The sequence below is a fragment of the Actinomadura sp. SCN-SB genome (assembly GCF_043906805.1).
GTDB lineage: Bacteria > Actinomycetota > Actinomycetes > Streptosporangiales > Streptosporangiaceae > Spirillospora.
Map to the genome: position 1 here is coordinate 1 of NZ_JBIMPP010000062.1, position 46,183 is coordinate 46,183.

Sequence of the window (46,183 nt, forward strand, 5' to 3'; positions counted from 1 at the left end):
TCCGGCGGCGACCTCGGTGTAGGCGCGCGAGCAGCAGATCTGCGCGCTGGTCGCGGCCACGGCGAGGTCCGCCGGGTCCGCGTGCGGGGTCAGCGCGGCCGCGTAGGCGGCCGACCGTGCCGCTTCGACCGCGACCATCATGTCGGCGCACCGGTGCTTGATGGCCTGAAAGCTGCCGATGGGCCGCTCGAACTGGTGCCGTGTCCTGGCGTACTCGACGGCCGCGTCCAGGCACCACTGCGCGCCTCCGGCCTGCTCGGCCGCCAGCGCGATCCGCGCGTGGTCCACCGCCGTCTCGATCACCGTCGGGTCGGACGACAGCAGCCGTGCCGGGACGGACGCGAAGTCCAGCCGGGCCAGCCCGCGGGTCGGGTCGACCGCCTCGTGCGCGCGGCGGGTCAGGCCGGTGGCATCGCCGGACACGGCGAACAGCGCCGTCCCGGCGTCGGTGGCGGCCGTGACGAGGATCAGGTCGGCGAGGGACCCGTCCAGGACGAAGTACTTCGCGCCGTCGATGAGGTGGCCGTCGCCGCTCGCCTTGGCCGTGGTGTGGGCGGCGCCGGTCTCCCAGGCCCCGCCGGCCTCCACCAGCGCGAGCGTCGCGATCGTGGAACCGTCGGCGATCCCCGGCAGGAACTCCGCCTTGATCTTCTCATCGGCGCAGGCCAGCAGCGCCGGGACGGCAAGGCCCACGGTGCCCAGCAACGGGCCGCCCGCGAGCGCCCGGCCGAGTTCCTCGAACACCACGCACAGCTCGGCGGCGCCGAACCCCGCTCCGCCGTACTCCTCGGGGACGGCCAGCCCCTGGACGCCGATCTCGGCGGCCATCCGCCGCCACAGCTGCGCGTCATGGGCGTCGTCCGCATCGATCAAAGCCCGGCGGTCGGCGTGCTCCTCCAGGAAGGCGCGCATGACCGCGCGCAGTTCCTCCTGCTCGGAGGTGAATGCGATCTCCACGGATCCGTCCTTTCAGCGTCCGGTGAAGGCAGGGGCGCGGCGGCCGAGGAACGCGCGGATGCCCTCCTTGAAGTCCTCGCCGCGCAGGCTGAGCTCGACCGTGCGCGCCTCGGCCGCCAGAGCCCGCGGCAGGTCCGCGATCAGATGATCGGAGATCAGGGCCTTGGTGAGGCCGTGCACGAGGGTCGGCCCGGCGGCCAGCTCGGTCGCCAGCTCCTCCGCGGCTCCCGCCAGCTCCGCTTCCGGCACCACGTCACCGATCAGACCCCAGTCCAGGGCCTGCGGAGCCGGGACGACCACGCCGCGGATGAGCATCTGCTTCGCCCGCGCGATCCCGATGAGCCTGGGCAGCAGGTACGTGGCGCCGCTGTCGGCGGTGAAACCGCGCTGGGCGAACGGCTCGCTGAAGGTGGCCGTTTCGGCGGCCACCACGAAATCGCAGGCCAGCGCCAGATGCAGGCCGAGCCCCGTCGCACGCCCCTGGACGGCGGCGACCGCGGGCACCGGCAGGTCCCACAGCGTCTGGACGAGCCGGTGCGACACCGACGCCAGGCCCCGGATCATCGCGCCCAGCGGCGGGCGCTCCCCTCCGGGGACGTTGGCGGTGACCAGGTCGGCGCCGCCGCAGAAGTTCCTGCCCTCGGCTCGCAGCAGGACGGCCCGTACGGTGCCGCCCGCGGCGGCGTCCTCCAGCGCGCGCAGCAGGACGGTCATGTCCTCCGTCCGCAGCGCGTTGGCCTTGCCGGGACGGGCGAGGGTCAGACGCAGCACCGCGCCCGTGACCTCGTGCCGCACGCCGTTCGGGGTCGTCACCGGTTTCCCTCGCGCAACAACTCGCCGTGACGGGCCATCATGTCGATCGCTCTGCGCTGCAGCTCGGCCGGAACCGCGGGGAGCAGCGCCGGACCGTGCTCGCGGCTGGGCAGCGCGATGGTCGCGGTGCCTTTCATCGTGTCCTCGCCGCGCTGGTTGGTGGCCTTGAACGCGATGTCGACCAGGCACCGGCCGTCCTCCGCCACGGTCTTGCCGGTGACCTCGCCGGACAGGAACTGGGTGTCGCCCTGGTAGTTGAACTTGCGGATCTCGTCGTGCTGGGACACCACCCAGGCGTCATCGCCGCCCCAGTCGGTCAGGTAGTGGTGCGCCCAGCACTCACGCAGCACGCCGTAGTCGTAGGCGCGCGGGTTGCCGATGGCCTGCGCCCATGCCGAGTCCCAGTGGACGCGCTGCGCCACGTCCGGCACCCCGTACTCGTTCTTGATGTAAAACGGGGCGATGCGCTGCCGGTTCTGGTAGGCCAGCCGTCCGGTCTTCAGCCCGTACGGGACGAAGCCGTACCCGCCCGCGTGGAAGACGACCATGTCGGTGGTGGTCAGCGGCCCCTTCACCATCGGCGGCAGCGCCTCACCGACCCTGACGTCCTCGAAGTACCGCGGCTCGCGCCCGCGAGGCTTCTCTCCCGCGTAGATTTCGTCGATCTTCGCCAGGTCCTCGTCGGTGTAGTTCGGCTCCTCGATGTTCTTGTACTTGCCGCGGTCGCGCGCCTTCTTGCGCTCGGTGTAGATGACCAGGGTGCGGTAGACGCCGACGACCTCGGCGTTCTGGTTCATCTTGACCTGGCGGTTCACCTTCACCACCGAGCGGCCGGCGAACTCCGATCGCTTGACCTCGATCGACTCCAGCCCGCCGAAGCCGTAGAGGGTGTCGCCGGGACGGATCGGCCGGTACCAGTCCCAGGTGCCGCCGGACACGAAGGCGTGGATGCCGCGGTAGCTGCCGCCCCGCTCCTGCTTGGAGGGGCGCTCTCCGCGCAGCGGCGCGTTCAGGATCGCCGCCATGATCGGCGGAGCGATCTGACCGCCCCACCGGGTGGCCTTGCCGTACTCGGGATCGGTGAACAGCGGGTTGTCGTCCCCGTAGCCGGTGGCGAAGTTGCGGATCGCCTCGGGCGTGGCGGTACCGAGGAACTCCTGTGAGTGGCTCGCCCAGTCACGGCCGACGATCGCGCGGTCCTTGTCGATGTCGGCCTCGTTCAGCTCGGCGGACGTCGCCCTCTCGAACTCCCCCTGCGTCTTCTCGCCGGTGGTCTCACTCACGATGCGGTCCTTTCAGGGACTTCGGGGACGAAGAGGGCCCGGACGCCCGGACGGCTGATCTTCATGGACGGGGTACGCGGCAGCTCGTCCACGACCTTGATCTCGGTGGGCAGGTGATAGCGGGCGAGCCGGTCGCGCAGCCACTTGCGCAGCTCGGCGAGCTCGGCCGGAGCGCGCAGCGTCACAGCGGCGACCGGCACCTCGCCGAGCCGCGGGTCGGGCAGCCCGACGGCGGATGCGTCGGTCACGGCCGGGTGCGCCTTCAGCGCGTCCTCGATCACGCTTGGGACGATCTTGAACCCGCCGCGGTTGATGGCCTCGTCGGCGCGGCCGTGGATGAACAGGAATCCGTCCTCGTCGAGGGAGGCCAGGTCGGTGGTCCGCGTCCAGCCGTCGCCGCCCGCCGGGAGCTGCCCGCCGCGGGCCTCCAGGATGCCGACCTCGCCCGGGCCCAGCGGCACTCCGGTGTCCTGGTCGACGATCCGCAGTTCGATGCCGGGATGGGCACGCCCGACACTGCCCCGCTTGGCGTCGCCCCATTCGCGGCGCAGCTTCAGATGCCACCCCGCGATGGCCCCGGCGAACTCGGTCGCACCGTAGTTGGTCAGGACGGGCAGTCCGTGGCGGGCCTCGAACCGGTCGGCGTCGGCGGGGTCGAGCGGTGCGGTGCCGGACAGGACGCCGCGGACGCCGTCGAACACGTCCTTCGGTACGCCCGCGTCCATCACCATGCGCATGGCGGTCGGCGGCAGCCCGACGATCTTCGGCCGGTGCTTGCGGACGAGGGCGGCCCACGCGTCCACCTCGAACCGTTCCAGCAGCGCGGTGGGGCGTCCCTCCAGGACGGAGCTCACCGCGAAGTACAGGCCGCCGATGTGCACCAGCGACGTCCAGAGGATCGCGGTATCGGAACGGAGCCGGGCCTCACCGTCCAGGGCGGCCCCGGTGCCGGCTGCGTTGAACGCCGCGGTGAAGCTGGTGTAGGTCAGCTCCACCCGCTTGGGCTTGCCGGTAGTGCCGCTGGTCAGCATCAGCACGGCGACGTCGGAGGGTTGCACCGGAGCGGGGCCGGGCGTCCAGTCCACATCGCGCCGGACCAGCGCGCGTTCGTCGCCGGTCTCGATCGCCACGGCGCCGACAGCGCGGGCCGCGTCCGCCATCCCGTCCCTGGACCAGTCCTGCGGGTCGGCGATGACGGCCTGGGGGGCGAGCCCCGCGATGTCCTCGGTCAGCCCGACGTCCCCGTGGAAGGGGCTCAGGGTGACCGCCTCCCGTCCGGTGGCCAGCACGGCGATCAGCGCGGACAGCAACGCGGGCCGGTTGCGCAGCACGATGCCGATCCGGCGCGCGCCCGTCCCCTCCAGCAGCCGCTCCAGGTCCTGGATGGCCTCACCGTGGTACGACCATGGGTAGGCGCGGTCGCCGAAGGTGAGCGCGGTCGCGGCGGGATCGATCGCGATCATCTGGCGCAGCCGCGCGGACAGCGGCCGCCCGCATTGCGGGCCGACGTCGTTCATTGGATCCTTCCGGTCGGGTTCAGGGAGCAGCCGGAGCAGCGCCGCCAGGGCGGTGTCGCGCGGGTTGGGCCCGATGTAGGGCGGGACGCCGAGGACCCTCCCCACGGGCGGCACCTCGTCGGGCTGGTCGTCCACCAGGACGGCCGGGACGTGCTCCGGCGGCAGGACGGGCAGGATCCAGCGGTCCTGCCCGTCCCGCTCGGCCTTGACGTGGAAGGCGGTGACCAGGCCGGCGATGCCTGCGCCCTCGGCGCGGCGGCGCGCGTAGTCCGCGCCGCCCGCGCTCCACAGCAGCACGGGCACGCCCCGCTCCCGCAGACCTGAGAGCAGTTCCCGGGCCAGCGGCCGCAGCGACGTCCCGGTCACCGAGTCCAGCAGGGTGCCGTCCACGTCGAACAGCCACGCCCTCGAGGTCATGCTCACCACATTACGTCCACGTAGATGACTTCGCGAACATAGTTTACTTCGTCCAGAGATAGTGCGGGCGAGGGGCGATGTCCTCCGGCGCGAAGATCGGCTGCTGGGTGGCGCGCACCGGTGCCGCCAGCGCGGCGGCCCGCGGGTTCTGGCTCAGCGGGAACGCCACGCCCCGCTCCACGGTCTGCCGCTGGAGCCGGCTGATCAAGGGCTTGCGGGCGCCGTCGTCGCTCATCGCCAGGGCCTGGGCGAAGATCTTGTCCAGATCGGCCAGGTCGTCCAGCTTGAACGCGTTGTAGATCCCCTTGTTGGAGACGGTGCGGCTCCACCACTGGTAGATGTCGATCGAGGTGGGCACGAAGTACCCGGCCGGGAAGCGGCCCTTGCGGACGTCCGCGGTGTACTGACCGTTGGCGACATCGGTGATCTTCATCGTGATGCCGCCCTCCTTCAACAGCTGCGCGATGGTCTCGTTCTGCTGCTTGATGACCGGGGCGTTGCCGACCTCGAAGGTGAAGCCGTGCGGGTAGCCGGCCTGCGCGAGCAGTCGCTTCGCCTTGGCCACGTCCGGCTTGTTCAGCCCGTCCAGGGACGGGTCGTACCAGGGAGACCCGGGCGCGGCGAACCCGCCGTTCTTGGAGTCGCCCTTGCCGGACAGCAGCGCCTTGTTGTACGCGTCCCGGTCGAGCAGCAGGCCGATCGCCTGCCGGACCTGCGGCTTGGCGAAGGCGGGCACCTTCTTCCCGGCGCGGTCCATGATCAGGAACGTGCCGGTGAAGGTGTAGTCGCTCAGCACCCGCAGGCCCGCGTTCTTCGCGGGATCCATCTGGTTCGGCTGCAGCGTCGACATCACGTCGATCTGGCCGCTCTGGACGGCGTTCAGCCGCGCGTTGTCCTCCTGCATGATCTTGACGTTGATCGTCTCGGCCCGGACCGCCGCCTTGTTCCAGTAGTTCGGGTTCGCCTTGTAGACGTGCTCGGCGCCCTCGCGATGGGCGCCCTTCTGCCAGATCCAGCCGCCGCTGCCGGCGGCGGTGCGGGTCAGGTCCGTGCCGTCCTTGATCGCCTTCGGGCTGATCATGGCGCCCGCGACGGTGGACATGCTGTAGGGGAAGTCGGGCTGCGGCACCGAGAACGACACCCTGACCGTGGCCGGGTCGACGGCCTCCACCTCGGAGATCGGGGCGTAGATGTTGGTGTAGGGACCGCCGGTGATCTTCTTGGCGCGGTCCAGGTTCAGCTTGACGGTCTCGGCGTCGAACTTGGAGCCGTCATGGAAGGTCACGTCGTTGCGGAGCTTGAACTCCCAGGTCCTTGGATCGGGCTGGGACCACGACGTCGCCAGCCACGGCTTGGCGTTGAACTCGTCGTCGACGACGGTCAGCGTGTCGTACTCGGGAAGGATCAGCATCCCGTTCTGGGTGGTGGTGCGGGCCGGGTCCAGCGACGGTGTCTCCTGCCAGGCCGCCATGCGCAGCGTTCCGGCCGGGGCCGCGGGGGCGCCCGCGGTCTCGACGAGCGGGCCCGTGGCTCCGCCGGTCGCACCGCCACCGCAAGCGGCCAGGGTCAGGCCGGTCAGCAACGCGGCCGCCGCCGTCAGGAGACGTCTGGGTGCCGAGGTCGGGATCATCGGGCATCCTCCGGGGTGGTGGGGGGTTCGCCGTAGAGGTGGCAGGCGACACGGCCGCCGCCCGTCACGGGCGTCCATTCGGGAAAAGAGTCGGCGCACACCGGCATCCGGTGCGGGCATCGGGCGGCGAAGGGGCACCCGGAGGCGGAGACGCCGCCGGGGACGGGAGCGGCGGCGCTCAGTTCACGGCGCCTGGCCCGCTGGAGCCGCTGCCGGGCAGGGTCCGGGTCGGGGACGGCCGCCAGCAGCGCCTCGGTGTAGGGGTGGGCAGGTTGCTCGCAGATCCGGTCCGCCGGGCCCTCCTCGACCACGCGGCCGCGGTACATGACCGCGATCCGATCGCTGGCGTGGCGGACGACGGCCAGGTCGTGCGCGACGAACAGGTAGCCGACGCCGGTCCGCTCCCGCACGTCCTCCAGCAGGTTGACGACCTGGCTCTGCACGGACACGTCCAGCGCGCTGACCGGCTCGTCCAGGACGATCAGGCGCGGCTCGGCGGCCAGCGCCCGCGCGATCGACACCCGCTGGCGCTGCCCGCCCGACAGCTCGTAGGGGTACCGGCGGGCATGGTGCGCGGCGAGCCCGACCTGGTCGAGCAACCCTGCCACCCGCCGGTCCCGCTCCGGGCCGCGCAGGCCGAAGTGGATGGCCAGCGGCTCGGCCACGATGTCGCCGATCACCTTGGTCGGGTCCAGCGAGCCCAGCGGGTCTTGGAACACCGCCTGCACCGCGCGACGGTAGGCGGCCGGGACGCGGCGGCCGAAGGAGTCGACCTGGAAACCGGCCGCCTCGATCGTGCCGCCGTCCGGCCGGAGCAACCGCAGGATCGCCCGCGCGGTGGTGGACTTGCCGGAACCCGACTCCCCCACCAGGCCGAGCGTCTCGCCCGGCGCGACGTCCAGATCGATGTCGTTGACGGCGACGGTCGTGCCGGGACGCCGCCAGGGGGCGGAGCGGTTGCCGGTGAAGGTGACCGTCAGGTTCCGCACCCGCAGCAGCGGGCCGGTCCCGGTCGTGCTCTGCGTGGTGGTCGTCATGACTTTTTCGCAATCTGCTCCGCGCCGACGTCACGGACTCCCGTCAGGGTCAGCTCGCCCGCGCGGACGCATCGGGCGGCACGGCCGGCCCCGTCGGCGGCGGCCAGCTCGATCGGCCCGGCCGAGCACTCCGGCCGCGCGTGCGCGCAGCGATCAGCGAAGTGACAGCCCTCGGGCCAGGTGTTCGGCGGCGGGACCACGCCGGGTATCGACGGCAGCCGGCCCGTCCGCCGCACGTTGCGCGGCAGCGAGGCCAGCAGGCCCTCGGTGTAGGGGTGGGACGGGTTCCGGAAGACCTCCTCGGTGGTCCCGCACTCCACCAGCTGCCCGGCGTACATCACCGCGACCCGGTCGGCCACGTCGGCGACCACCCCGAGGTCGTGGGTGATCAGCAGGATGGACATCCCGATCCGCTCGCGCAGCTCCAGCAGCAGGTCCAGTACCTGGCCCTGGACGGTGACGTCCAGCGCGGTGGTGGGCTCGTCGGCGACCAGCAGCCGGGGCCGGGCCGCCAGCGCCATCGCGATCATCACGCGCTGCGCCATGCCGCCGGAGAACTGGTGCGGGTAGTCGCCGAGCCGCGCGGCGGGGTCGGGGATGTGCACCTGGTCGAACAGCTCGATGACCCGCTCCCGCGCCTGCGCCCGGTTCAGCTCCTCGTGCTCGCGCAGCACCTCGGCTACCTGGTCGCCGACCGTGTAGGCGGGGTTCAGGCTGGCGATCGGTTCCTGGAACACCACGCCGATCTCGCCGCCGCGCACCTTGCGCAGCTCGTCGAACGGCAGCCCGGTCAGCTCCCGGCCGTCCAGCCGGACGGCCGACGCCGCGACCCGCCCGGGGTCGGGGACGAGCCCGAGCAGCGACATCGCGGTGACGCTCTTGCCGCTGCCCGACTCGCCGACCAGCCCGAGGATCTCGCCCCGGCCCACGTCCAGGGACACGCCCTGCACGACGGTGACCCGCCCGGCGCCCGGCTGCGGGAACGACACGGTGAGGTCGCGGACGCTCAGCAGCGGGTCGGCCACGGCCACCCCGGCGGGCGGCTCCGCCGCGTCGCCTTCGGGGGTGTCGTGGTGCACCGGGTTGACGCCCAGCGACCCGGCCTTGGCCTCGCGGGCGAACAGGTCCCGCACGCCGTCGCCGACCTGGTTGAACGCCAGCACCGTGACCAGGATCGCCAGGCCCGGCGGCAGCGCCAGGAAGAAGCTCTGCCGGATGCTCGCCTGCGCGTCCGCCAGCATCGTGCCCCAGCTCGCCTGCCCGGCCTGCGCGCCCAAGCCCAGGAACGACAGCGTCGCCTCCGCGATGATCGCACCCGCGATCATCAGCGTGACCTGCACGATCAGCGGCGGGGTGATATTGGGCAGGATGTGCCGGAACAGGATCCGCCCGGCGCGGGCGCCCGCCACCCGGACCCCGTCGACGTAGAGCTCCTCACGGGCGGCGAGGGCCTCGCCGCGGGTCAGCCGCAGCAGCGTCATCGCGTAGACGACGCCGACCACGGCCATGGACTTCCACAGCCCCGGGCCGAGCACCGAGATCAGTGCGATGGCCAGCACCAGGAACGGCACCGACATGATCCCCTCGACGATCCGCATCAGGATCCGGTCGGTCCAGCCGCCGAGGTAGCCCGACAGCAGTCCGAGCGGGATGCCGATGACCGCCGCGATGCCGACCGCCTCGGCGCCCGAGGCGAGCGCGACCCGGGCCCCGTACAGGATCCGGGAGAGCACGTCCCGGCCGAGCTTGTCGGTGCCGAGCCAGTGGTCGGCGGACGGCCCGAGCAGGCCGTCGCGGATGTCGCCCTTGAGCGGGTCGTACGGCGCGAGCACCGGGGCGAGCGCGGCGCAGAGCATGACCAGCGCCACGACGGCGGCCCAGAACAGCGTGGCCCTGGAGCGCAGCAGCCTGGCGGTGAGCCGCCCGCCCCCACGGTCCTCGGCCCTCACAGCGCACGCACCTTGGGGTTGAGCCACGCGTACGACAGGTCGAGCAGCACGTTGACCAGCACGACGACGATCACGGTCAGCACGACGATCCCTTGGATGACGTCCGGGTCGCGGCGCAGCACCGCGTTGATGGCCAGCTGCCCGAGGCCGGGCATGGCGAACAGCCGCTCGATCACGATCGAACCGCCCAGCAGCGTCGTGACCTGGAACGACACGACGGTGACGATCGGTACCGCGGCGTTCTTCAGCGCGTGTTTGACGATGACGCGGCGCTTGGACAGGCCCTTGCTGAGCGCTGTCCGCACGTACTCCTGCTGCAGCACACCGATCATGCTGGACCGGGTCTGCCGGGAGATCGCGGCGGCGGCGATCAGGCCCAGCGAGATCGAGGGCAGCACCAGGCTGCGCAGCCAGCCGCCCGGGCTCTGGTCGATCGGCACATAGCCGACCGACGGGAACCACGGCAGCTGGATCGCGAACGCGAAGATCAGCAGCAGCCCGAGCCAGAATCCCGGCACGGCCTGGCCCACCGTGGCGAACAGGCTGATCGCCCTGTCGCCGGCGCGGCCCGCGCGCAGCGCGCTCCAGATCCCGGACGGCACGCCGAGCAGCAGCCCCACCAGCAGCCCGCCGAACGTGAGCGACAGGGTGACCGGCAGCGCCTGTATCAGCGAGGTCGCCACGTCCGCCTTGGTGTACAGCGACTGGCCGAGGTCGCCGCGGACGGCGCCGGACAGCCAGTCGGTGTACTGCTCCAGGACCGGACGGTCCAGCCCGAGCTCCTGCCGGACCGCGGCGACCTGCGCTTCGGACGCCTCGGGCCCGACGATGTTCTCCGCGGGATCGACGTCGGAGAGCTGGCCGAGGAAGAACACGCCGGTCGCGACCAGGAAGACCAGCGGGATCATCGCCAGCAGCCGGATGACCACCGTTCTCAGCACGGTTCCGCTCCCGTCACCACGGCCAAGGCGTCGACGGCGACGGCGCCGGACGCCCCGACGATCAGCGGGTTCAGCTCCAGTTCGCGGACCTCCGGGTGCCGCCCGGCGATCTCGCCGAGCCTGACCAGCACGCCGGCGACGGACTGGGCCTGTGCCTCGGTGAGGCCGCGGGCGGCGCCGACGAGGCGTCCGCCGCCCAGTTCCCGGACGAGCCGCCCCGCCTCGGCGGGCCCGACCGGGGCGAGGGCCAGGCGCCGGTCCCGGATGATCTCGACCAGCGTCCCGCCGAGCCCCACCGTGACGACCGGCCCGAACGTGGGGTCGGTGAGGAGCCCGCAGACCAGTTCAACGCCCGGCTCGACCATCCGCTGCACGAGGATCGAGGCGGCGGTCCCGTCGGCGGGGCGAAGTTCGCGGCCGAGCGCGGCGAGATCGGTGTAGGCGGCCTCGATGTCGGCGGGTCCGGTCAGCCCGACGCGGACGGCACCGTGCTCGCTCTTGTGGGCGAGCCAGTCCGCGCTGAGCTTTAGCACGACCTTCCCGCCTAGCTCGGCGGCGGCGGACACGGCCTCGGCCGCGCTGGCGACGACGCGCTCGTCGGGGACGGGGATCCCGGCCTCGACCAGGTAGCGGCGGGATACGTGCTCGGCCAGCGGCCGCGGCGGCGTCCCCACCTCTGGGATGCCGGCGGGCCGCGGATGGAACGGCTCCCCCAGCAGGCGCTCGCGGGTCTCCTGGTAGCGCACCAGCTCGCCCATCGCGCGGACCAGCAGGTTCGGGTCGTGGCAGGCGGTGACGCCACGGCCGGTCAGGTCGCGGGCGACGTCCGGCTGCCCCGCCCACACCGCGAACGGCTTCTCGGTGGCGTCGCTGGCGGCCTGCATCGTCTCGCGCAACCGCGGGCCGAGGCCGCGCGCCGCGCCCGCGACGACCACCATGTCGTAGTCGGGCGCCGCGGCGACCTTGGTGAACAGCTCGCGGAGCATCGACTGGTCGTTGACGATCTGCGCGGTCGGGTCGATCGGGTTGGCGATCGACCCGAAGGACGGCACGAGGGCGCCCAGCTCCTTCTCCAGTTCGCCGGACGGCCGCGGCATCTCCAGACCGGCGGTCTCGGCGGCGTCGGCCATCAGCACGCCCGCGCCGCCGCTGGAGGTGATGACGGCGAGGCGGCGTCCGGCCGGGCGGCGTCCGGCCGAGAACACCCGGGCGAACTCCACCAGCTCGGCGGGACCGTCCACGCGGACGATCCCGGCGCCCTCGAACGCCGCCGAGACCACGTCGTCCGCCGACGACAGCGCGCCGGTGTGGCTGGCCGCGGCGCGGGCCCCGACCTTGGAGCGGCCGGTGCGCACGGCCACGATCGGCTTGCCCAGTTCCAGCGCGCGACGGGCGGCGGCCAGCAGCGTGCCGGGCTTGCGCACCCCCTCCATGAACAGCGCGATGACCTGCACATCCGGCTGCTCGACCAGGTGACCCACCATCTCCCCGCAGGTCACGTCGGCCTCATTACCGGTGGCCAGGACGTAGGAGACACCCAGCCCGGACTGCTGCGCGGTCTCGAACATGGACATGCCGAAGCCGCCGCTCTGGCTGACGATGCCGATGTTGCCGGTCTCCTGCGGAACGTCGGTGATGGTGGAGAACACCGCGCGGAGCCCGATCGTCAGGTTCATGATCCCGATGCAGTTCGGCCCGCAGATCCGCATCCCGGCCCCGGCGCCGATCGCGACCAGCTCGTCCTGCGCCCGCCTGCCCTCCTCGCCGACCTCACCGAAGCCCGCCGACAGAACGAGCATCGCGCCGGTGCCGCGGGCCGCCGCGTCGCGCGCGATCTGCGGGACGGCCGGGCCGGGCGCCGCGACGATGGCCAGGTCGACGGGCTCGGGGACGGCGGAGATGTCCGGGAAGGCGGGCAGCCCCTGGACGGTGTCACGGGAGCTGTTCACCGGGAAGATCCCGCCGCGATAGCTCTCGATCAGCCGGGCGAGGATGCGGCCGCCGATCCGGGCGGGCTGGTCGGACGCGCCGACCACCGCGATCGAACGCGGCGAGACGAGGGGGGCGAGCGTCGCCAGGCCGGCGGGCGGCTCGGTCGCCGTCTGGGTCACGGTTGACCACTCCTTCATGCGCTGCTCGAACGGGGCGGGACGGAGCCGGAACCGGCGGCGGGCGTGCGGCGGCGGGCGGCCAGTTCGGTGAACTCGGGACGGTCGAGGCTTTCGTAGACGAGGTTCTGGGAATGTTCGCGGGCGGTGTCCCAGTCCTGCTCCCAGGCGGCGTGCACCTGTTCGCGCATCCGGGCGAGCGAGTAGCCGGAGTTCACGGCGAGACCGGCGGCGTAGGCGCGGGCCCGGTCGAGCAGTTCCTCCGCCGGAACGATCCACTGGACGAGGCCGATGCGCTCGGCCTCCTCGGCCCCCACGGTGCGCGACGAGTAGAGCAGGTCCAGCGCCCGAGCCGTCCCGACGAGCCTGGACAGCAGCCAGGCCGTGCCGCCCTCGGCGGTCAGCCCGAGCCGGGCGAACGCGGTGGTGAAGGTCGCCCCGGGCGCGGCGAAGCGCAGGTCGGCCATGAGGGTGTGGGCCAGGCCGATTCCGGCGGCCGGTCCGTTCACGGCGGCGATGAGCGGCTTGCGGAGCCGCATGGCGGTGTCGAAGGGAAGTCGCTGTGCGTCGTTCCGGGCGCGCAGCGTCGCGGCGTCCAGCCCTTCCAGTGCCTTGAAGTCGGCCCCGGCGCAGAACGCGCGCCCGGCCCCGGTCACGACGATGGCACGGACGCCCGGGTCGTGGTCCGCGCGGTCGAGCGCCTCCAGGTACAGCCCGCGCATCTCGGTCGTGAAGGCGTTGAGCCGCTCCGGCCGGTTCAGCGTGATCACGGCTATTTCGTCGACTGTTTTGCTGAGAACCGGATCGACATCCTGCGGCGTCGGCGCGCCGCACACAGCCTGGGCCACCAGATTCACCTCTTTTCGCCGGGCGATGGAGCCCCTGACGCGCATCTCCTCTGAGAAATTAGTATCATGTTTAATCTGAGGAGCCAAGATGCTCGCTACGATTCATCCGATGACGTGGCCCTGCCGGAGGGGCCTGAGCCGACCGGGGGTCTGAAGTTGACGGTGCCGCCCAGCACGACCCCCGCCGCGCCGCGGCGCAAGCTCGCCGAGCAGGTGGCGCGGCGCATCGAGGACGAGATCGTCGAGCGCGGGTGGCCGGTGGGCGAGGCGCTCGGGGCCGAGGCGGAGCTGATCGCGCGCTACGGGGTGTCCCGCGCCGCGGTGCGCGAGGCGATCAGCATCCTGGAGTACAAGCAGGTGGCGGCCATGCGCCGCGGCCGGGGCGGCGGGCTGGTCGTGCGCGCGCCGGCAGGCGCGGTGGTGGCGGAGGCGGTGGCCGCGTTCTTCCACTTCGCCGACGTGTCGGTCGGTGAGCTGTACGACGCCCGGATCACCCTGGAGGTGCTCGCCGCGCGGCTGGCCGCGCGCCGGATCGGCGAGGACGACATCCCGCACCTGCGCGAGGTGGCCGCCACCGACAGGGTGGACCGGCCGCTCAGCGTGGCGATCGCGCAGGCCACCGGGAACCCGGTCTTGTCGATCTTCATCCCGACGCTGACCCGGGTGACCGGGGCGCTCGCGGGCGGTCCGTCCGACGACTTCGCGCTCGGCACGGACATGAGCAGCGTCCGGCATCGGGCGCTGCTCGCCATCGCCGAGGCGATCGTGTCCGGCGACGAGGTCAAGGCCGAGCGGCGCGTCCGCCGCCACCTGGAGGGCGAACGCGCCTGGCTGGACAAGGTGCGCCAGGCCCAGGCCGCCGGGCGGTCGCAGCCGGTCGGTGGCCCGGGGTCCCTGGCGCAGCGGCTCGCCGGCGCCGTCACCGACGGCACGGCGGGCAAGCTGCCGGAGAAGGTGGCGATGCTGGTGCGCCAGGAGATCCACCGGCGTGGCTGGCCGACCGGGGAGGTTCTGGGCAACGAGGCGAGCCTGCGCGAGGAGCTGGGGGTCAGCCGGGCCGTGTTCCGGGAGGCCATGCGGATCCTGGAGCACAACGGCGTCGCCCGCATGCGCCAAGGCCCTGGAGGCGGCCTGGTCGTCCAGGCCCCCGACCCGGCCCGCGTGGTCGACGCGCTCGTCCTCTACCTCCGCTACCTGAAGGTCAGGGCCACGGAGCTGTTCGAGGTACGGACGGCGGTGGAGCTCAAGGCGATCGAACTGGCCGCCGCCCATGCCCCCCACGAGGACACCGCCGAACTGGCGGCGGCCCTCGACCACGAGCGCGACCCCGCGATCCGTCCGGAACCGGCGCTCGCGAACGTGCACGTGACGCTGGCGCGGATGAGCGGCAACCGGCTGCTGTCGCTGTTCACCGCGGTGCTGGTCCGGCTCGTCCGGTTCCGCCCTCCCGAGGGGGCGGTACGGGACCCGTCCCTGGTGATCCACGAGAAGATCGCCGATGCGGTGCTGGCGGGCGACGCCAGCCTGGCCCGGCACCGTATGAGCCGCCATCTCGCCGCCCTGGAGCCCTGGCTCGACCCATCGCCGCCCTGCTAGCGGTCAGCGCGGCGCGGGGTACAGGCCGGCGACGATGTCGCGTTTGATGACCTTGCCGGTGGCGGTGCGGGGGAGTTCGGGCCAGCAGGCGATGCGGTCGGGGGTCTTGGAGCCGCGCAGCCGTTCCCGGACGTAGCCGCGCAGTTCCTCCGGGTCGAGGTCGGCCCCGCTGACGGGCACGACGACCGCCTCGACGCGCTGTCCCCATTCCTCGTCGGGCACGCCCACCACGGCGGCGTCGGCCACGTCGGGGTGACGGAGGAGGACGTCCTCGATCTCGGCGGGGGCGATGTTCTCCGCGCCCCGGATGATGGTGTCGTCGACGCGGCCCTCCACGAACAGGTAGCCGTCGGCGTCCAGGTGGCCCTGGTCCCGGGTGTCGAAGAAGCCGCGCTCGTCGACGGACGAGCCGTGGCCCGCGTACTCCCCGGAGACCTGCTCGCCGCGCACCCAGATCCGGCCGCTCTGCCCTGGAGGTAGCACCCGGCCATCCTCGTCGCGGATCTCCAGCTCGATCGCCGGGACGGGGCGCCCGGCCGACGCCAGCCTGGCCCTTACCTGGGGGTCGTCGGCGGTGATCGCGGCACGGTGGTCGTCGGGGCCGAGGATGGCGATGGTGGAACTGGTCTCGGTGAGGCCGTAGGCGTTGACGAAGTCGACGTTCGGCCATTGCCGAAGCGCGCGTTCGATGACGCGAGGCGGCATCTTCGCGCCGCCGTAGGCCAGGGCGCGCAGGGTGGGTACCGAGCGGTCGAGGTCGGGGGCGTCCATGATGCGGGCGAGCATCGTCGGGACGACCATCGCGTTGGTCACGCCTTCCTTCCGCACCAGTTCCAGCCATTCACGCGGCGTGAAGGAATGCAGGGTCAGGCAGCGGCGTCCCGCGTACAGGTTCGTCAGCACGTTGGAGACCGCGGCGATGTGGTACGGCGGGACGCTCATCAGGGCGGCCTCGTCCTCGCCCGCCGATGCGAACTCCACCGTCCCCAGCACGTACGAGACCAGGTTGTGGTGGCGCAGCACCACGCCCTTGGGCTGGGAGGTGGTGCCGCTGGTGTAGATGAGGACCGCGGTGGCGTCAGGGCCGGCTGAGGTGTCCTCCTCACCATGGTCCGTCGCCTGGCCGGCGTCGTAGAGGAAATCCTTTGGGGTCCGCACCGACAGGCCCGCGCGCAGCAGGGCCGCGTGCTGGCCCTCCTCGGCGATGCCGAAGGCCTTCGGATGGTTGGCCAGCAACCGGTCGAGCTGTTCGTCACCCAGCCGGTAGTTCACCGGTACCAGCGGGACGCCCGCGCATGCCGCCGCGAACATCGCCACGGGGAAGGCCGGGCCGTTCACCGCGAGGTAGACCACCGCCTCCGCGCCCGACTCCCGCACCCGCCGGGCGGCGCCGGAGGCCAGCGCGCGCAGCCGGGACGCGGTCAGGCCGCCATCCCGGGACCCGACGACGATCCGGTCGCCGAAGCCGTCCGCCGCCATGTCCAGCAGCATCGTCACGTTCATCGCTTGCTCCAGTCGAAGGCCAGGGCGGCCGGTCAGTCCGAGGCGGGCAGCGGCTTGGCGTCCTTGACCGGGAGCGCCACGCCGTTCGCCTCGACGGTGCCCTCGCCGGGCTTGGTGCACAGCAGCTCGATCCCGAGGTCCTCGTCGGCATAGCGCTTGCCGAGCAGGGTCCCGCCCTGGCGGGCCGGGTCCGCGGTTCCGATGGGGGCCGCCGCCGCCTGCTTGGCGTCCACCATCGGGGCGCCGCCGCAGCTCAGCTCGATCTCTTCGGCGGGCGCGCGGACCACGATCATCCTGGTGCCGTCGACGGTGCTGGCCACCTGCTGGCCGGGACGAAGCTTCATGAACCCTCCCCAGTACAAGGGTAACTAGGTTATCTATTATGCCGCCATCAGCCAAGACGTCACGGTATGCGAAGAAGGGTCGATCAGCCGGAGTCGCGTGCGCCGGCGGGGCGCCAGCAGGCGACCAGGAGCAGGGCCGCGCCGAGTCCGCCCGCGCCGGCGGAGATCGCCAGCCCGGTCCAGCCGTCCAGCGCGTCCGCGATCCCGAAGGCGGCGTCCAGCGAGACCGAACCGCCGCCGAGCGCGCCCAGCCCGCAGCACAGGCAGATGATCATGAGGACGTACTCGTAGCCCTGGCCGGGCCGGAAGATGAAGAAGCCGTTGCGCAGGTGGGCGGTGATGAGGGCGACCAGCATGGTGCCCACCACCCCGGCGGCGGCCAGCGGGGTGAGCAGGCCCAGCACCAGCAGCGCGCCCGCGCCGAGTTCGGTGCCGGTCGCCATCAGTGCGTGCAGGCGCCCGGGGCGCAGCCCCATCGACTCGAACCAGCCGGCGGTCCCGGCGATGCGCCCGCCGCCGAACGCGTGGTTCCAGCCGTGCGCGATGATCGTCAGCCCCGCCGACAGCCGCAGGATCAGCGCCGCGATGTCGATGCCCTCCACGCTCAGAGCCACCCCTTGACCTTCTCCACCAGCGCGGCGGGGTCGGGACCTGCCGGAGCGACGTTGAGCATGGTCACGCCCGCCTCGCGGTAGGCGGCGATGCGCTCCCGCACGAAACCCTCGGGGCCGATCAGGTTGGTCAGGTCGATCAGCTCGTCCGGGACGGCGGCCTCGGCCTCCTTCTTCTTCCCCGACAAGTACAGCTCCTGGATCTTCGCGGCCTCGGCCTCATAGCCGTACCGGCGGACCAGGTCGTTGTAGAAGTTCTTGTTCCGCGCGCCCATCCCGCCCACGTACAGGGCGAGCTGCGGACGGGCGAGGTCGCGCAGCGCCGCCCGGTCCTCGCCGATCGCCAGGATCCCGCCCGCCACGATCTGGAGCTCCCCGAGCGCCGGGTCGCGTCCCAGAGTCCCGGCCGCGATCGCCTCACCCCAGGTCTCTTTGGCCCGCTCGGGGAGGAAGAACAGTGGCAGCCAGCCCTCGGCGATCTCAGCCGCCAGCCGCACGTTGCGGGCGCCCAGCGCGGCCAGGTAGATCGGCACGGCCGGGCGCACCGGGCGAGTGATCATCTTCAGCGGCTTGCCCAGGCCGGTGCCGTCCTCCGGGGGCAGCGGCACCCGCACCGTCGCGCCCGCGTAGTCGACCACCTCGCGGCGCAGCGCGCGACGGACGATCTCGACCACGTCCCGGGTCCGGGCCAGCGGCCGGTCGTAGGGAAGCCCGTGCCAGCCCTCGATCACCTGCGGGCCGGACGCGCCAAGCCCGAGGAGCGAGCGGCCTCCGGAGACCGCGTCCATGCCGGCGGCGGTCTGGGCGATCAGCGCGGGGGTGCGGGAGTAGACGTTGATGATGCCGGAGGCGATGGTCAGCCGCTCGGTGCGGGCGGCGAGGAAGCCCATCAGCGTGGGCGCGTCGAAGCCGTAGGCCTCCGCCACCCATGCCACGTCCAGACCCGCCTTCTCCAGGGCGACGGCCTGCTCGATGGCGGCCTGGGCGTCCCCCGCGTACTGCAAGGTGGTGCTCAACTTCATGTTCATGACTCCTTGGTGGACAGGGGTTCGGCGAGCAGGCGGCGCAGCAGCTTGCCGGTCGGGGTTCGGGGCAGCTCGGCCATGAACTCGATCGAGCGCGGGCACTTGTAACCGGCCAGGTGCGCCCGGCAGTGCGCGATCAGCTCCTCCGCCAGCGCGGGACCGGCCGCCGCCGGGTCGGCCGGTTGGACGATGGCGCGGACCCGCTGCCCCATCTCCGGGTCGGGCGCCCCGAGCACGGCTACGTCGGCGACCGCCAGGTGCACGGTCAGGACGTTCTCGATCTCCTGGGGGTAGATGTTGACGCCGCCGCTGAGGATCAGGTCGGCGCGGCGGTCCACCAGGTAGAGGTAGCCGTCGGCGTCCAGCCGTCCCATGTCGCCCAGGGTGCCCCAGCCCCGGTCGTTGTAGGCACGGGCGGTCTTGGCCTCGTCGTTGTGGTACTTGAAGCGGGGCGGGCCCTCGTTCTCGAACCAGACCGTGCCGATCTCCCCTGCGGCCAGCTCGCGGCCCTCGTCATCCAGCACGTGCGGCGTGCCGAACAGCGGCCTGCCGACCGAGCCGGGGTGCGCGAGCCAGTCCTCGGGGTCGATGAGGAAGAAGCAGTTGCCCTCGCTGCCGGCGTAGTACTCGTACACGATGGGCCCGAACCATTCGATGATCTGGCGCTTGACGTCCACCGGGCAGGGCGCGGCGGCGTGCACCACCCGGCGCAGGCTGGACACGTCGTACCGGTCCCGAATCGGCTCGGGGAGCTTGAGCATCCGGATCAGCATGGTCGGGACGAACTGCGCGTGCGTGACCCGGTACTCCTCGATCAGCTGCAAGGCCCGCTCGGCGTCGAAGCGGTCCATGAGGACGACCGTGCCGCCGTTGCGCATCGTCCCGAGCGTCCAGCCCGTGGGCGCGGCGTGGTACAGCGGTGCCGGGCACAGGTAGACGGTGTCGTCCCCGAAGCCGAACATGGCGGGGAGCATGTGGTCGAGCTGCAATCCGGTGCCGAACGGGTCGCCTATGGAGGCCGGGAGGATGCCCTTGGGCCGCCCGGTGGTCCCTGACGAATAGAACATGTAGTAGCCCTCGAGCTCCCCCTTGCGCTCGCGGGCGGGGACGAGCGCGACCGCCTCGGCCAGGTTCTCGAAGCCCTCGGGCGGGTCCCCGTCCCCGTCGATGAGCCGCACCGCCAGGCCGGGGGCCTCGTTGGCGATCTCCCAGGCCGGGCCGCCCAGCCCGGCGGACGCGATGAGCGCCCGGGCGCCGCAGTCGCGGACGATGTAGGCGGCCTCGCCGACGGTGAGGTGGTGGTTGACCGGCGTCCAGTACAGGCCGGACCGCTGGCAGGCCCAGGCGGCGACAAAGTACCCGGGGCTGTTGTCCATGAACAGGGCCGCATGGTCACCGGGCCCCAGACCGCGTTCGGCCAGCAGCCGGGCGAGGCGCAGGGACGCCTCGTCCAGCTCACGGTAGGTGGTGACCGCGCCGGTGGCCGCCTCGATCACGGCGGGCTTGTCGGGATGGCGCTCGGCGAGCCTCGACAGATGCACGGCGTCCTCCAAGCTCGGGGTGGGTTGGGAGGGGGCGTCAGCGGGGTTCGCGGGGCAGGCCGAGGGCGCGCTCGGCGATGACGTTGCGCATGATCTCCGAGCTGCCACCGGCGATCGTGTACGCGCGGGCGTACAGATAGGCGTCCTGCCAGCGGCCCCCGGCGGCGGCGTCCGGATCGCCCTCGGTGAGGACGCCCTGGGCGCCCGGGAGGGACACCGCGTACTCGGCCATCCGCAGATTGAGCTCGCTGAAGGTCAGCTTGGTGGCGGGGGCGTCGATCATCCGTGCCTTGCCCGCCCGCCACCGGGCCATGGAGGTGTGGGCGAGCAGCGCGCAGGTGTCGACCTCGGCACGGAACCTGGCAAGCTGCTGGCGCACATCGTCCAGTTCCAGGGCGGGCCGTCCGTCCACGGTGAGGTCGCGGGTCAGGGCGACCAGGTCCTCCCAGGCCAGCTGTAGTTGCACGACCGAGGCGCCCACGCCATTACGCTCCTCGGCCAGGGACGTGTTGGCGATCATCCAGCCCTGTCCGGGCGCGCCGATCAGAGCGTCCGCGGGCAGCCGGACTTCGTCGAAGAAGACCTCGTTGAAGTCGGAGGTGCCGGTCAGCTCCCGCAACGGCCGCACCTGCACGCCCGGAAGGCGCATATCCAGGACGAACGCGCTGATGCCCTTGTGCTTGGGAGCCTCGGGGTCAGTGCGGGCCAGCAGGTAGCCGTACTGCGCCCAGTGCCCGTTGGTCGTCCAGACCTTCTGCCCGCTGATCACCCACTCGTCGCCGTCCCGCACCGCGGCGGTCCGCAGGGACGCCAGGTCGCTGCCCGCGTCGGGCTCGCTGAACAGCTGGCACCACAGGTCCTCGCCGGATCTGATCCGCGGCAGGTACCGCCGCTTCTGCTCCTCCGTGCCGAACTTGATCAGTGCGTGCGCGGCCAGGGAGCCGCCGCTCGCGGGCATCGGCGCGCGCGCCCGCGCGATCTCCTCCCCCACCACGAACTCCCGCAGCGGGTCGTGCCCGGGCACGCCGCCGTACTCCTCCGGCCAGTCGGCGCCAAGGTATCCGGCGGCGTACAGCTCGGCCGTCCAGCGCTGCAGTTCCTTCAGCTCGGCTGCGTTCTCGGGACTGCGCACTCCCGACCTGACCTTGTAACCGGGGGCGTGGGACGCGACGAACGCGCGCACCTGCCCGCGGAACTCCTCCAGCGGCGTACCGGCACCGAACTCCACGGCGGTGCTCCTTCCTTGCACGGGGTGGGCGAAGAATCCGGTCACAGACCCAGATCGCGGCCGACGATCTCCTTCATGATTTCTGTCGTACCGCCGAAAATGGTCTGGATTCGAGCGTCCGCATAGGCCTTGGCCACCGGATACTCCATCATGTAGCCGTATCCGCCATGCAATTGCAGGCAGCGGTCGACCACCTTCTGCTGCAGTTCGGTCGTCCACCACTTGGCCTTGGCGGCGTCCACCGCGCTCAGCTCCCCGCGCGCCAGGACGCCCAGGCAGCGGTCCACGTAGACGCGGGCGATGTCGACCTCGGTGTCCAGCTCGGCCAGCACGAACCGGCTGTTCTGGAACGAGCCGATCGGCCGGCCGAACGCGGTGCGGTTCTTGGCGTACTCGATGGTCTCGTCGAGGATCGACCGGGACGCCGCGACCGCCGACACCGCGATCGACATCCGTTCCTCGGGCAGGTTGGTCATCAGGTGGTAGAACCCGTGCCCCTCCTTGCCGAGCAGGTTGGCCGCGGGGACCCGCACGTTCTCGAAGTTCAGCTCGGCGGTGTCCTGGGCGTGCAGGCCGAGCTTGTCGAGGTTGCGGCCGCGGGTGAAGCCGGGCATGTCCCGTTCGACCACCAGCAGGCTGAATGCCTTGCTGCCGCCCGCAGGGTCGGTCTTGGCGACCACGATGACGCGGTCGGAGTGAATGCCGTTGGAGATGAACGTCTTGGCCCCGTTCACCACCCACTCGTCGCCGTCCCGCACGGCGGTGGTGGCGATGCCCTTGAGGTCGCTGCCGGTGCCGGGCTCGGTCATCGCGATCGCCCAGACCTCCTCGCCCGAGGCGAAGCCGGGCAGCCAGCGCGCCTTCTGCTCCTCGTTCGCCAGGTTGAGCAGATACGGGGCGACGACATCGTTGTGCAAGGTGAAGCCGGGGCCATGCACTCGGGCCGACGACAACTCCTCGGCGACCACCGCGTTGAACCGGAAGTCGTGGACACCACCACCACCGAACTCCTCGGGCACGTTGAACCCGATCACGCCCTGCTTGGCGGCCTCGACGTAAACCTCGCGGTCGCAGAGCCCCGCCTGCTCCCAGCGCTCGTGGTGGGGCGTCATCTCCCGGGCGATGAACTCCCGGACCACCTCGCGGAACCGCTGGTGGTCGGCCTCGAAGACGGGACGTTCCATAGCGGTGCTGCTCCTCAACTCAAACCTCGAACCGGCTACTTGAACAAGGCGACCAGGTCGACCCGGCTGACCTTCTGCGACACCCCGCGGGGCAGCTCCGGCACGTGCAGGAAGCGCACGGGCACCTCGTAGGGCAGCAACTCGCGGCGGCACCAGGTGCGCAGTTCCGCCTCCCCAGGGACGTCCGCCCCGGGACGCACCTCGAACGCCGCGACCGGTACCTGGCCGAGCCGCTCGTCGGGCAGCCCGGCGACCGCGGCCTCGGCCACCGCCGGGTGGCGCTCCAACGCGGCGGCGACCATCGACGGGTGCACCTTGAAACCGCCCCGGATGATCACATCGTCGGCACGGCCCTCGATCCACAGGAAGCCGTCCTCGTCGAGCCGGGCCAGGTCGCTGGTGCGGGTCCACTCCCCCGCACCGCCCGCCTGCCCGGTGCGGACCTCCAGTACGCCACGCTCCCCCTCGGGAAGCACCTCGCCGGTTTCGCTGGTGACGCGCAGGTCCACGCCGGGGAACGGGCGGCCGACGCTTCCCTTCTTGCGCTCCCACCACTCCCGGTGCAGCCCGAGCGACCAGCCGGCGATGGCGCCGGAGAACTCGGTGGCGCCGTACATGACCAGGACCGCGACGCCGTACCGTTCCTGGAAGGCTTCGGCCAGCTCGGGCGGTGTCGGCGCGGCTCCGGCGGTGATGGCGCGCAGGCTGGACAGTTCCTCGGCGGGCACCTCCGCGTCCAGGACGCTGCGCATCGCCGCGGGCGGGAGCCCGGTGACCTTGGGCCGGTGGGTCCGGACGACCTCGCGCCAGCCGTCCACGGTGAACCGTTCGAGCAGCACCATCCGGCGTGCCTCGGCCAGTGACTGGAGCACGCCCCACAGCCCTCCGATGTGCACCATCGGCGTGGTGATCAGCGTGACCCCGCCGGTGAACGGCGCGCGTTCCCGCTTGCCCGCGGCCATGTGCCCGTTGACCGAGCTCAGGGCGGCCTCCAGCTGCCGGTACGCCAGCGGGATGCGCTTGGGCGGTCCGGTGGTGCCGGACGTGCTCAACTCGACCGCCACGCCCGGCGCGAACCGCGTGGGCGTCGCGGCCCCGTCCACGGACGCGACCGGCACGCGCCGGACCGACGCGCCTTCGGCCGCGTACCCGATGGCCCCGGCGCGGGCCACGGCCAGTGCGAACTCCTCCGACTTCCAGAACGCAGCCGGTGCGAAGAGCACCGGAGGTGTGGTGCGTTCGATGTCGGCGGCGAGGCGCTCTCCGGGTTGAAGCGGGTTGAACACCGTGAGGCAACGACCCGTGGACAGCACGAGATGGACCAGACCGACCGATTCGGGCCGGTTGCCGAGCACGACGCCGACACGGGCGCCCTCGACCAGGCCGAGACCGTCCAGCTCACGCGCGGCCGCCTCGCCCAGCCGCCGCAGTTCGCCCCAGGTGACCGCGCGGCCCTCGTACTCCACCGCGGGTACGGCGGAGTCCGTTCCGACCAGCCTTCCCAGCCGCTCGGCCAAAGCCGAGCCCGTCCTGGTGGATCCGCCCATCACAGCAGTTCGAGGATGGTCGCGTTGGCCATGCCGCCGCCCTCGCACATCGTCTGCAGCCCGTACCGGACGCCGGCGTCGCGCATGTGGTGCACCAGGGTGGTCATCAGCCGAGCGCCGCTGCCGCCGAGGGGGTGGCCGAGCGCGATGGCGCCGCCGTTGACGTTCAGAGCCTTCTCGTCGGCGCCGATCTCGGCGAGCCAGGCCAGGGGCACGGGCGCGAACGCCTCGTTCACCTCGTAGGCGCCGATCTGGTCGGGGGTCAGCCCGCTGCGCTCCAGCGCCTTGCGGGTGGCGGGGATGGGCGCGGTCAGCATGATGACCGGGTCGTCGGCGGCCAGCACGGCGGTGTGGATCCGGGCGATCGGGGTCAGTCCCAGCTCGGCGGCCTTCTGCGAGGTGGTCATCAGCAGCCCGGCGGAGCCGTCGCTGATCTGCGAGCTGTTGCCCGCGTGGATCACCCCGTCCTCCTTGAAGGCGGGCTTGAGCTTGGCGAGGGACTCCAGGCTGCCGCCGCGCCGCACGCCCTCGTCGGTGTCGACGACGGTGCCGTCCGGCAGGGTGTAGGGGGCGATCTGCGCGGCGAAGCGGCCCTCGTCGATCGCGGCGGCCGCCTTGGCGTGCGAGGCGAGGGAGAACTCGTCCAGCCGGGTACGGGAGATGTCCCAGCGCTCGGCGATCATCTCGGCGCCGATGCCCTGGTTGGGCTTCGCGGTGCCGTAGCGGCGCTCGAAGCCGGGGCCCATCGGGTTCCCGTCGATCATCGAGGTGCCCATCGGGATCCGCGACATGCTCTCCACGCCGCCCGCGATCACGACGTCGTACTGGCCGGACACCAGCCCGGCGGCGGCGAAGTGCACCGACTGCTGGGAGGAGCCGCACTGCCGGTCCACCGAGGTGCCCGGCACCGACTCGGGCCAGCCCGCCGACAGCACCGCGTTGCGAGCGATGTTGTTGGCCTGGTCTCCGACCTGCTGCACGCAACCCCATACCACGTCGTCCACCAGCGCCGGGTCGATCCCCGACCGCTCGGCGAGCGCCGTCAGCACATGCGCCGACAGATCGACAGGGTGCACCCCGGACAGGGCGCCGTTGCGCCGTCCCACCGGTGTGCGGACGGCCTCAACGATCACGGCATCGCGCATCTGCGCCTCCTAGATAGTTAACGTAGTTATCTTACAGCTCGGTCGCGCAGCCGGTCTGGGAGCGCGATCAGGGACTCGGCGGCCTTGGCCCGGCGCAGGTAGCGGTGCGCGGGATGCTCCCAGGTGAAGCCCATCCCGCCGTGGATCTGCACGCAGCAGCCGGTCACCGAGACCGCGGCCTCCAGCGCGTGCGCGGCGGCCAGGTCGACCGCGACCCCCGTGTCGCCGGACGGGACATCGAGCGCCTCCGCCGCGGCGTCCAGCCGTCCACCGCCCGTAGCCGTAGGTCCGGCGGCCCCGCTCGGGCGCGGACGTGGCGCGGCTGCCGAGCACGGCGTCCGGGCCGAGCACGCGCAGCGCGACCTCGTGCAAGTACTGGTCGAACTCGGCCTTCACCAGGCGATTCACCGACGCGGCGGGGCCGGGGCGCGGTCCTGGAGGACGAGGTCGAGGGCGCGGCGGCTGTTGGAGGCCAGGACGCGTACGGACGCCTCGATCCGGGTCGGCGACTGGCGCACGACCGGGTCGTCCTTCGCTCCGGTGCGCGCGCTCCAGAACCGCGTGGAAGGCGCGAGCCCAGGCCGGCCTCTCGGCATTGCCGCGGGGGGGGCGGCCCCGCATGCGCCACCAGGAACTCCCGCAACTTGGACCGCCAGGTGGCCATGAACCCTCCCCCTCAACCTCGTCCAAACGAAGGTTACATGGTTTACTAGGTTATCTACCAGATGCTCGTCAGGGAAGCGAGGAGGACGCGGAGTGGAATGGGGACTGCCCTGGCCGGGCCCGGAGGTCGCCGCCGAGGCCGAGCAGGCGGGTGCCGCCGCGTTCTGCGCCGGCGAGTTCGCCGACACCAACGCCTACCTCACGACCGGTGAGATGGTCGCGGCGACCGAACGCGCCATGGTCGGCCCGGGCATCGCCTACGCGTTCGCCCGCTCGCCGTTCGTGCACGCCTCGGCGCTGCGCCAGCTGTCCAAGCGAGCGCCGGGACGGGTGTTCCTGGGGCTGGGCTCAGGAACGCGCCGGATGAACGCCGACTGGTTCGCCGTCGACGCGAGCGCCCCGGTACGGCGGATGGAGGACCTCATCGGCGCCGTCCGCGGATACCTGGAGGCCGAGAACGGGCGGCCGATCGTGCACGACGGCGAGTTCTACCCAATCAACGCCGACATCCGCGCGCCGATCTTCGGCCGGCTGGACATCCCCATCCTGATCGGCGCGTTCAACCGGCGGATGCTGCGCACCGCGGGACGGGCGGCCGACGGCGTGCTCGGCCACGGGATCTTCACCGACCGCTGGTGGAGCGAGGTCGTCGACCCCGAGCTGGAGGGCGGCGCGGCCGAGGCGGGCCGCGATCCGGGCGCGCTGCGCCGCTGGGGCTGGCTGATCACCGCCATCGACGACGCGGACCCGGCCAGGGCCCGCCGCGACGCGCGGTTGCAGATCGCCTTCTACCTCACCGTCAAGACCTACGACACGCTGGTGGAGCTGCATGGCTGGCAGGATGAGACGGCCCGCATCCGGCGGACCTTCCGGGCCGGTGACATGGACGGCATGGCAGCGGCCGTGACCGACGAGATGCTCGACGCGATCGCCCTCTACGGCACGCACGAGCAGGCCCGCGAGCGGCTGGCGGCGCGCAAGCGGCTGCCCGGCCTGGCGTTCCTGTCCTCGCCCGCCTTCCTGGTGGGCGAGCGCCGCCGGCAGCGGTACGCGACCGCGGCCATCGAACTCATGCGGGCGTCCAGGTAACCCATCGGTAGATATCCTTGTTCACCAAGTGAGTCTTCAGCAGGGGAGCGATCATCCATGGCAATGCCGGAGTCCGGGGTACGGCGCGGCCTGCCCGCGGGGGTGCCCGCCGACGGCGTCCGCCCGCCCAAGACCGGTGAACTGGTGGCGCGCAGGCTGCGCCGCCGGATCGTGGAGGGCTCCCTCACCGCCGGCGACTTCCTGCCCAACGAGGCCACGCTCATGGAGCACTTCGGGGTCTCCCGCCCCACGCTCCGCGAGGCGTTCCGGGTCCTGGAGTCCGAGGGCCTGATCGAGCTGCGCCGTGGCTCGCGCACCGGTGCCCGGGTGACCGTGCCCGGCCCGGAGGCGGTCGCCCGGCCCGCCGGCCTGCTACTCCAGCTGGGCAAGGCCACGCTCGGCGACGTGTACCAGGCGCGCAGCGCGATCGAACCGCCCGCGGCCCGGCTGCTCGCCCTCAGCGGTGACGAGGAGCGGTACGCGGCCCTGGAGGAGGAGCTCGAACCCGCACGGGCCTCGGTCACCGACGCCGAGCGGTTCGCCGTCGACAGCGCCCGCTTCCACCTGCGGCTGGTCCAGCTGTCAGGCAACCAGACCCTGGCGCTCATGGCCGGGATGGTGCACGAGATCATCCTGCGGCAGACCCAGGCGTCGGTGCGTGCCCGCGAGGCGACCGGCGAGCACGGCGACTACGCACGCGCGCTGCGCGCGTACGAGAAGCTGGTCAAGCTCGTCCGGGCCGGCGACGGGCCCGCTGCCGAGCGTTTCTGGCACAAGCACCTGCAGATCGCCGACGAGCTGGTGCTCCGCGGCCAGGAAGCCACCTCCGTCATCGACATTCTGGAGTAGGAGCCGTCAGGGCCCCTCCTCGCCCTTGGTGGCGGCTTCGGCCGGGTCGCCGCCGAGGTAGAGGGAGGCGAGGATCTCCGGTGCCTCGCGCAGCGCGGCGGCGGTGCCGGAGAAGACGGTGCGGCCGTGCGCGAGCACGTACGCCCGGTCGACCACGTCCAGTGCCATGGGCACGTGCTGCTCGACCAGGAGGACGGCGGTGCCGCCGGCACCCGCCCGCTCGCGCAGGATCAGCAGCAGCTCGGCCGCGACCATCGGGGCGAGGCCGAGTGACATCTCGTCCACCATCAGCAGTTTCGGAGCGCCCAGCAGCGCCCTGGCCAGGGCGAGCTGCTGCTGCTCGCCGCCCGACAGCAACCCCGCGCGGCGCGAGAGCAGCGGACGGAGCGCGGGCAGGCCGTCGAGCACCTCGTCGAACGCGCCGGACCGCTTCCTCCGGCCGGGCGGCAGGCCCAGCGTGAGGTTCTCGCGCACGGTCAGCTGCCGGAACAGCCCGCGGTCCTCCGGGACGAGACGCACGCCGCGGCGCGCCAGGGCCTGGGCCCCCGCCCGCCGCCCCTTCACCGCTCCGAGCACCTCTATCTTCCCGGCGTGCGCGGGCAGGCAGCCGGCGGCGGTCAGCAACAGCGTCGTCTTGCCCGCACCGTTCGGGCCGAACAGGCCGACGATCTCGCCCGCGCGCACATGCAGGTCGATGTCGCGGGCGACGGTGGTCTCGCCATGGCCCGCGCTGAGTCCTTGGATGTCGAGGACGTTCACGCGTCGTTCTCCTCCCCCAGGTAAGCCGCCCGTACAGACGCGTCCCGCCGGATCTCCTCGGGGTCACCCGAAGCGAGCAGCCTGCCGCCGTCCAGCACGTGGACGTGGTCGCAGAAGCCCAGTACGAGGCCCATGTCATGCTCGACCAGCACGATGGTGGTCCCTCCGTCGCGGATGGCTTGGAGCCGTTCGCCCAGTTCTTCGCTCTCGTGGACGTCCAGGCCCGCGGCCGGCTCGTCCAGCAGCAGCACGCGCGGCCGCGCCACCAGGGCGCGGGCGAGGGCGACCAGCGCCCGGCGCCCCTGGCTGAGCTGACCGGGGAGGTGGTCCTCGCTTCCGGTGAGCCCGACCGTGCGCAGCGCGTCGCGTACCGTCCCGGTGTCCGCCGATGGCAGCGGGCGCAACTGGTGCCACCAGCGCCGCGACGCGGCCACCGACAGTCCGGCGGCCACGTTGCCGGCCACGGTCAGGTCGTCGAAGAGGTCGAGGGACTGGAAGGTGCGCACCAGGCCCTTGCGGGCCCGCCGGTACGCGGGCAGGCGGTCGATCCGCTCACCGCTCAGGTGGACGTTCCCGCGCGCCGGGACGAATCCGGTGCACGCGTCCAGCAGGGTCGTCTTGCCCGCGCCATTGGGACCGATCAGCCCGGTGAGCGTGCCCTCGCGCACCTGAAGGCCGACGCCGTCCACCGCCCGCACCCCGCCGAACGACACCTCGAGATCACGAACTTCGAGCATCGACACGCCTGTCCCCTTCCTCGTCCACCGCCGCGCCCGCGGCACCGGTCTCCGGAACGGCACGCCGCTGCCCGCCCAGCAGCGCACGCACCTGCCGGACCTGCCCTTCGAGCTTGCCGGCGACGCCGCCGGGCGTGGTGACCAGTGCGATGAGCAGGCCGACCGCGCTGACCAGGCCGCTGTACTCACCGAGATGGATCAGCCGTTCCAGGGCGTAGAAGATCAGCCCGCCCGGGGCCATCAGACCGGCGATGACGGCGCCGGAGATGTGCCCGATGCCCGCGAGGTACACCACCGCCACATACGTCAGCGACACGAACACGTCGAAGTCCTGGAACGACAGGCTGCTCTGCTGGTAACCCAGCAGGGTGCCCGCGAGGCCCGCCAACCCGGCCGCGATGGCGAAGCCGGCCAGCTTGACCCCGGCGACGTTGACACCGGCCGCGGCTGCGGTCCGTTCGTTCGCCCGGATCATCAGCATCTGGCCGCCCAGCCGGGTACCGCGCAGGTAGACGACGCCGAGCGTGACAACGGTAACGACGGCAAGTGCGAACAGGGCGAAGCCGAGGTCTCCTCCCCCGCCTAGCCGGACGCCGAAGACCGAGAGTTCGGGGACCCGGCTGCCGCCGAGGCCGCCCGTCCAGTCGGGGTTCTTGAAGACGAACTCGTTCACCGCGACGCCCAGGCCGAGCGTCACCACCCCGAGCGTCACGCCGCGGATGCGCAGTGCCGGGATCGCGACGAGCACGCCCACGACGACCGCGACCGCCACCGCGAGCAGCGGTGCCAGTGGGAACGGTATGTCCGCGCGGGTGGTGAGGTTGCTCAGCACGAACCCGGCGGCCCCCGCGAACGTCATCTGCGCGAGGGAGATCTGCCCGAGCATCCCTGTGAGCACCACGATGCTCAGGCACACCAGGGTCGCGACGATCGACGTGGTCAGGGCCGTCCGGTAGGGACCGGTGAGCAGCACCACCAGGAGCACCCCGACCAGCACGGTCGCACCGACGGTGACGGGGCCGGGCCACACGCGCGGCACCGCGGGCAGCCGTGCCTCCTCCTCCGTGCCGCGTGACGGTAGCCGGCCGCCCGCCACCGCGAGCACCAGCATGATCAGGACGAAGGGCAGCGCCTCGCGCAGGCCCACCTGCGGCAGCCAGTCGAAGTCACCCTGGAGCTTGAGCAGCACGCTCTGCGCCATCCCGAGGACCATCCCGGCCGCGACCGTGACGCCGAACGAGCGCAGCCGTCCGACCAGGGCCACCGCCAGCGCGGGCACCACGAACAGGCTGTTGGTGACCGGGCTGATGCCGGTGATGGGCCCGGCGAGGATGCCGAACAGGCCCGCGAGGACGGCCGACCCGCCCCAGGCCAGCGCCGACAGCCGGCCGGGCGAGTGGCCGAGCAGCGTCGCCGCGCGCTCGTCCTCGGCCACCGCCCGCATCGCCAGCCCCGGCCGGGTGAACCGGGTCGACGCCCACAGCATCGCCGCGACCGCGATGACGACGCCCGCGAGCAGGAACCGGTCCAGCGGTACTGTCGCTCCCAGGACCTCCACGGGCCGGTTCGGCAGGATGGTGGGGACGGTCGCCGCGTCCGTGGGGAAGCGCAGGCCGGCCAGCGCCTGGAGCAGCACGGTGATGCCCACCGTGGCCACCAGCTTCAGCAGCCCGGACGCCGCCCGCAGTGGCCTGAACACCAGCGCGTACGCCAGCAGGCCCAGCACGGCGGCCACGGCGAGGGCGATCAGGATCTCCACCAGGACCGGCAGCCCGGCCATCGGGACCGTTCCGACCGGGAGGACCAGCGTCCCCTCCGACTCCAGCAGGGTGTAGGTGTAGGCGGCGTACATCGCCAGCGCGCCCAGCGCGATGTTCACCACACCCGCCGCCTGGTAGGTGAGCACCACGCCGGTGCCCAGCGCCGCGTAGACGGTGCCGGCGCCAAGGCCGAGGACGGCGAACTGCAGGATCTCGCTCATCATGCTCCCGGGGTCAGGAGGAGACCCACCGGCCGCCCACGTCCTTCAGTGCTCCGCCGGTGTACTGGGCGATCCGGGCCTCCTTGGTGCACAGGGCCCGCAGCGGCGGGAGCTGCTTGCCGTCACAGGTGACCTTGGGGCCCATGAACGCCTGCTCGCCGCTGACCTTTCCGAGCGCCTCCATGACGGCCTTGGGCGAGTCGGGCTGCTGGGCCTTCGCCATCACGCGCGACAGCGACACCACCGTGGCGAAGCCGCCCTGGACGAAGCCGGACAGCGGCACGGACTTGTCGTACTTGGCCATGGCGGCGCGGAACGTCTTGACGTCGGGGTGGTCGGCCTCCGCGATGAGCAGCGTGGTGGTGAAGTAGGCGCCTTCGGCCCCGGCGCCGCCGGCCTTGAGCACCTGCGGGTCGGCGCAGGAGCCGGGGAAGACGAACTTGGCGGTGCTGCCAAGGGCCTGCTTGGCCTTCATCACGTTGGCGCAGCCGCTGCCCTGCATGATGCCCATGACCACGTCGGTGCCGCCCTTGAGGGCCTGGCTGAGGGGGCCGGACAGGTCGGTCTCGTGGTTGCCGTACGCGACCAGGGAGATGTCGGTGACGCCCTTGGCCCGCATGACCTTCTCGACGTAGTTCTGGGCGGCCAGCCGGGCCTGCGGGTTCTCGTTGAACATCACCGCGACCTTCTTCGGCTTCAGCGTGTCGGCGGCGTACGCGGCGCCGGCCGACACCGAGCCCGGCGAGCCGGAGCCGAACGAGAAGGAGTTGGGCGAGGCGAACTCGACCCCGCCGATCGGCGCCGACGGCACGTAGGGGATCCCGGCCTTGGCCAGCGCGGGCACCGCGCCGTCGGCACCCAGGTCCAGCCCGCCGAGCACGGCCGCGGGCTTGGCGCGCAGCAGCTCGGCCGCGCAGTTCGCGGAGGACGGAGCCGACCCGTTGGGGGTGCACGGCACGATCTTGATCGGCCGTCCGCCGACGCCGCCCAGGCTGTCGTTGACGTAGGACGCGCCCGCGAGCACGGCCCGGCGGATGTCGGCGAAGGAGCCCAGCGGGCTGCTGTCGTTGTTGATGAGGCCGATGGTGATCGGCGCTCCGGTGGCCTTGTTGGTCGGCAGCGTCACCTGCGGCGCGTCGTCCCCCTCCGCACCGCTGCCGCTCTGCCCGCAGGCGGCCGTGACGGTGAGCGCGGCGGTCAGGATGACCACCGGCAGCCGGCGTCCCCGCCCGCTCGCTCCCGCGCCCCCGCGCCTCGCCCTGCCGTCCCGGGAGCCCGCCCGCTTGATCGGATACATGAGTCACTCCGTTAACTAAGTAATCCTGGCTAGGCCGAGTATGGGGTGTCGTGACCTGCGCCACAAGGGGTGACCCGGGATAACTCATCAAGCGGTGTCGATCCGGGTGCCCGCGGGGAGGGCATGCCGGAAGCCCGGCCGGGACCCCCGGCCGGGGCTCATGCGGAACGGATCAGGCGACGAGTTCCATCAGCCGCGCGTAGTGGTACCGGGGGGTGCCGCCCAGCAGCTCGCCGGTCTTGACACGGCGAAGGTAAAGGTGCAGGTCGTGCTCCCAGGTGAAGCCCATGCCGCCGTGCAGTTGCAGCGCGGTGCCGGCGACCCGCGAGCAGGACTCGCCCGCGATCGCGGCCGCCTCGGCGATCCGGAGCCGCCGGGCACCGGCGTCGCCCGCGTCCAGCGCGCGGGCGGCGGCGCGTACGCTGACGCGGGCGCGCTCGACGTCCACGGCCATGTCGGCGCAATGGTGCTTGACCGCCTGGAATCCGCCGATCACCCGTCCGAACTGCCGCCGTTCCTGGACGTACTGGAGCGTCATCGCCAGTAGCCGGTCGGCCGCGCCGAGCGCGTCGGCCGCATGGTGCAGGGCCAGCGCGTCACCAAGTCGCTCGACGGTTTCCGGTGCGACCGCCGTCCAGGACCCGGCCGGCACCTGGACCTCGGCCAGCGTCACGACGGCGAAGTCCCGGGTGATGTCGAGCGAGGTGCGCGCCGTACGGCCGATTCCGGACGCGTCTGCCGCGACGAGAGCGAGCACGGGCGCCCCATCTGGTCCGACCGCGGCGACGAGGAGATCGTCGGCGTTCAGGCCACCCGCGACGACCGCCACCCGTCCGTCCAGGACCAGCGCGCCGTCCGGGGCGGCGGACGCCCGCACGTGCGCCTCTCCCGGCTCGGACAGCACCGGCACCACCAGCTCGGATCCCTCCGCGACCCGATCGGCCATGTCACCGCCGATCCCCGTGTCGTCGAGCGCGCGGCACACCAGCCCGGCCTGGCCGATCGGCAGGGGAGACGCCGCGTACCCCAGCTCCTCCACGACCAGCGCGAGGTCGGCATGGGTGCCGCCCTCCGCGTCGCGCAGCAGACCCACCAGGCCAAGCCCGGCCGCCGCCCGGAAGTCCTCGGGACGCACCAGGGGCTCGCCGTCCCGGTCGGCGTGCGCCGCGGCCAGGTCGGTGCGCTCGGCCAGCCAGTCCCGCACCGTCCCGGCGAGCGCCTCCTGCTCGTCGCTGATCACGAGGTCCATCCGCGCACTTCCTTCCTCAGTTCCTGCTTGCGCACCTTGCCGGCCGGCGTACGCGGCAGCGCGTCCACCACGACCAGCCGTTCGGGGGTCTTCTGCCGGGCGGCCCCCAGCGCCGCGAAATGGTCGCGCACACCGTCGAGGTCGAGCTCGCGCCCGTCGCGCAGGACGGCGAACGCGCAGACCCGTTCCCCGTAGCGCTCGTCGGGCTCGGCCACGGCGACCGCCTCGGCGACGGCCGGATGCGCCGCCAGCAGGTCCTCGACCTCCTTGGAGGAGATCTTCTCCCCGCCGCGCACGATGATGTCCTTGAGCCGGTCGGTGATGGTCAGATGCCCGTCGCGGTCCATGTGTCCCACGTCGCCGGTGCGCAGCCAGCCGTCCGGGGTGAACGCCTCGGCGTTCAGGGCCGGGTCGCGGTATCCGGCGAAGACCTCGGGGCCGCGCGACCAGATCTCGCCATCCTTCCCCACCGGCACGTCCTTGCCCTCGGGGTCGACGATGCGCACCTGGGTGCCCGGCTTGAGCCGGCCGTCGGTGGTGGCGCGCTTGCCGCTGGGATCGTCCGCGCTGCCGGAGCTGATCGTGGGGTGCTCGCTGGAGCCGTAGGCCCGGTAGGCGGCGATCCCGGCGCGTTCGGCCCGCTCGACCAGCACGGGCGGAACACTGGCCGCGCCCACCAGATACTCCCGCAGGGCGCCGGCGCCGCGCCCGCTCCGCTCCGCGGCATCCAGCAGGGCCGCGAGGTGGAAGGGGACGCCCGCCGAGGCGGTCACCCCGTGCTCGTGAATCAGGTCCAGCGCCGTCTCCGGGTTCCACCGTTCCATGAAGACGGTCGCCACGCCGCCCACCAGGGCCCGCAGCAGCACGCACAGCCCGGCGACATGGCCGGGCGGGAACGCGTCGAGGTAGACGTAGCCGTCGTGACCCACCATGGTGGCCAGCTCCCCGAGGATGGAACGGTGGGTGTGCTGGACGCCCTTCGGGTCCGCGGTGGTGCCGGAGGTGTAGACGAGCACGCAGATCTCGTCCGGATCGGGTGGAGCCTGCGCGCCGAGCGGCGGGTGCGCCTCCAGGGCGTTCCAGCTCTCCTCGCCGACGGCGATGACCTGCCGCAACGTCAGCAGCTCGGCGCGCATGGCCCGCACCTCGTCCGCCCGCCCCCCGAAGGTGATCAGGGCCGCGGCCTCCGACTGGCGCAGCACGAACCCGAGTTCCCGCAGGCCGTAGACCGGGACGATCGGGAGCACGACCGCGCCTCGCAGCAGGACCGCGGCATGGGCGACGGCGCTCTCCACCCGTCCCGTCAACTGGAGGGCCACCACGTCACCGGGCCCGATGCCCAGACCGGCGAGCCCGGCCGCGACGCGGAGGGCCCGTTGGTGCAGCGCCCCGAGGCTCGTCGTCACCACGCCCTGCGCGCCGTGGAAGACCAGGGCCGTGGAGCCGTACCGGGCGGCCGCGGCGCGCAGCGCGCCCGCGAGGTCCGTACCCTCCATCCCACCTCCCACATAGTTTACGAAGTAGTCTATGTTCTCTACTCCACCCGCACCATCCCAAACGAGGTCAAGGAGCCCCCATGGCGGACGAGGTCCTGGTCGAGCACGCCGACGGCGTCACCGTCATCACCATCAACCGGCCGCAGGCCCGCAACGCCGTGAACCGGGCGGTCACCGACGGCGTCGCCGCTGCGCTGGAGGAGTTCGAGTCCCGCAAGGACCTGACCGTCGCCATCCTCACCGGCGCGGGCGGGACGTTCTGCTCGGGCATGGACCTCAAGGCGTTCGTGGCGGGCGAGAACGTCACTCATCCCGAGCGCGGGCTGGCCGGGATCACCCTGCGCCCGCCGCGCAAACCGGTCATCGCCGCCGTGGAGGGCTACGCGCTGGCCGGGGGCTGCGAGATAGCGCTGGCCTGCGACCTGATCGTGGCGGCCGAGGACGCCAAGTTCGGCATCCCCGAGGTCAAGCGCGGCCTGGTCGCCGGGGCCGGCGGGCTGATCCGGCTGCCCCGCCGCGTCCCGCACGGGGTGGCGATGCGGCTGGCGCTGACCGGCGAGTTCATCACCGCCGCCGAGGCCGAGCGGTACGGCCTGGTCGCCGAGGTCACCGCCCCCGGCAAGGTCCTGGAAGGCGCCCGCGCGCTGGCAGCGGCGATCGCCGCCAACGCCCCGCTCGCCGTCGCCGCCACCAAGCAGGTCCTGGACGCCCAGGCCGACTGGAACTCGGCCGAGGCGTTCGACCGGCAGAACGAGATCATCCGGCCGGTGTTCACCTCCGCCGACGCCCGCGAGGGCGCCACCGCCTTCGCCGAGAAGCGCCCGCCCGTCTGGCGCGGCGAGTAACCCCTGCGGGTTCGCGCGGCAACCGGCCGGAGCGACCGAAAGCGGCAATGCGATAGCGTTGGATAAATTAATTAAGTAATCTCTATCGCTCTTGCTGGGACTGCCGACCCGGGAGTTGACCCGATGCCGAAGCGTGAGCAAGGGCGGGGCTCTCACCAGCGAGCGCGCACGCGTCCCGTCCGGCGACGGATCGCGCTGCTGCTCGCGGTGCCGCTGATCTCACTAGTGGGGCTGTGGGCGTTCGCGGCGGGCACCACCCTCACCGCCGCGCTGCAACGGTTCGACTTCTCCACGACCTACGAACGGATCGGGCAGCCCGTGTCCACGGTCACCCGGGCGCTTCAGGAGGAGCGGGCCGCCGCCGTCGCCACCCGCAGCGCGCGGGATACCGCTGCCGCCGAACGGTTCCGGCAGCGGGCGGCGCGGACAGACGCCGCCGTGGCGGCGTTCCGGCGGTCCGTCTTCTCCTCGGAGGCGACGGACGCCGTCAATGCCCGGGTGGCGGGCCGCTTGCGGCTCATGGACCGGTCCTTCGACAGCCTGCCGGCGGTACGCGCCGAGGCCCGCGCTGGGATGATCACGCCGGTGCGGGTCATCGACGGCTACAGCCGCATCACCGACGTCTGCATCCAGCTGCTCGGCTCGCTGGTCAGCGTCGATGACATCACCGTGTACCAGAACACCAACGCCCTGATCAACGCCTTTTGGGCGCGTGACTTCGTGCTGCGCGAGGACGCTCTGGTGTCCTCGCTCCCCGCGTCCGGCAGGCTGACCGCCGACGACCGCACGGCGTTCGCCGCATGGGCCGGCAACCACGCCCAGTTCCTCGCCCTCGCCCGCGCCGGGGTGACAGGCGAGCTGGCCCGCTACCTCCAGCGGCTGGTCGACTCCGCGGAGTACGCGGCGTTCCGCTCGCGCGAGCAGGCCGTGCTGAGCACCGGCCGGGTCTCCCCGGCGGCCGAGTGGCGGACCGCCATCGCGCGGGTGTCCCCCGTGTGGCTGAGCGCCGCCCAGGACGCGGGGAAGGAGCTCAACCAGCGGCAGGTGGAGCCGGCCGGGCGGGAGATCATGGTCCGGTTCATCCTGGCCGGCGGGGTCGGCCTGCTGGCCGTGCTGGCCTCGGTGGTGCTGTCCCTGCACTTCACGCGCGGCATCTCCGCGGAGCTGCGGGCCCTGCAGGACGCGGCCCGGGAACTGGCGCACGAGCGGCTGCCGCGCGTGGTGGCTCGGCTGCGGCGGGGCGAGACGGTGGACGTCGAGGCCGAGGCGCCCGGCCCTGAGACCGGGCGGACCAGGGAGATCGCCGTGGTCGCCGACGCCTTCGCCGCCGTCCGGCGCACCGCCGTCGCGACCGCGGTGGGTGAGGCGGACCTGCGGGCGAACATCAACAAGGTCTTCGTCAACCTGTCGTGGCGCAGCCAGTCCCTGCTGCATCGGCAACTGAGCCTGCTGGACGAGATGGAGCGCCGCGCCGCCGGCCCGGAGGAACTGGAAGCGCTGTTCCGGCTGGACCACCTCACCACCCGGATGCGCCGGCACGCCGAAGGCCTGGTGATCCTTTCCGGGGAGCCGCCGATGCGGGCCTGGGATCACCCGGTGGCCGCCGAGGACGTGGTGCGCGCCGCCATCTCCGAGGTCGAGGACTACACCCGGATCGAGGTGACCGGTTCGGCGGCTGTCTCGGTCATCGGCGCGGTGGTCGCCGACGTCATCCACCTGCTGGCCGAGCTCATCGAGAACGCCGCGGCCTTCTCCCCGCCGTCGACCACGGTCACCGTGCGGTCGGAGACCGTCGCCAATGGGCTGGCGATCGAGGTGGTGGACCGCGGCCTCGGGCTGCACCCGCTGGAGCTGGCCGCGCTGAACCGGCGGCTGGCCGGGCCCGGCGAGTTCGATCTGGCCGACACCGATCGGCTCGGCCTGTTCGTGGTCGCGCGACTCGCGGCCCGGCACGGTATCCAGGTCTCCCTGCAGAGGTCCGCCTATGGAGGCCTGACGGCCGTCGTGCTGCTCCCGCACGCCCTGGTCACCGCCGACGCCGGGGCCTCCCCGCCGCGTTCCGCCCTGCCACCCGCCACCCTGCCACCCGCCCGCTCCCCCGTTCATGACCCGGCCCCCGCCTCAGCGCCTGCTCCGGCCTCTGCGCCGATATACGGCGGCGATCCGGCGCCGGCCCACGAGACCGGCGATCCGTTCGCGCCGGACTCCAGCGAGTCGACCGGCCGGCTTCCGCGGCGCGTCCGGCAGCGGCACCTGGCCCCGCAACTGCGCCGACCACCCGATGGACGGCACCGGGGCCATCCCCCGAACGGCCACGGACCGGGCGAGCACTCCGAAGAGGACGCCGACCTCGACGACCTCAGCCCAGAGTCGAGCCGCGACCTGATGTCGTCCTTGCAGTCGGGCTGGCTGCGCGGCCGGCAGGGCGACGAACCGGCCGATCCCGATCCCTACGACGAACGAGGTGGACCATGACGCGGTCCCAGGTGTCAGGCGAGCTCGACTGGCTGCTCGATGACCTGGTGAAACGGGTGGAGGAGATCCACCAGGCCGTGCTGCTGTCCCGCGACGGCCTGGTCATGGCCGCCTCGGGCGCCGTCACCCGCGCGGACGCCGAGTTCCTTGCCGCGCTGTCATCGGGCTTCCACAGCCTGGCGAGCGGTGCCCGCGAGCACTTCGGCTCGAAAACCGTGCGGCAGACCGTCGTGGAACTGGACGGCCTGCTGTTCTTCGTGCTTCCCGCCGGTAACGGCAGTTGCCTGGCCGTGCTCAGTGCCGCGGACGGCAACGCGGGCCTGGTCGCCTACGAGACCGCCATGCTCATCAAACGGGTACGACGGCAGCTCGCCGCCGCGCCGCGCGGCAGTGACCCCGGCCCCGCCCCATCCCCCGGGTGAGATCCCCATGGACGCGCCCAAAGAGCGCCGGATCGGCCGGGACGCCGGACCGGTCGTCCGTCCCTACGCGATTACCGGCGGCCGGACCAGGACACGCGGCGCCCCCCTCGACCTGGTCGCCATCTTCGTCGCCACCGGCCGTACCCCGGACTACCGGGTGTGGCTGTCACGCGAGCAACGGTCGCTGCTGGAGCTGTGCCGGCGGCCGTCCACGCCCGCGGACCTCGCCTCGGAGACCGGCCTTCCGCTGGGCGTCGTCCAGGTCCTGCTGGACGACCTCCGCCGGCACGGCCTGATCGAGGAGCTGCCGCAAAGCACACCGGACGACCGCCCTGATCCCCGCATCCTGATGAGAGTGCTCGATGAACTCCGCCGCCTCTGACCGCCCTTCGGGTGAAGCCCTGGGGGTCTGGGGGCCCGCCCCCAGAGACGATTCCGCACCTCCGTCCGCCGGCGAACCGGCAGGCGACGTCCCGCTGCACACCCTGAAGATCCTTGTCGCCGGGGGTTTCGGCGTCGGCAAGACCACCCTGGTAGGCACGGTGAGCGAGGTCCGCCCGCTGCGCACCGAGGAGGTCCTGACCGACGCCGGCGCCGACGTGGACGACCTGCGCGGCGTCGAGCGCAAGACGACCACGACGGTCGCCATGGACTTCGGCCGCCTGACCTTCTCCGGTGGCATCCGGCTCTACCTCTTCGGGACGCCCGGCCAGGAACGCTTCTGGTTCATGTGGGACCGGATCGCCTACGGGGCCGTAGGCGCCGTCGTCCTCGTGGACACCCGGCGGCTTGCGACCGGCTTCTCCTCCATCGACTTCTTCGAGCAGCGCCGGATCCCGTTCGTCGTCGCCGCGAACCGCTTCGATGGCGCCCGCCACTACACCGTCGAGGAGATCCGCGACGCGGTGGACGTCGACCCGCACGTCCCCGTCCTGCTGTGCGACGTGCGCCGCCCGGAGGACGCGAAGGGCGTCCTCATCACCCTGGTCGAGCACGCCGTCCAGGCATCCGAAGATCAGCCCTTGCGGCGCGCGTCACCCTGAGCGGCCCACACCGGGATCGGCTGCCCGGCGTCCGGCAGCCCGATCACCGCCACGGCGGCCAAACGCGTTTTCGCATTTCAGGGCCGCCTTCTTGGGAGGAGAGTGACAAACTCGGCCGAGGTTGTGCGCATAAAGGTGACTTCTTGGCGAGTGCTCCCCCGGTCATTCTTTCTGGGGAACGGAGGTCACCGTGAGCGAGCAAGCGGAACTGGCGGTCATCTCTCCGGCGATGCTCCCGCCCCTGCGGTCCGAAGAAAGGATGCGTCCCTATCTGCGGTCCGTGGGAGAGGAGATGACCAGGGAGATCGAGAGACTTCTCCCCGAGTATTTCCGGACCTCCTCCGGCCGGCATGAGCGGGCGCGCCGGGACGCTCACGAAACGGTCCGGCATTTCGTCGACTCCGTCCTGTCCCCGGCGACGGACTGGCGGCCTCTAAGGGAGATCTATGCCAGGGTCGGAGCACACGAGGCCCGAGCGGGTCGGAGCCTGGACGGGCTTCATGCCGCGATCCAGTCCTGCGGGCAGGTGGCCAGCCGCCGGTTCATCCGGGACACCCGACGGCACGGTTGGTCGCTGCGCGTTCTGGAGCACCTGAACGATTCCCTGTTCCTGTTCCTGGAGGAGATCGCGAGTGCCGCCGCGCGAGGGCATGCCTCAGTGCGGGAGAACGCCGTCAGCAACGAAGAGCAGTGCCGCCGCCGGCTGCGCGATCTACTCGTCGCCGACCCTCCCTGCGCACAAGAGGTCGTCACACGGCTGATCGCGCCGGCCGGCTGGTGCGAGCCGCGCACCATCGCGGCGGTCGCCCTGCCGCCCCAACCTGAGGGGGCCAAGCCGTTCTTGCCGCCGACCGTGCTCGCGGACCTGACAGCCGACCAGCCGTACCTGGTGGTGCCGGACCCCGACGGCCCGCGGAACAGGTCGGATCTCCTGAAACTCCTCAATGGACACGTGGCGGCCATCGGCCCCACGGTCGGCCTCACCGAGGGCGCCATGTCCCTACGCTGGGCGCGGTACCTGCTGGAGCTGATGAACGAAAATCTCGTCGATGCCACGGGGCCGGCGCGGTGCGCCGATCACATTCCGCTGATCGTCGCCCATCAGGGCGGCGACCTGCTGCGGCTGGTGGTGGACGGCCACCTCCGCCCCCTGATGTCGATCCCGCCGGCCCGGAGATCGGTCCTGGCCCGCACACTGCTGGAATACATCAAATGCTCCGGCAACGCGGTGGCCACGGCCGAGCGCCTCGATATCCACGAGCAGACGGTGCGCTACCGCATTCGCAGGCTCGAAACGATTCTCGGAGAAGTGCTGCCTCAACCGGACCGGCACGCCGAGACCCTGCTGGCGCTTCTCCTAGCGGTGGAGGGCGGTTACAGGCTGGAGCCGTTTCTGGCCAGCCACACCCGCAGGGCCACCAGATAGTCGAGCCGAAGCCGCGGGTCGTGGATATCGGACCCGAAGATCTCTTCCAATTTGCGAATCCGATAGCGCACCGTCTGCGGGTGGATGTGCAGCCGGGCCGAGACCTCCGTGGCGTTGAAGTGGCACTCCAGGCAGGCGAAGAGCGTCTCGCCCAGCGCGCGCCGCGACACCAGCCGGACCTTCTCCAGGGGTGCCAGGCGGGTGGCCATGGCGTGGTCCGCCAGCGCGCCATCCTGCATGATCATGATGACCGAGAGGTGGTCGTCCACGAAGATCGGACTGTCACCGGGGATCAATGACCGGTGGGCGAGGTCGAGGGCCTGCCGGGCCCAGCGCAGCGAATCCGCGACCTCGGTCACAGCGACCGCCGGGCCGACGGCAGCCCTCAGGCCGCGCAGCGCCGCGCGCACTGCCGCGCGGCGGCCCGGCCCCCCGGGGTCGGAGACGATCAGGCAGGGCACATCGAGATGCAGGCCGTTCAGCACATCGGGCGGAAACCCGGTGGGTGCCGCCTCGGTATCTCCCCGGAGGTGGACGGCGATCGCCGCCAGCGTCTTCGGCAGCGGCCAGCCCGCCCGGTCGGCCGCTTCCTGGATCGCCTGCGGATGCGGGGTCTTGGCGACGAGCAGCTCCGTCAGGTGGCGCAGGCGGCGCTGCCGCTCACTGCCTGCCCGGGCCTCGTGCAGGGCGTACCCCTCGGCCACCGCCTCGGTGAGCCGGTCATGGTAGGAGAAGAGTGCCTGCGTGAGCTGGGCCATGCCGCTCGGCGCCGCGATGATGCCCATCTTCTCGCACTCATCGGTCAACTTGTTGACCGCAACACCGGCGCCTATGCGCAGTGCCGTCTGGAACGGCTCCAGGGTGCGTCCCTCTCTGGCCTCGCCGACTCCCACCTCGACCATGAAGTTCAGGAGTTCGGTGGACGGCGTCCGGTTGTCGATCATGAGGTCCATGAAGTGGCCGATGATCCATTCGACGGTCTGGCCCAGCAGCTCGGCGTACCGGGGCTCGTCGGGGCGGACGAATTCGGGCAACTGCCGCTCGATCTCACGTACGGATTCCTGCGCGACCTCGGGGACGAAACGGCGCAGCCGGGTCGCGGCGACCAGCATCTCGCCGCCGAACTCCTCGATCTCGATGCGTTCGCTGGACGAGGAAGCCACGGTCACGTGAGTCCTTTCCGCCACAACCTCCACGTGCGCGCAATGGTAATCCAGGTCACATCTCATCGGCAGCCGCGAGCCCGGCCGCGGGCGATCTCCGGACGACCGAAACGCGGGTCGCGCCGGTGGACCCACCGGCGCGACCCGCGCGTGCTCGGTCTCAGACTCTGCGTGCTCCGATGGAGGCCATGAGGTCGGGCCAGATCGCGGTGCCGACGCGGATCCAGGCGGGCCAGTTGTGGCGGCCGTCGCCGTAGAGATCGGCCGTGTAGGGGACGCCCAGCTGGTCGAGCCGGTCACGGAAGGCGACGTTCGTCCTGCCGACCACCTCCTCACCGATCAGGCCGATGTCCCAGGAGTCCGACGGGGGATCACCTGGGCCAGGCTGACCGGTGGTGCCCGATGAGAAGAAGACCTTCGTTCCACGCAGGGCCGCGGCGAGCTCGAGGGGATCGCGCTTCCTCCAGTTGGCGTCGTGCAGCACGGGAATCCCGTACATGCCCATCGGGTCCTGGCCGTTGATGGAGTTGGTGAGCACGATCAGCGACGGCATGCCCGGCATGCGGAGGGACAGCACCCCGCTGAGCGAGGCCACGTGGGTGAACATGCCGGGGAACAGCGCGGCGTAGGTGACGGCTCCCTGCCCGCCGGCGGAGTTGCCGATCGCCGCGCGCGTGGTGCTCGCGTGATAGTTGCGCTCGACGAGCTGCATGACCTCCTGGGTGTGGAAGGTCTGCCACTTGGGTCTGCCGCCCAGGCCGTAGTTGTACCAGTCGGTGAAGCCGCCGTTGGAGGCCTCGGGCATCACGACGATGGCGTCGTACTCCGCGGCCCACGCCTCGATGTCGGTGTTCCGGGTCCACGAGGTGTAGTCGTCCCGCCCGCCGTGGTAGGCGTACAGCACGGGCCAGGTCCGGGTGGTGCCGCTCTGCCAGTCCACCGGCAGCAGGATCCGGACCTTGACCGATCTGCCCAGCGCTGGGGACTGGACGGTGATGTCCATCTGGGTGGCGCTCTGCCACGTCTCGGCGGTGATCCTCGCACCTGAATCGGAGGGCATGAACGCGGCTCTCGTTCCGGCCGCGACGGGCATGGCCGTCCCGCCGCCGACCAGTGCGACCAGGAGCAGGACGCGGCCCACGAGCGAGTTGAAGGGAACCCAGAGGGAACGACGACTTGATCGTTGCATCATCTACTCCGCAAGGTGCGCGGACGGGTGGCGCGCGACTGGAAGCGAGTGTGCTCGTGTACCGGATGTGGCGATATGTGGCCGGGTGAGCAGTGGCGGCTCAGCTCGCCGTGCATGACCAGCGAGTAGCCCGCCTGCCTACGCCGCCCCGATGAGGGCGTTGCCGACGTCCTCCTGCCCGGGCGCACGGCCCGTGCCGCCGGGCTGATGAAGCCGTGACCACGTGTGGAGCAGGAACATCACTTCCAGCCGGTGCTCCGGGTCGCAGGGCAGCGGACCGAGGAGCTGCTCCAGCCTCCTGATCCGGTAGCGGACCGTCTGCTCGTGGACGACGAGTCGTTCCGCGGCCGCGACGGCGTTGTCCCGGTTCTCCATGTAGACCAGCAGGGTCCGCACCAGTGGGTCCCGGCGCTGCGGAGGCAGGTCGAGCAGCGGCGCCAGCCGTTCGCGCATCGCCACCCCGAGCAGTTCCTCGCTCATCACGCCGGCCAGGATGGGGACGTGGTCGAGGCAGCGCACCGTCCCCTTGGCCGGGAGGACGCCACGCTCGACGAGTGCGAGGGTGCGCCGTGCCCAGCGAAGAGACATCCCGGCCTCGGTGATCCCCGCGGTCGGGCCGACGGCCGCGCTCGAGTCCCCTACGAGCGAGTCGACGAGGTGGTCGCGGCCGGGCCCGTCGGGATCGGGGACGATCAGATAGGGCTCGGCGCAATGCCAGTGCGCCAGCACCTCGGGCGGCAGGATCGGCACCGGCTGGTCGTCCGGGCGGCGGACCGCCACGGCCGCCAGCGAGCGCGGCACGTCCCATCCGGCCGTGCGCGCCAGGTCGGTGATCGCATCCCGGCTGGCATGCGGTTCCATGATCAGCAGGTCCCGGAGCCGGGACCGGGCGCGCTCCCGTTCGGTGGCCATGACCTGCCGGGCGGCGGCGTGCCCGCGGCCCGCCGCCGCGGCGATCCGCTCCAGGAACACGAACAGTGACTCGGTGATATGGCCGAGGGTGTCCAGGTTCCAGGCCAGCCGCCGGGCGTCCTGGATGAACCGGCGGCAGGCGACCTGACCGCAGACCCGGATCGAGGTCTGCAAGCCCTCCAATCCGCGCCCTTTACGCGCCTCGTAGGCACCGATCTCGGCGAAGATCTCGGCCACCTCGTCCCATGACGTCTCGGGCCGGCCGATGGCTTCGATGAAGGCGCCCACGGTCTGTTCCACCACCCACCGCATCCGCTGCCCGTACCGGCTCTCCTCGGGCCGGGCGTACTCGGGCACCAGGGCCTGGATCTCGCGGACCATCTCCGCCGCCGCGCTCTCCAGATGGGGCCGCAGGGCCAGGGCGATGTCGGGAGACATCCGGGTCAGCGGAGCGCTCCCGCCTGGTCCGGGAATGCGCGCAACCACACGTTCCTCCTGAAGCTCGTCCCCGATGACTACGGCTGCCCCACAGGCTCGGCCGCAGAAGGGCGCCTTTCTAGCCGGAGGAAGATAAATCGGATGAACGGCTCATCAGTTTCCGCGCAATGTGTGCGTCCGGCCGACGATCACCCCTCTTCGTCGGGCAGCCGGCGGGCCGGCACCCGGTAGGTGTTGGAGCGCGGCCCGCGCTTGATCAGCGGGGCCGGCGGCTGATCGGCCGACGCGGCGGCGAACATGGCCGGCCCGGCCGCCAGATAGACCCCGGTGCGCAGGGCGCTCCGCTCTCGCACGTGGCACTCCGACCGCCAGGGTTCGGCGGGATCGGGACGACGCGGTGCGTCGGCATTGTTCCGTACGTCGCCAAGTAAGGCTGGGCGCAGGCGGCGGCGATCACTGCGGCCGCCGCCAGACCTCGTCCCGTCGGCGCCCGCGCAGAGCCAGCGCCACCATTGCGCTCAGCGTGGTAAGCCCGATGATGTTCCCGCTCAAGTAAATGGGCTGTGCACGGGGGCATCCGAGGGCGGCAGCGTCCGTAGCCGGGCCGTCCGGGTTCTCCGCCACACGGCATCGGCGACCAGGTCGGCCGCGGTGAGGAGAAGGATGGATCGACGTCGCATGGGGTCCCTTCGCAGGCGGAGCGGTGCGGAAACCCGATTCGGGATCCGAGGTGCCTGCGATGGTCGGCCGCTCTTCCCATACCAGACATAAGGTCATCGGCAAGTTCACGAACCGCGGGGCTCACTCGTCCGTGTATGCGGCGGCGATCGACCTCGCTCGCGGGAAGGCGACATCCCCCGCTGACAAAGAAGCGGGAGCGGATTAAGCGACTTCCGCAAAGCGCGGCACATCAGACTTTCCCACAC

Annotated in this window: 39 protein-coding genes; 9 read left to right on the top strand and 30 right to left on the bottom strand. The window is 71.8% G+C overall.

The window, feature by feature from the left end; translation table 11 throughout:
* The 10 genes from ACGWYJ_RS30515 to ACGWYJ_RS30560 form a co-directional block, all read right to left on the bottom strand.
* On the bottom strand, positions 1–957 hold a 957-nt coding region (locus ACGWYJ_RS30515; protein ID WP_395109898.1), incomplete at its 3' end, for an acyl-CoA dehydrogenase family protein.
* Positions 958–969: 12 nt separating this feature from the next.
* On the bottom strand, positions 970–1,770 hold the full coding sequence (locus ACGWYJ_RS30520; protein ID WP_395109899.1) for an enoyl-CoA hydratase/isomerase family protein: 801 nt from the start codon (positions 1,768–1,770) through the stop codon (positions 970–972).
* Complete coding sequence (locus tag ACGWYJ_RS30525; protein WP_395109900.1) at positions 1,767–3,053, bottom strand: MaoC family dehydratase N-terminal domain-containing protein; 1,287 nt, start codon at positions 3,051–3,053, stop codon at positions 1,767–1,769. Before ACGWYJ_RS30525 ends, ACGWYJ_RS30520 begins: the two co-directional genes overlap by 4 nt.
* Complete coding sequence (locus ACGWYJ_RS30530; RefSeq protein WP_395109901.1) at positions 3,050–4,987, bottom strand: AMP-binding protein; 1,938 nt, start codon at positions 4,985–4,987, stop codon at positions 3,050–3,052. Before ACGWYJ_RS30530 ends, ACGWYJ_RS30525 begins: the two co-directional genes overlap by 4 nt.
* 43 nt (positions 4,988–5,030) lie before the next feature.
* Positions 5,031–6,617, bottom strand: coding sequence for an ABC transporter substrate-binding protein (locus ACGWYJ_RS30535; RefSeq protein WP_395109902.1), 1,587 nt, complete (start codon positions 6,615–6,617; stop codon positions 5,031–5,033).
* Complete coding sequence (locus ACGWYJ_RS30540) at positions 6,614–7,654, bottom strand: ABC transporter ATP-binding protein (protein ID WP_395109903.1); 1,041 nt, start codon at positions 7,652–7,654, stop codon at positions 6,614–6,616. Before ACGWYJ_RS30540 ends, ACGWYJ_RS30535 begins: the two co-directional genes overlap by 4 nt.
* Entirely contained in the window at positions 7,651–9,603 is a 1,953-nt protein-coding gene (locus ACGWYJ_RS30545) for a dipeptide/oligopeptide/nickel ABC transporter permease/ATP-binding protein (RefSeq protein ID WP_395109904.1), read from the bottom strand. Before ACGWYJ_RS30545 ends, ACGWYJ_RS30540 begins: the two co-directional genes overlap by 4 nt.
* Positions 9,600–10,544: an ABC transporter permease gene (locus tag ACGWYJ_RS30550; RefSeq protein ID WP_395109905.1), complete on the bottom strand. Its 945-nt coding sequence runs from the start codon at positions 10,542–10,544 to the stop codon at positions 9,600–9,602. Before ACGWYJ_RS30550 ends, ACGWYJ_RS30545 begins: the two co-directional genes overlap by 4 nt.
* Positions 10,538–12,655 (bottom strand): acetate--CoA ligase family protein, encoded by a 2,118-nt coding sequence (locus ACGWYJ_RS30555; protein WP_395109906.1) that lies wholly within the window; start codon positions 12,653–12,655, stop codon positions 10,538–10,540. The genes ACGWYJ_RS30550 and ACGWYJ_RS30555 overlap by 7 nt, the downstream gene beginning before the upstream one ends.
* A gap of 14 nt (positions 12,656–12,669) precedes the next feature.
* On the bottom strand, positions 12,670–13,422 hold the full coding sequence (locus ACGWYJ_RS30560) for an enoyl-CoA hydratase-related protein (protein ID WP_395109907.1): 753 nt from the start codon (positions 13,420–13,422) through the stop codon (positions 12,670–12,672).
* 240 nt (positions 13,423–13,662) lie between these two features.
* Here ACGWYJ_RS30560 and ACGWYJ_RS30565 point away from each other — a divergent pair, with 240 nt between their 5' ends.
* Positions 13,663–15,096 carry a FadR/GntR family transcriptional regulator gene (locus tag ACGWYJ_RS30565; protein WP_395109908.1) on the top strand — a complete coding sequence of 478 codons (1,434 nt, stop codon included), beginning with the start codon at positions 13,663–13,665 and terminating at the stop codon, positions 15,094–15,096.
* Between the two features lie 3 nt (positions 15,097–15,099).
* Here ACGWYJ_RS30565 and ACGWYJ_RS30570 read toward each other — a convergent pair whose 3' ends face one another.
* From ACGWYJ_RS30570 to ACGWYJ_RS30615, 10 genes are all read right to left on the bottom strand, one after another.
* Positions 15,100–16,599 (bottom strand): class I adenylate-forming enzyme family protein, encoded by a 1,500-nt coding sequence (locus ACGWYJ_RS30570; RefSeq protein WP_395109909.1) that lies wholly within the window; start codon positions 16,597–16,599, stop codon positions 15,100–15,102.
* Between the two features lie 32 nt (positions 16,600–16,631).
* The gene (locus ACGWYJ_RS30575) at positions 16,632–16,943 is read right to left on the bottom strand and encodes a hypothetical protein (protein ID WP_395109910.1); all 312 of its coding nucleotides are present in this window, start codon (positions 16,941–16,943) and stop codon (positions 16,632–16,634) included.
* 83 nt (positions 16,944–17,026) lie between these two features.
* On the bottom strand, positions 17,027–17,557 hold the full coding sequence (locus tag ACGWYJ_RS30580) for a DoxX family protein (RefSeq protein ID WP_395109911.1): 531 nt from the start codon (positions 17,555–17,557) through the stop codon (positions 17,027–17,029).
* Positions 17,548–18,576 (bottom strand): LLM class F420-dependent oxidoreductase, encoded by a 1,029-nt coding sequence (locus tag ACGWYJ_RS30585; RefSeq protein WP_395109912.1) that lies wholly within the window; start codon positions 18,574–18,576, stop codon positions 17,548–17,550. The genes ACGWYJ_RS30580 and ACGWYJ_RS30585 overlap by 10 nt, the downstream gene beginning before the upstream one ends.
* 2 nt (positions 18,577–18,578) lie before the next feature.
* Positions 18,579–20,120, bottom strand: a complete 1,542-nt coding sequence (locus ACGWYJ_RS30590; protein WP_395109913.1) for an acyl-CoA synthetase — start codon at positions 20,118–20,120, stop codon at positions 18,579–18,581.
* Positions 20,121–20,157: 37 nt separating this feature from the next.
* The gene (locus ACGWYJ_RS30595) at positions 20,158–21,348 is read right to left on the bottom strand and encodes an acyl-CoA dehydrogenase family protein (protein WP_395109914.1); all 1,191 of its coding nucleotides are present in this window, start codon (positions 21,346–21,348) and stop codon (positions 20,158–20,160) included.
* Between the two features lie 41 nt (positions 21,349–21,389).
* Positions 21,390–22,532 (bottom strand): acyl-CoA dehydrogenase family protein, encoded by a 1,143-nt coding sequence (locus ACGWYJ_RS30600; protein ID WP_395109915.1) that lies wholly within the window; start codon positions 22,530–22,532, stop codon positions 21,390–21,392.
* A 35-nt stretch (positions 22,533–22,567) separates the two neighbouring features.
* Positions 22,568–24,079, bottom strand: a complete 1,512-nt coding sequence (locus tag ACGWYJ_RS30605; RefSeq protein WP_395109916.1) for a class I adenylate-forming enzyme family protein — start codon at positions 24,077–24,079, stop codon at positions 22,568–22,570.
* Positions 24,079–25,224, bottom strand: a complete 1,146-nt coding sequence (locus tag ACGWYJ_RS30610; RefSeq protein WP_395109917.1) for a thiolase family protein — start codon at positions 25,222–25,224, stop codon at positions 24,079–24,081. Before ACGWYJ_RS30610 ends, ACGWYJ_RS30605 begins: the two co-directional genes overlap by 1 nt.
* A 26-nt stretch (positions 25,225–25,250) precedes the next feature.
* A complete protein-coding gene (locus ACGWYJ_RS30615) occupies positions 25,251–25,487 on the bottom strand; it encodes an acyl-CoA dehydrogenase family protein (RefSeq protein WP_395109935.1) in 237 nt (78 codons plus the stop codon).
* 493 nt (positions 25,488–25,980) lie between these two features.
* On the opposite strand from ACGWYJ_RS30615, the gene ACGWYJ_RS30620 reads away from it, so the two are divergent.
* A complete protein-coding gene (locus ACGWYJ_RS30620) occupies positions 25,981–26,976 on the top strand; it encodes an LLM class flavin-dependent oxidoreductase (protein WP_395109918.1) in 996 nt (331 codons plus the stop codon).
* 57 nt (positions 26,977–27,033) lie between these two features.
* The gene (locus ACGWYJ_RS30625; protein WP_395109919.1) at positions 27,034–27,825 is read left to right on the top strand and encodes a FadR/GntR family transcriptional regulator; all 792 of its coding nucleotides are present in this window, start codon (positions 27,034–27,036) and stop codon (positions 27,823–27,825) included.
* 6 nt (positions 27,826–27,831) lie between these two features.
* Here the strand turns inward: ACGWYJ_RS30625 and ACGWYJ_RS30630 are convergent, their stop codons facing one another.
* The 6 genes from ACGWYJ_RS30630 to ACGWYJ_RS30655 form a co-directional block, all read right to left on the bottom strand.
* Positions 27,832–28,584, bottom strand: a complete 753-nt coding sequence (locus tag ACGWYJ_RS30630) for an ABC transporter ATP-binding protein (protein WP_395109920.1) — start codon at positions 28,582–28,584, stop codon at positions 27,832–27,834.
* Positions 28,581–29,321: an ABC transporter ATP-binding protein gene (locus tag ACGWYJ_RS30635; RefSeq protein ID WP_395109936.1), complete on the bottom strand. Its 741-nt coding sequence runs from the start codon at positions 29,319–29,321 to the stop codon at positions 28,581–28,583. The genes ACGWYJ_RS30630 and ACGWYJ_RS30635 overlap by 4 nt, the downstream gene beginning before the upstream one ends.
* A complete protein-coding gene (locus tag ACGWYJ_RS30640) occupies positions 29,305–31,302 on the bottom strand; it encodes a hypothetical protein (RefSeq protein ID WP_395109921.1) in 1,998 nt (665 codons plus the stop codon). Before ACGWYJ_RS30640 ends, ACGWYJ_RS30635 begins: the two co-directional genes overlap by 17 nt.
* A 13-nt stretch (positions 31,303–31,315) precedes the next feature.
* On the bottom strand, positions 31,316–32,599 hold the full coding sequence (locus ACGWYJ_RS30645; protein WP_395109922.1) for an ABC transporter substrate-binding protein: 1,284 nt from the start codon (positions 32,597–32,599) through the stop codon (positions 31,316–31,318).
* Between the two features lie 172 nt (positions 32,600–32,771).
* Positions 32,772–33,848, bottom strand: coding sequence for an acyl-CoA dehydrogenase family protein (locus tag ACGWYJ_RS30650; RefSeq protein WP_395109923.1), 1,077 nt, complete (start codon positions 33,846–33,848; stop codon positions 32,772–32,774).
* Positions 33,836–35,344 carry an AMP-binding protein gene (locus ACGWYJ_RS30655; protein WP_395109924.1) on the bottom strand — a complete coding sequence of 503 codons (1,509 nt, stop codon included), beginning with the start codon at positions 35,342–35,344 and terminating at the stop codon, positions 33,836–33,838. The genes ACGWYJ_RS30650 and ACGWYJ_RS30655 overlap by 13 nt, the downstream gene beginning before the upstream one ends.
* Positions 35,345–35,424: 80 nt before the next feature.
* Between ACGWYJ_RS30655 and ACGWYJ_RS30660 the strand changes: the two genes are divergently transcribed.
* The 6 genes from ACGWYJ_RS30660 to ACGWYJ_RS30685 all read left to right on the top strand — a co-directional run bounded on the left by ACGWYJ_RS30660 (position 35,425) and on the right by ACGWYJ_RS30685 (position 41,555).
* Entirely contained in the window at positions 35,425–36,189 is a 765-nt protein-coding gene (locus ACGWYJ_RS30660) for a crotonase/enoyl-CoA hydratase family protein (RefSeq protein ID WP_395109925.1), read from the top strand.
* Between the two features lie 123 nt (positions 36,190–36,312).
* The gene (locus tag ACGWYJ_RS30665; RefSeq protein ID WP_395109926.1) at positions 36,313–38,664 is read left to right on the top strand and encodes a nitrate- and nitrite sensing domain-containing protein; all 2,352 of its coding nucleotides are present in this window, start codon (positions 36,313–36,315) and stop codon (positions 38,662–38,664) included.
* The gene (locus tag ACGWYJ_RS30670; protein ID WP_395109927.1) at positions 38,661–39,086 is read left to right on the top strand and encodes a roadblock/LC7 domain-containing protein; all 426 of its coding nucleotides are present in this window, start codon (positions 38,661–38,663) and stop codon (positions 39,084–39,086) included. The genes ACGWYJ_RS30665 and ACGWYJ_RS30670 overlap by 4 nt, the downstream gene beginning before the upstream one ends.
* 7 nt (positions 39,087–39,093) lie before the next feature.
* Positions 39,094–39,468 carry a DUF742 domain-containing protein gene (locus ACGWYJ_RS30675; RefSeq protein ID WP_395109928.1) on the top strand — a complete coding sequence of 125 codons (375 nt, stop codon included), beginning with the start codon at positions 39,094–39,096 and terminating at the stop codon, positions 39,466–39,468.
* The gene (locus ACGWYJ_RS30680) at positions 39,449–40,129 is read left to right on the top strand and encodes an ATP/GTP-binding protein (RefSeq protein ID WP_395109929.1); all 681 of its coding nucleotides are present in this window, start codon (positions 39,449–39,451) and stop codon (positions 40,127–40,129) included. The genes ACGWYJ_RS30675 and ACGWYJ_RS30680 overlap by 20 nt, the downstream gene beginning before the upstream one ends.
* A 292-nt stretch (positions 40,130–40,421) precedes the next feature.
* Entirely contained in the window at positions 40,422–41,555 is a 1,134-nt protein-coding gene (locus tag ACGWYJ_RS30685) for a helix-turn-helix domain-containing protein (protein ID WP_395109930.1), read from the top strand.
* On the opposite strand, the gene ACGWYJ_RS30690 is transcribed toward ACGWYJ_RS30685, so the two are convergent.
* The 4 genes from ACGWYJ_RS30690 to ACGWYJ_RS30705 form a co-directional block, all read right to left on the bottom strand.
* Entirely contained in the window at positions 41,504–42,751 is a 1,248-nt protein-coding gene (locus ACGWYJ_RS30690; protein ID WP_395109931.1) for a PucR family transcriptional regulator, read from the bottom strand. The two genes, ACGWYJ_RS30685 and ACGWYJ_RS30690, sit on opposite strands and share 52 nt — an antisense overlap.
* A gap of 127 nt (positions 42,752–42,878) precedes the next feature.
* Entirely contained in the window at positions 42,879–43,859 is a 981-nt protein-coding gene (locus tag ACGWYJ_RS30695; RefSeq protein WP_395109932.1) for an alpha/beta hydrolase, read from the bottom strand.
* Between the two features lie 186 nt (positions 43,860–44,045).
* Entirely contained in the window at positions 44,046–45,257 is a 1,212-nt protein-coding gene (locus ACGWYJ_RS30700) for a PucR family transcriptional regulator (protein ID WP_395109933.1), read from the bottom strand.
* A 188-nt stretch (positions 45,258–45,445) separates the two neighbouring features.
* The gene (locus ACGWYJ_RS30705; RefSeq protein WP_395109934.1) at positions 45,446–45,610 is read right to left on the bottom strand and encodes a hypothetical protein; all 165 of its coding nucleotides are present in this window, start codon (positions 45,608–45,610) and stop codon (positions 45,446–45,448) included.
* Between the last annotated feature and the right edge of the window lie 573 nt (positions 45,611–46,183).

What these genes read in the sequence shown, in the direction of transcription:
- ACGWYJ_RS30530 (WP_395109901.1), bottom strand. Translation starts at nt 4,987, where the DNA reads ATGACCTCGAGGGCGTGGCTGTTCGACGTGGACGGCACCCTGCTGGAC.
- ACGWYJ_RS30535 (WP_395109902.1), bottom strand. Translation starts at nt 6,617, where the DNA reads ATGATCCCGACCTCGGCACCCAGACGTCTCCTGACGGCGGCGGCCGCG.
- ACGWYJ_RS30540 (WP_395109903.1), bottom strand. Translation starts at nt 7,654, where the DNA reads ATGACGACCACCACGCAGAGCACGACCGGGACCGGCCCGCTGCTGCGG.
- ACGWYJ_RS30570 (WP_395109909.1), bottom strand. Translation starts at nt 16,599, where the DNA reads ATGAACGTGACGATGCTGCTGGACATGGCGGCGGACGGCTTCGGCGAC.
- ACGWYJ_RS30575 (WP_395109910.1), bottom strand. Translation starts at nt 16,943, where the DNA reads ATGAAGCTTCGTCCCGGCCAGCAGGTGGCCAGCACCGTCGACGGCACC.
- ACGWYJ_RS30585 (WP_395109912.1), bottom strand. Translation starts at nt 18,576, where the DNA reads ATGAAGTTGAGCACCACCTTGCAGTACGCGGGGGACGCCCAGGCCGCC.
- ACGWYJ_RS30600 (WP_395109915.1), bottom strand. Translation starts at nt 22,532, where the DNA reads ATGGAACGTCCCGTCTTCGAGGCCGACCACCAGCGGTTCCGCGAGGTG.
- ACGWYJ_RS30605 (WP_395109916.1), bottom strand. Translation starts at nt 24,079, where the DNA reads ATGGGCGGATCCACCAGGACGGGCTCGGCTTTGGCCGAGCGGCTGGGA.
- ACGWYJ_RS30610 (WP_395109917.1), bottom strand. Translation starts at nt 25,224, where the DNA reads ATGCGCGATGCCGTGATCGTTGAGGCCGTCCGCACACCGGTGGGACGG.
- ACGWYJ_RS30625 (WP_395109919.1), top strand. Translation starts at nt 27,034, where the DNA reads ATGGCAATGCCGGAGTCCGGGGTACGGCGCGGCCTGCCCGCGGGGGTG.
- ACGWYJ_RS30635 (WP_395109936.1), bottom strand. Translation starts at nt 29,321, where the DNA reads ATGCTCGAAGTTCGTGATCTCGAGGTGTCGTTCGGCGGGGTGCGGGCG.
- ACGWYJ_RS30640 (WP_395109921.1), bottom strand. Translation starts at nt 31,302, where the DNA reads ATGAGCGAGATCCTGCAGTTCGCCGTCCTCGGCCTTGGCGCCGGCACC.
- ACGWYJ_RS30645 (WP_395109922.1), bottom strand. Translation starts at nt 32,599, where the DNA reads ATGTATCCGATCAAGCGGGCGGGCTCCCGGGACGGCAGGGCGAGGCGC.
- ACGWYJ_RS30650 (WP_395109923.1), bottom strand. Translation starts at nt 33,848, where the DNA reads ATGGACCTCGTGATCAGCGACGAGCAGGAGGCGCTCGCCGGGACGGTG.
- ACGWYJ_RS30655 (WP_395109924.1), bottom strand. Translation starts at nt 35,344, where the DNA reads ATGGAGGGTACGGACCTCGCGGGCGCGCTGCGCGCCGCGGCCGCCCGG.
- ACGWYJ_RS30660 (WP_395109925.1), top strand. Translation starts at nt 35,425, where the DNA reads ATGGCGGACGAGGTCCTGGTCGAGCACGCCGACGGCGTCACCGTCATC.
- ACGWYJ_RS30665 (WP_395109926.1), top strand. Translation starts at nt 36,313, where the DNA reads ATGCCGAAGCGTGAGCAAGGGCGGGGCTCTCACCAGCGAGCGCGCACG.
- ACGWYJ_RS30670 (WP_395109927.1), top strand. Translation starts at nt 38,661, where the DNA reads ATGACGCGGTCCCAGGTGTCAGGCGAGCTCGACTGGCTGCTCGATGAC.
- ACGWYJ_RS30675 (WP_395109928.1), top strand. Translation starts at nt 39,094, where the DNA reads ATGGACGCGCCCAAAGAGCGCCGGATCGGCCGGGACGCCGGACCGGTC.
- ACGWYJ_RS30680 (WP_395109929.1), top strand. Translation starts at nt 39,449, where the DNA reads ATGAACTCCGCCGCCTCTGACCGCCCTTCGGGTGAAGCCCTGGGGGTC.
- ACGWYJ_RS30685 (WP_395109930.1), top strand. Translation starts at nt 40,422, where the DNA reads ATGACCAGGGAGATCGAGAGACTTCTCCCCGAGTATTTCCGGACCTCC.
- ACGWYJ_RS30700 (WP_395109933.1), bottom strand. Translation starts at nt 45,257, where the DNA reads ATGTCTCCCGACATCGCCCTGGCCCTGCGGCCCCATCTGGAGAGCGCG.